Source organism: Pelosinus sp. UFO1, from assembly GCF_000725345.1.
Taxonomy (GTDB): Bacteria; Bacillota; Negativicutes; order DSM-13327; family DSM-13327; genus Pelosinus.
Genome location: NZ_CP008852.1, coordinates 2,051,330 through 2,109,000 on the forward strand (window position 1 = coordinate 2,051,330; position 57,671 = coordinate 2,109,000).

49 protein-coding genes, 3 tRNA genes, 3 rRNA genes and 2 other annotated features (2 of these 57 running past the window's edge) are annotated in these 57,671 nt (G+C 37.7%); of the genes, 51 read left to right on the top strand and 4 right to left on the bottom strand.

Annotated elements, in window-relative coordinates; translation table 11 throughout:
* From thrS to UFO1_RS09480, 14 genes are all read left to right on the top strand, one after another.
* Positions 1–745, top strand: partial view of a threonine--tRNA ligase gene (gene thrS / locus UFO1_RS09415; protein ID WP_038670217.1) — the 3' end only. 1,163 nt of this gene lie to the left of the window's left edge; 745 of the gene's 1,908 nt are visible here — the last part of the coding sequence; its start codon lies off the left edge, out of view; it ends in the stop codon at positions 743–745.
* Between the two features lie 63 nt (positions 746–808).
* Positions 809–938 (top strand) — a sequence feature (ribosomal protein L20 leader region).
* 27 nt (positions 939–965) lie between these two features.
* Positions 966–1,484 carry a translation initiation factor IF-3 gene (gene infC / locus UFO1_RS09420; RefSeq protein ID WP_071842001.1) on the top strand — a complete coding sequence of 173 codons (519 nt, stop codon included), beginning with the start codon at positions 966–968 and terminating at the stop codon, positions 1,482–1,484.
* Between the two features lie 15 nt (positions 1,485–1,499).
* Complete coding sequence (gene rpmI / locus UFO1_RS09425; RefSeq protein ID WP_038670221.1) at positions 1,500–1,697, top strand: 50S ribosomal protein L35; 198 nt, start codon at positions 1,500–1,502, stop codon at positions 1,695–1,697.
* Positions 1,698–1,729: 32 nt separating this feature from the next.
* Positions 1,730–2,086, top strand: a complete 357-nt coding sequence (gene rplT, locus UFO1_RS09430) for a 50S ribosomal protein L20 (protein ID WP_038670224.1) — start codon at positions 1,730–1,732, stop codon at positions 2,084–2,086.
* Between the two features lie 157 nt (positions 2,087–2,243).
* Positions 2,244–3,092: a class II fructose-bisphosphate aldolase gene (locus UFO1_RS09435; protein ID WP_038670227.1), complete on the top strand. Its 849-nt coding sequence runs from the start codon at positions 2,244–2,246 to the stop codon at positions 3,090–3,092.
* Between the two features lie 81 nt (positions 3,093–3,173).
* On the top strand, positions 3,174–3,467 hold the full coding sequence (locus UFO1_RS09440) for a cation:proton antiporter regulatory subunit (RefSeq protein ID WP_084159806.1): 294 nt from the start codon (positions 3,174–3,176) through the stop codon (positions 3,465–3,467).
* Positions 3,464–4,267: an RNA methyltransferase gene (locus UFO1_RS09445; protein ID WP_038670229.1), complete on the top strand. Its 804-nt coding sequence runs from the start codon at positions 3,464–3,466 to the stop codon at positions 4,265–4,267. The genes UFO1_RS09440 and UFO1_RS09445 overlap by 4 nt, the downstream gene beginning before the upstream one ends.
* Before the next feature lie 133 nt (positions 4,268–4,400).
* Positions 4,401–4,614, top strand: a binding site (T-box leader).
* A 49-nt stretch (positions 4,615–4,663) separates the two neighbouring features.
* Positions 4,664–5,686: a phenylalanine--tRNA ligase subunit alpha gene (gene pheS, locus UFO1_RS09450; RefSeq protein ID WP_038670231.1), complete on the top strand. Its 1,023-nt coding sequence runs from the start codon at positions 4,664–4,666 to the stop codon at positions 5,684–5,686.
* 26 nt (positions 5,687–5,712) lie between these two features.
* Positions 5,713–8,148 (top strand): phenylalanine--tRNA ligase subunit beta, encoded by a 2,436-nt coding sequence (gene pheT, locus UFO1_RS09455; RefSeq protein WP_038670233.1) that lies wholly within the window; start codon positions 5,713–5,715, stop codon positions 8,146–8,148.
* 216 nt (positions 8,149–8,364) lie between these two features.
* On the top strand, positions 8,365–9,756 hold the full coding sequence (locus tag UFO1_RS09460) for an amino acid permease (protein ID WP_038670235.1): 1,392 nt from the start codon (positions 8,365–8,367) through the stop codon (positions 9,754–9,756).
* A gap of 167 nt (positions 9,757–9,923) precedes the next feature.
* Positions 9,924–10,181 (top strand): cell division protein ZapA, encoded by a 258-nt coding sequence (locus UFO1_RS09465; RefSeq protein WP_038670238.1) that lies wholly within the window; start codon positions 9,924–9,926, stop codon positions 10,179–10,181.
* A 63-nt stretch (positions 10,182–10,244) separates the two neighbouring features.
* Positions 10,245–10,871 carry a DUF421 domain-containing protein gene (locus UFO1_RS09470; RefSeq protein WP_038670240.1) on the top strand — a complete coding sequence of 209 codons (627 nt, stop codon included), beginning with the start codon at positions 10,245–10,247 and terminating at the stop codon, positions 10,869–10,871.
* A gap of 162 nt (positions 10,872–11,033) precedes the next feature.
* Positions 11,034–13,547 (top strand): DUF3656 domain-containing protein, encoded by a 2,514-nt coding sequence (locus UFO1_RS09475; RefSeq protein WP_038670242.1) that lies wholly within the window; start codon positions 11,034–11,036, stop codon positions 13,545–13,547.
* 36 nt (positions 13,548–13,583) lie between these two features.
* Positions 13,584–15,953 (top strand): endonuclease MutS2, encoded by a 2,370-nt coding sequence (locus UFO1_RS09480; RefSeq protein WP_038670243.1) that lies wholly within the window; start codon positions 13,584–13,586, stop codon positions 15,951–15,953.
* Positions 15,954–16,038: 85 nt separating this feature from the next.
* Here UFO1_RS09480 and UFO1_RS09485 read toward each other — a convergent pair whose 3' ends face one another.
* Both UFO1_RS09485 and UFO1_RS09490 read right to left on the bottom strand, forming a co-directional pair.
* Complete coding sequence (locus UFO1_RS09485) at positions 16,039–16,593, bottom strand: hypothetical protein (protein WP_038670245.1); 555 nt, start codon at positions 16,591–16,593, stop codon at positions 16,039–16,041.
* Between the two features lie 12 nt (positions 16,594–16,605).
* Entirely contained in the window at positions 16,606–16,926 is a 321-nt protein-coding gene (locus tag UFO1_RS09490) for a YbaB/EbfC family nucleoid-associated protein (protein WP_038670247.1), read from the bottom strand.
* Between the two features lie 175 nt (positions 16,927–17,101).
* Between UFO1_RS09490 and UFO1_RS09495 the strand changes: the two genes are divergently transcribed.
* The gene (locus UFO1_RS09495) at positions 17,102–17,509 is read left to right on the top strand and encodes a hypothetical protein (protein ID WP_236639370.1); all 408 of its coding nucleotides are present in this window, start codon (positions 17,102–17,104) and stop codon (positions 17,507–17,509) included.
* 621 nt (positions 17,510–18,130) lie between these two features.
* Here UFO1_RS09495 and UFO1_RS09500 read toward each other — a convergent pair.
* Both UFO1_RS09500 and tyrS read right to left on the bottom strand, forming a co-directional pair.
* A complete protein-coding gene (locus UFO1_RS09500; RefSeq protein WP_038670251.1) occupies positions 18,131–20,248 on the bottom strand; it encodes a transglycosylase domain-containing protein in 2,118 nt (705 codons plus the stop codon).
* Between the two features lie 191 nt (positions 20,249–20,439).
* Positions 20,440–21,657 (bottom strand): tyrosine--tRNA ligase, encoded by a 1,218-nt coding sequence (gene tyrS / locus UFO1_RS09505; RefSeq protein WP_038670253.1) that lies wholly within the window; start codon positions 21,655–21,657, stop codon positions 20,440–20,442.
* A gap of 327 nt (positions 21,658–21,984) precedes the next feature.
* Between tyrS and yunB the strand changes: the two genes are divergently transcribed.
* The 36 genes from yunB to aspS form a co-directional block, all read left to right on the top strand.
* Positions 21,985–22,659: a sporulation protein YunB gene (gene yunB, locus UFO1_RS09510; protein ID WP_038670255.1), complete on the top strand. Its 675-nt coding sequence runs from the start codon at positions 21,985–21,987 to the stop codon at positions 22,657–22,659.
* A gap of 296 nt (positions 22,660–22,955) precedes the next feature.
* A 16S ribosomal RNA gene (locus tag UFO1_RS09515) occupies positions 22,956–24,514 on the top strand.
* Positions 24,515–24,655: 141 nt separating this feature from the next.
* Positions 24,656–24,732, top strand: a tRNA-Ile gene (locus UFO1_RS09520).
* Between the two features lie 63 nt (positions 24,733–24,795).
* Positions 24,796–24,871 (top strand) — tRNA-Ala (locus UFO1_RS09525).
* 267 nt (positions 24,872–25,138) lie between these two features.
* A 23S ribosomal RNA gene (locus UFO1_RS09530) occupies positions 25,139–28,070 on the top strand.
* Positions 28,071–28,307: 237 nt separating this feature from the next.
* Positions 28,308–28,424 (top strand): 5S ribosomal RNA (rrf, locus tag UFO1_RS09535).
* The 16S, 23S and 5S rRNA genes sit together here with 3 tRNA genes alongside, the layout of an rRNA operon.
* Before the next feature lie 4 nt (positions 28,425–28,428).
* Positions 28,429–28,504, top strand: a tRNA-Asn gene (locus tag UFO1_RS09540).
* 203 nt (positions 28,505–28,707) lie between these two features.
* Positions 28,708–30,207 (top strand): 4Fe-4S dicluster domain-containing protein, encoded by a 1,500-nt coding sequence (locus tag UFO1_RS09545; RefSeq protein WP_038670257.1) that lies wholly within the window; start codon positions 28,708–28,710, stop codon positions 30,205–30,207.
* Positions 30,208–30,403: 196 nt separating this feature from the next.
* Complete coding sequence (locus UFO1_RS09550) at positions 30,404–31,141, top strand: YebC/PmpR family DNA-binding transcriptional regulator (RefSeq protein WP_038670259.1); 738 nt, start codon at positions 30,404–30,406, stop codon at positions 31,139–31,141.
* A gap of 86 nt (positions 31,142–31,227) precedes the next feature.
* Positions 31,228–31,803 (top strand): BofC C-terminal domain-containing protein, encoded by a 576-nt coding sequence (locus UFO1_RS09555; protein WP_038670261.1) that lies wholly within the window; start codon positions 31,228–31,230, stop codon positions 31,801–31,803.
* A 161-nt stretch (positions 31,804–31,964) separates the two neighbouring features.
* Positions 31,965–32,558 (top strand): crossover junction endodeoxyribonuclease RuvC, encoded by a 594-nt coding sequence (gene ruvC / locus UFO1_RS09560; RefSeq protein ID WP_038670263.1) that lies wholly within the window; start codon positions 31,965–31,967, stop codon positions 32,556–32,558.
* A complete protein-coding gene (gene ruvA, locus UFO1_RS09565; RefSeq protein WP_038670265.1) occupies positions 32,555–33,163 on the top strand; it encodes a Holliday junction branch migration protein RuvA in 609 nt (202 codons plus the stop codon). The genes ruvC and ruvA overlap by 4 nt, the downstream gene beginning before the upstream one ends.
* A gap of 2 nt (positions 33,164–33,165) precedes the next feature.
* Positions 33,166–34,182, top strand: coding sequence for a Holliday junction branch migration DNA helicase RuvB (gene ruvB, locus UFO1_RS09570; RefSeq protein WP_038670267.1), 1,017 nt, complete (start codon positions 33,166–33,168; stop codon positions 34,180–34,182).
* Between the two features lie 26 nt (positions 34,183–34,208).
* On the top strand, positions 34,209–35,546 hold the full coding sequence (locus tag UFO1_RS09575; protein WP_038670268.1) for a SpoIID/LytB domain-containing protein: 1,338 nt from the start codon (positions 34,209–34,211) through the stop codon (positions 35,544–35,546).
* A gap of 14 nt (positions 35,547–35,560) precedes the next feature.
* On the top strand, positions 35,561–36,580 hold the full coding sequence (gene queA, locus UFO1_RS09580; RefSeq protein WP_038670270.1) for a tRNA preQ1(34) S-adenosylmethionine ribosyltransferase-isomerase QueA: 1,020 nt from the start codon (positions 35,561–35,563) through the stop codon (positions 36,578–36,580).
* Positions 36,581–36,618: 38 nt separating this feature from the next.
* A complete protein-coding gene (gene tgt / locus UFO1_RS09585; protein WP_038670272.1) occupies positions 36,619–37,731 on the top strand; it encodes a tRNA guanosine(34) transglycosylase Tgt in 1,113 nt (370 codons plus the stop codon).
* A gap of 66 nt (positions 37,732–37,797) precedes the next feature.
* Positions 37,798–38,094, top strand: coding sequence for a preprotein translocase subunit YajC (yajC, locus tag UFO1_RS09590; RefSeq protein ID WP_038670274.1), 297 nt, complete (start codon positions 37,798–37,800; stop codon positions 38,092–38,094).
* A gap of 62 nt (positions 38,095–38,156) precedes the next feature.
* Positions 38,157–38,750, top strand: a complete 594-nt coding sequence (locus tag UFO1_RS09595; protein WP_038670276.1) for a 5-formyltetrahydrofolate cyclo-ligase — start codon at positions 38,157–38,159, stop codon at positions 38,748–38,750.
* Positions 38,751–38,802: 52 nt separating this feature from the next.
* Positions 38,803–39,507, top strand: coding sequence for a PP2C family protein-serine/threonine phosphatase (locus UFO1_RS09600; RefSeq protein WP_038670278.1), 705 nt, complete (start codon positions 38,803–38,805; stop codon positions 39,505–39,507).
* 13 nt (positions 39,508–39,520) lie between these two features.
* On the top strand, positions 39,521–39,877 hold the full coding sequence (locus UFO1_RS09605; RefSeq protein ID WP_038670280.1) for a hypothetical protein: 357 nt from the start codon (positions 39,521–39,523) through the stop codon (positions 39,875–39,877).
* Positions 39,858–40,523, top strand: a complete 666-nt coding sequence (locus tag UFO1_RS09610; RefSeq protein ID WP_038670281.1) for an HD domain-containing protein — start codon at positions 39,858–39,860, stop codon at positions 40,521–40,523. The genes UFO1_RS09605 and UFO1_RS09610 overlap by 20 nt, the downstream gene beginning before the upstream one ends.
* Before the next feature lie 157 nt (positions 40,524–40,680).
* Positions 40,681–41,886 carry a protein translocase subunit SecD gene (secD, locus tag UFO1_RS09615; protein ID WP_038670283.1) on the top strand — a complete coding sequence of 402 codons (1,206 nt, stop codon included), beginning with the start codon at positions 40,681–40,683 and terminating at the stop codon, positions 41,884–41,886.
* Between the two features lie 14 nt (positions 41,887–41,900).
* Entirely contained in the window at positions 41,901–42,809 is a 909-nt protein-coding gene (gene secF, locus UFO1_RS09620) for a protein translocase subunit SecF (RefSeq protein WP_084159807.1), read from the top strand.
* Between the two features lie 112 nt (positions 42,810–42,921).
* The gene (locus UFO1_RS09625; protein WP_038670286.1) at positions 42,922–43,938 is read left to right on the top strand and encodes a hypothetical protein; all 1,017 of its coding nucleotides are present in this window, start codon (positions 42,922–42,924) and stop codon (positions 43,936–43,938) included.
* 36 nt (positions 43,939–43,974) lie between these two features.
* Complete coding sequence (locus UFO1_RS09630; protein ID WP_038670288.1) at positions 43,975–44,451, top strand: DUF456 family protein; 477 nt, start codon at positions 43,975–43,977, stop codon at positions 44,449–44,451.
* 121 nt (positions 44,452–44,572) lie between these two features.
* Positions 44,573–45,904, top strand: coding sequence for an ATP-binding protein (locus UFO1_RS09635; RefSeq protein WP_038670289.1), 1,332 nt, complete (start codon positions 44,573–44,575; stop codon positions 45,902–45,904).
* Positions 45,891–47,582, top strand: a complete 1,692-nt coding sequence (locus UFO1_RS09640; protein ID WP_051788886.1) for a VWA domain-containing protein — start codon at positions 45,891–45,893, stop codon at positions 47,580–47,582. Before UFO1_RS09635 ends, UFO1_RS09640 begins: the two co-directional genes overlap by 14 nt.
* A 205-nt stretch (positions 47,583–47,787) precedes the next feature.
* Complete coding sequence (gene recJ, locus UFO1_RS09645) at positions 47,788–50,418, top strand: single-stranded-DNA-specific exonuclease RecJ (RefSeq protein ID WP_038670291.1); 2,631 nt, start codon at positions 47,788–47,790, stop codon at positions 50,416–50,418.
* 83 nt (positions 50,419–50,501) lie between these two features.
* Positions 50,502–51,014 carry an adenine phosphoribosyltransferase gene (locus UFO1_RS09650; RefSeq protein ID WP_038670293.1) on the top strand — a complete coding sequence of 171 codons (513 nt, stop codon included), beginning with the start codon at positions 50,502–50,504 and terminating at the stop codon, positions 51,012–51,014.
* Between the two features lie 28 nt (positions 51,015–51,042).
* Positions 51,043–53,250, top strand: a complete 2,208-nt coding sequence (locus UFO1_RS09655) for a bifunctional (p)ppGpp synthetase/guanosine-3',5'-bis(diphosphate) 3'-pyrophosphohydrolase (protein ID WP_038670294.1) — start codon at positions 51,043–51,045, stop codon at positions 53,248–53,250.
* Positions 53,247–53,696, top strand: coding sequence for a D-aminoacyl-tRNA deacylase (dtd, locus tag UFO1_RS09660; protein WP_038670296.1), 450 nt, complete (start codon positions 53,247–53,249; stop codon positions 53,694–53,696). Before UFO1_RS09655 ends, dtd begins: the two co-directional genes overlap by 4 nt.
* Positions 53,697–53,708: 12 nt before the next feature.
* Positions 53,709–54,329 carry an MBL fold metallo-hydrolase gene (locus tag UFO1_RS09665; protein ID WP_038670299.1) on the top strand — a complete coding sequence of 207 codons (621 nt, stop codon included), beginning with the start codon at positions 53,709–53,711 and terminating at the stop codon, positions 54,327–54,329.
* Positions 54,330–54,354: 25 nt separating this feature from the next.
* Complete coding sequence (locus UFO1_RS09670; protein ID WP_038670300.1) at positions 54,355–55,398, top strand: AI-2E family transporter; 1,044 nt, start codon at positions 54,355–54,357, stop codon at positions 55,396–55,398.
* 9 nt (positions 55,399–55,407) lie between these two features.
* Complete coding sequence (locus UFO1_RS09675; protein WP_038670303.1) at positions 55,408–55,857, top strand: Fur family transcriptional regulator; 450 nt, start codon at positions 55,408–55,410, stop codon at positions 55,855–55,857.
* Positions 55,858–56,031: 174 nt separating this feature from the next.
* Complete coding sequence (gene hisS / locus UFO1_RS09680; protein WP_038670304.1) at positions 56,032–57,297, top strand: histidine--tRNA ligase; 1,266 nt, start codon at positions 56,032–56,034, stop codon at positions 57,295–57,297.
* Between the two features lies 1 nt (position 57,298).
* A protein-coding gene (gene aspS / locus UFO1_RS09685; protein WP_038670306.1) for an aspartate--tRNA ligase crosses the window boundary here: on the top strand, positions 57,299–57,671 show its start. It continues 1,421 nt past the right edge of the window; the window shows 373 of its 1,794 coding nt (coding positions 1–373); it begins with the start codon at positions 57,299–57,301; its stop codon lies off the right edge, out of view.

Below are 57,671 nucleotides of genomic sequence, written 5' to 3' on the forward strand. Positions count from 1 at the left end.
GTTGCCAGCACAAATTAAATCGGAGATACAAGGCGTAATTGATTTATTTGATACTGTGTATAGTACATTCGGTTTGTCTTATCATGCAGAATTAAGCACAAAACCAGAAAAAGCAATGGGTTCTGATGAAGTATGGGAAGTAACGACTAATGCTCTTAGAGAGGCTTTGGAAGAACGGGGTATGGAGTACCGTGTTAACGAAGGCGATGGTGCTTTCTACGGTCCTAAAATTGATTTTCATCTTAGAGATTCTATTGGCCGTACTTGGCAGTGTGGTACGATACAATTGGATATGCAGATGCCAGAAAAGTTTGATCTTACCTATGTAGGGGAAGATGGGCAAAAACATCGTCCTGTTATGATCCATCGTGTAGCGTTTGGTAGTATGGAAAGATTTATCGGAATTTTAATCGAACATTATGCCGGCGCCTTTCCGACTTGGTTATCACCTGTACAGGTTAAAATTTTACCGATTACTGACCGCCAAGCAGAATATGCTCGAGAGTTAGCAGCTACTATGTTTGAACAAGAAATACGTGTAGAAGTAGATGAGCGTAGTGAAAAAATTGGTTACAAGATTCGTGAAGCACAGTTAGAAAAAGTTCCTTATATCTTAGTTGTTGGCGACAAAGAAGTGGAATCAAATAGCGTTGCTGTGCGTAAACGTGGTCAAGGTGATATTGGTGCACAAAATGCTACTGAATTTATTTCCACTCTGTTAAAAGAAATAAAAGAAAAACAATAAGTTCATTTTTAGTGCTTGACATTAAAACTATCTAATGCTAATATAATTAAGTACTCAAGATATTGAGTTAAGCAGAAGCCATCCGCTTCTCACCTTACAACGCATAGGCAGTTAGTGAGGTTATGACAGCATATTTGTTTTATTATGCTTTTGTTGCGGGTGGTATTTATACCATCCGTTTTATTTATATGTAGCCAAATTTATCAGGGGGTGAGCGACAATTAGCAAAGACACATTAAGAATTAACGAGGAAATCAGGGCTAGGGAAGTTCGTTTGACTAGTGCGACTAATGAACCATTAGGAATTGTCCAACTAAGGGATGCGTTGCAGATGGCAGCGGAACAACATCTTGATCTAGTGGAAGTAGCGCCAACAGCTAAACCACCAGTATGTCGTATTATGGACTTTGGTAAGTTCAAATATGAGCAACAAAAACGCGACAAAGAAACTAAGAAAAAACAAAAAGTTGTAACTGTCAAAGAAGTTAAACTACGTCCAAACATTGAGGATCATGACTTTGATGTTAAATTTAAAAACGCTCAACGCTTTCTTGAAGATGGTGACAAAGTTAAAGTAACCATCATGTTCCGTGGACGGGAATTATCCCATCCCGAACTAGGGAAGAAAGTTTTGGATAAAATGGCCAGCCAAATTAAAGATCTTGCCAATATTGAGCGCGCGGCTCGGCTTGAAGGAAAAAATATGATAATGATTCTGGCGCCTAAGCCACAGAATTAAGAAGGGAGACCAATTATGCCAAAAATGAAAACACGTAGAGCTGCTGCTAAACGCTTTAAAATTACTGGTAGTGGTGAGTTCAAACGTTCTAAAGCTTTTAAACGTCACATCCTTGAGAAAAAAGGTCCAGCTCGTAAACGCAATTTGCGTAAAGCTGGTTTGGTTAGTAAAGCTGACCACGAACGCGTAACGAAAATGCTTCCTTACGCCTAAAATTGACATATATTAAATAGGGGGTACAGCACATGCCAAGAGTTAAAAAAGGCGTGACAGCACATAAACGTCATAAAAAAATTCTAAAGTTAGCTAAAGGTTATAGAGGTTCTAAGAGCAAACTGTTTAAAAAAGCAAATGAAACAGTAATGAAAGCTCTTTATTATGCTCGTCGTGATCGTCGCGCGAAAAAAGGCGAATTCCGTAGATTGTGGATTTCTCGTATTAATGCTGCAGCTCGTTTAAATGGTCTTTCTTACAGCAAATTGATTAGTGGTTTAAATAAAGCTGGTGTAGAAGTAAACCGTAAAATGATGGCTGATTTTGCAGTAAACGATATGTCTGCTTTTGCTAAGCTTGTTGAAATTGCTAAAGAGCAAGTTAAATAGAAAAAAATCCTAGACTTTGGGTCTAGGATTTTTTTTATGCATTATAGCCTTAAAATATTATTTTAAATATTCTTAATATTGCAGGTTTTTAACGATGCATCGCGAATAAAATAAATTAACTTAAAGTAAAATTTAACCGTTGAGGAGGGATTTTATTTTGGCATTGGTAACAATGAATGATTTGCTTCAAGATGCACGTAATCGGAAATATGCAGTTGGCGGTTTTAATGTATTTAATCTGGAGACACTATGTGCTGTTGTGGAAGTTGCGGAAGAATTGAAGACTCCCTTGGTGCTCGGCATAACAGAACGATTTTTTAAGTTTGTTGATGTAGATACCTTAAGTGCGGCTATGGTACGTGCTGCACAAAAATCATCTGTCCCAATCGCACTTCACTTAGACCATGGTTATACCTATGAAGGAATTATTAAAGCAATACGCTGGGGTTTTACGTCTGTGATGTTTGATGGATCATCCTTGTCTGTTGTTGAAAATTTAAAACGTACAAAAGAAGTTACACGTATAGCCCATTCCCTCGGCGTATCTGTTGAAGGTGAATTGGGCTATGTTGGTTGTTGTGAACATGCTGAAGATATTAACGAAGACAATATTGTTACATGTGATGTAGCGGCAAATTTTGTGGATAAAACTAATATTGATGCTTTGGCTGTTTCGGTAGGTAATCATCATGGAGCATACCGAGGTACTACAAATTTGAATATTGCTAGATTAAGTCAATTAAATTCCGTAATTAATGTTCCCTTAGTTATGCATGGAGGCTCTAGGCTTAGTAGTGATGATTATTTAAACTCTATAAAATATGGAATAACTAAAATTAACATTCCTACAGATACATCTATGGCGGCAAGTGAAAAACTTAGAACAGAACTGTTAGAAAATCCAGGAGCTAATTACATCTCTTTAATGTCTGCGGTTAAAAAAGGAGTTAAAAATTCAGTTCGTAAATATATGTTGCATTTCAATTGTATTTCCAAAGCAATATAGCTTATACTATAATATAAAAAAACCTACCTTATAGAAAAAATAGGTAGGTTTTTTCTATGAGTAATGCTACAATGATAAGATATGCAAAGTTCAAATATGGGGGTAGCTCATAATTTAGTTTCTAGTAATATAATGGATTGCATAGAACTTTCTCCTAGTTTAGGTATTGTGGAAGTTAGTATACCTAGGGCGCCTATAGGAAAAACTCTAGCTGAAACGAATTTAAGGGCAAAATTTGAAATTAATGTTGTAGCAATTAAAAGAGGCGAAGCTTTAATTATTCCACCACTGCCAAGTGAAAAATTTAAAGAGGACGATGTTTTAGTAGTTGTTGGTGGTATTAAAGGAATACAACGTTTGGAGGATCTTTCTTGAGTGAAATAGTTACAAGTGGACAGAATAAATATATTAAAATGGCAACATCATTAAAACAAAAAAAATATCGTGATGAATTAGGACTATTTATAGTAGAAGGGATTCGTTTAGTAGAAGAGGCTGCCAAGTCCAGTTGGTTAGTTGAGACATGTATTTACACGAGTGAAGCGCAAGAAGAACCCCGCGTTCAAAAAATACTAGAACAGTTGCAAACAAAAGAATGCCGAACAATTGAAGTTTTAAAAACAGTTTATGATAAAGCGTCTGAAACTAAAGAACCACAGGGGCTTATGGCTATTGTTAAAAAGTCTGCACATCAGCTGGTGGATATGCTAGGAAAAGTTGAAAATCCTCTTTTGGTAGTGCTTGATGAGGTGCAGGATCCGGGAAATGTGGGTACGATAATTCGTACAGCTGCTGCTGCTGGTTGTACTGGAGTTATCTTGACAAAAGGTTGTGCAGATGTATTTGCAGGTAAAGTAGTGAGAGCTAGCATGGGTTCCTTATTTAATATACCTATAGTTGAGGGTGTCACTCAAAGTGAAATTATATCGTATTTAGCGCAATATAAGATAGATATTCTGGCAACTTCTTTAGAGGCTTCTCGTATTTATTTTCAGGCAAACTTAAAAAAACCAGTAGCTATTGTATTTGGTAATGAAGGAAATGGTGTTAGTAACCATTTCCTACAAGAATCTAAAGAAAGGATCCATATCCCCTTGGTTGGAAATGTGGAATCATTAAATGTTGCCGCATCGGCAGCAGTTATTTTATATGAAGCAGTGCGTCAACGCCAATGATAACCCTATATTGTAATTACTGGGATAGTATGCTATAATTCCTTTGATAATAGAGTTTTCCTACTATCTCGAATTTGATAGTAGATTAAGCGTAAAATTGAATATGTATAGTAGCTTTTGCTGCTGTACTTGCTTAAGTGCAATGATAGAGAGAGTATGTTAGCTCTAATTGATACAGGGAGGATACTGTCATAGATTGAGAACAGTCCCAAATCGCTAACAGAAATTCACTCTGGAGTATCTGTGCTGAAGGGGTAACTTGTGTAAGCCAGACGTTATTTTCTGCGTTAAAGAAGCTGAGTACTAAATTAGGGTGGTACCGCGGGAGTAAGACTTTCGCCCCTTAGAGGGGTGAGGTCTTTTTATTTTTTCCAAATTATGTTTTAGGAGGTATATATGGAACAAGAATTACAATCTTTAAAGCAACAAGCTTTAGAAGAATTATCACAAGTTGATAATCTGGACACGTTAAACGAGTTAAGGGTTAAATATTTAGGGAAAAAAGGTAGTTTGACAAGCGCTTTAAAGGGGATGGGAGCATTAAGTGCGGAAGAACGCCCGAGAATTGGACAAATTGTAAATGATATTAGAGTGGAATTAGAAAATATAATTCAGGATAAAAGTGAAAACTTTAAGCAAGCTGAATTGACAAGAAAATTAGCATCTGAGAAGATTGATGTTACTTTGCCTGGTCGTAAGGTCAATGTAGGGCATAAACACCCTCTAACTGTGACTTTAGAGCGTATTAAAGATATCTTTATGCGAATGGGATTTGCTATAGCAGAAGGACCAGAAGTTGAACAAGATTACTATAATTTTGAAGCACTTAATCTACCTAAAGACCATCCAGCTAGGGATATGCAGGATTCCTTTTATATAACGGAAGAATTTTTAATGCGTACCCATACTTCACCGGTGCAAGTTCGTACCATGCAGGCAGCTGAACCTAATCAGCCTATTCGTATTATTGCACCTGGAAAGGTGTATCGCCGAGATTATGATGCAACCCATTCTCCTATGTTTCATCAAGTAGAAGGCTTAGTAATTGATAAAAATATTAGCTTCGCTGATTTAAAAGGAACATTGGAATTGTTTATTCACGAAATTTTTGGTAAGGATGTTGGCGTACGTTTTCGTCCAAGTTTCTTTCCTTTTACCGAACCCAGTGCAGAAGTTGATATTTCTTGTGTAATGTGCAATGGCAACGGATGCAGGGTTTGCTCAGGTACAGGGTGGCTTGAAATACTAGGTGCAGGAATGGTACATCCTCGTGTACTGGAAATGAGCAACTTTGACCCAGAGAAAGTAAGCGGCTTTGCTTTTGGCATGGGGGTAGAGCGAATAGCCATGTTGTTATATGGAATAGATGATTTACGATTATTTTATGAAAATGATTTGAGATTCTTAAGACAATTCTAGAAACAGATAAGTGAAGGGAGATAGGTATGCAAGCATCAATCAAGTGGCTTAAAGAATATGTTGAGTTTAAAGAAACACCAGAAGTATTAGCGGATATGTTAACGATGGCTGGTATTCCAGTAGAAGGGATCACTTATTTAGGAAAAGATATTGAAAATATTGTAACGGGAAAAATTATTGAAATAGAGAAACATCCAAATGCGAATAAGCTATCTATTTGTAAACTGGACGTAGAAAAGGAAATTTTAATTATTGTTACTGGGGCGACGAATGTTTCAGTCGGAAATGTTGTTCCTGTAGCATTAGTGGGTGCTAAATTACCCACAGGATTAGAAATAAAAGCTAGTGAATTACGTGGTGTAATGTCTTATGGTATGTTATGTTCCACAACAGAACTTAATATTGATAGTAAATTATTATCACCCAAGGAAAAAGAAGGAATTTATATCTTGCCCGATGATACCTTAATTGGTATTGATATCCGAGAAGCTTTAGGAATGGATGATGTAGTTTTAGAGTTTGAGTTAACAGCTAATCGCGCTGATTGTTTCAGTTTGATTGGCTTAGCGCGAGAAATTGCTGTGCTCACAGGTGGAACGTTGAAGAAACCAATGATTCATTTGCATGAAAAGGCTGAAGAGAAGGCTGTGAATCTAGTTAAGGTTGCAATAGACGAACCTTCTTTATGTTCCCGTTTTGCAGTGCGGGTTTTACAAGATGTAAAAGTTGGAGCATCACCAAAATGGTTAAAGCAGCGACTACAGGCTGTAGGAATGAGGTCAATTAATAACGTAGTGGATGTAACAAACTATGTTATGTTAGAAATGGGCCAGCCAATGCATGCCTATGATTATAATTTACTGTCAAAACATAGCTTAACCGTACGTAAAGCGCAAACAGGAGAAAAAATTACGACTCTTGATGGAGTTAAACGAGAGCTTACTTCGGACATGCTGGTTATTGCCGATCAAGTACAAGCGGTTGGTATTGCAGGGGTAATGGGTGGTCTAGCTACTGAAGTTACCGATAATACACAAAATGTAGTATTAGAAGCTGCTTCTTTTAATGGAGTAAGCATTCGTCGTACATCAAGAGCCCTTGGTCTACGTTCCGAGGCATCCGGAAGATTTGAAAGAGGCGTTGATACAGTTAATAGTATTCGGGCCTTAGACCGGGCTGCAAAATTATTGGAAGATATGGGAGCCTGTAAGGTATGCCCAGATATTGTAGATAGTTATCCTAATATGCTTTTACCAAGACAAGTTAGCTTTATTCCTCAAAAAGTAAATGCTTATTTGGGAACTGCTATTGATAAGGCTGTTATGTTAGATATATTACGCCGTTTAGAGTTTGCCATCGATACAAATTCTGAAGGTGAAAATATAATTGTAAACGTACCTACATGGCGTGGGGATGTCCAATATCAGCCAGATATATGTGAAGAAATTGCCCGAATTTATGGTTATAATAAAATCCCAACGACTACCCCTGGCGGCAATATACTGCGTGGCGGACAAGAATACGCTCAGTCTATTGTGGATTCCATTAAAACTACTTTAACTGGAGCTGGATTGGATGAAATTATCTCATTGAGTTTTACCCATCCACAAGTGTTACATAAATTAAATATAGTAGAAAATGATTTGTTACATCAAGCGATTAATGTACTTAACCCTATTACAGATGACTTTCCAATACTGAGGACTACTTTACTTGGTGGTGTATTGGAAACGATTGCTCGTAATCTTGCAAGGAAAAATGATGATATAAGAATCTACGAACTCGGAGCTGTGTATTTACCTGAAAAATTACCATTAGATTCTTTACCTAAAGAGCCTTTAATGTTATGTGGTGCATTAGTTGGTAAACGTAATGAACTTTCCTGGAACCAAGGAAAGGATAGTGTGGATTTTTATGACGCGAAAGGGACTGTAGAGGTATTATTATCCAGCTTAGGAATTCAGGATTATGATGTTGCTGCTGGTGAACATATGTCATTACATCCTGGCAAGACAGCAATATTCCGTAAAAACGGTAATGTCTTAGCAACGGTTGGTGAACTGCATCCAAAGGTAATGGATAGTTTTGGTATACAGCGTAAAGTATATATTTTTGAAGTTAGCGTAGAATCAGTAGTTAATTGTGTGAATTTACTTACCAAGTATCAGTCTTTGCCTAAATTTCCAGCAATCAATAGGGATTTGGCACTGGTTTTACCATTAGAAATTTCTGCGGATCAGGTGAAACAGGCAATTGTCGCTAGTTCTGGCCCTTTACTGAATGATGTACGATTATTTGATGTATATGTTGGTGAACAAGTTGCAAATGGGTTTAAGAGTTTAGCTTTTTCATTAACTTATCGAGATAAAACTCGGACGCTTACAGATGAAGAAATTGAAGTGTACTATAAAAAAACCGTTGTTTACCTAGAAAAGACATTGGCGGCAAAAATTCGGAGTTAGCATAAAATGTCTTTGCTGAAAACACAAAAAACACTTTACCTGTGACTGTGATTGTGTTATCCTGTTAACAGGATGGTTGTAAGTACGTTTTTTTTACTATTTAGTAAAAAATAGATCTGTCCTTTTGGACAGATCTATTTTTTTAATAAATTTACCTAAATTGTAAAAAGAATAAAAAAGAATTTAATTAAGTTATTTAGAGAAAGGTGGAGCGTAATGAGTATTTTCCGTACAAAAAGTATTAGTGCACTTTTGGCAGGCGCAGAGCAAAAAGGCTTAAAGAAGACACTAGGCGCTATGGACTTAACACTACTTGGTATAGGTTGTATTATTGGAACAGGGATCTTTGTTTTGACCGGAGTTGCAGCAGCAAAATATGCTGGTCCTGCTTTGATGATTTCTTTTGTTCTTTCAGGATTGGCCTGTGCGTTTGCTGCCTTAGCCTATGCTGAATTAGCTGCCATGGTTCCCATTGCTGGAAGCGCATATACGTATACTTATGCTGCTTTAGGAGAAATAATTGCTTGGATTGTAGGGTGGAACCTTATTTTAGAATACTCCGTAGGATCAAGTGCTGTTGCAGCTGGATGGTCTGGATATGTAGTGGGGCTTTTAAAATCAGGTGGTATTGAGTTATCGAAAGCTTATACTGCTGTTCCAGCTGATGGTGGTATTGCAAATGTCCCAGCTATGTTTATTGCACTATTTCTAAGTTTATTATTAGTTCGTGGAACACAAGAGAGTGCGACTCTTAATAAAGTTCTTGTGGCGATTAAGTTACTTGCTGTCTTTATTTTCTTGGCATTAGCAGGACCTAAAGTAAATGTTGCAAATTGGGATCCATTTATGCCTTATGGTTTTGCTGGAGTAGCTAGTGGTGCAGCCATTATTTTCTTTGCATATATTGGATTTGATGCTGTGGCAACTGCTGCCGAAGAGTGTCGTAATCCAAATCGAGATTTACCAATTGGAATTATAGGATCATTAGTGGTTTGTACCATTCTTTATATCATAGTTGCTGCTGTGTTAACAGGCGTGGTCCCTTACACAGAGTTAAATAATGCTGAGCCTGTTGCTTATGCGTTAAGGGCTATCGGATATAACATGGGGTCAGCCCTAGTTGGAACTGGAGCCATTTGTGGTATTACCACTGTATTACTTGTATTAATGTATGGTCAATCTCGTATTTTCTTTGCGATGTCTCGTGATGGTTTGATTCCTGCTGCTATCTCGAAAGTACATCCTAAGTATGGTACACCTCATATCATTACGATTGTGGCCGGAATTGCGGTAGCTTTAATTGCTGGGTTTACTCCTATTGGAATTATTGCAGAATTAACGAATATTGGAACACTTTTTGCATTTGCCGTTGCTTCCATTGGAGTATTAGTTCTACGCTATACTAAACCAGAACTAGAGCGCCCATTTAGATGTCCTGCAGTTCATATAATAGCACCATTGGCAGTTCTTTCTTGTGGTTACTTGATGTATAACTTACCGTATGAAACTTGGGTACGCTTTTTTGTATGGAGTGGAATCGGTTTTGTCGTATACTTTTTATATGGTAATAAAAATAGCGTGCTTACAAAAACTGATAAAGCTGCATAGTTTAATATATAAGGGAAGGCAGTTATGTAATACATAACTGCCTTCTTTTTTATTAAAAAAAGTATGTTACATAAAGACATACTAGTTTTCTTTATGAAACATGCAGGAAATTATATTTGTAAGGTCGAATTTAAAAGATTAGTAAAATAGGTAATATAGGTGACGTTATGAATGAAAATATACATAAAGTAACAGTTGAAATTTTTGGTGAAACCTATTGTCTAAAGAGTGATACAGAATTAGGGCAGGTAATATCCGTTGCAACATTAGTGGATTCGCGGATGAAAAAAATTGCGCATAAAAACCTACGATTATCTCCAGCTAAAGTTGCTGTTTTAGCAGCTTTAACGATTGCCGAAGAATTTTTACAATTAGAACAAAACTACAAACAATTAATTCAAATGGTAGAAGAGGAAAAATACTGATAAAGTTGTGTTGCATAACTGTCTTTTTGATTGTGAATAATAAAAATCAAAAGGAGTGATGTTGTGTTAGAGACTGGCGACTTTGGTCATGTTTTATTACATATAGTGGTACTATTTACGGTAGCTCTTATTGTTGTACGTTTAATGGGGAATCGTACAGTAGGACAACTTTCTCCCTTTGATTTTGTAATTATGGTAGGGATTGGTGATATTATCGTTAGCGCTTCAATGGATAAGGGGCTGACTTTATTAAGCGGTATCGAAGGTTTATTTACCCTTCTATTATTGCAGCAAATATTATCTTACGTATCCTTGAAAAATGTTACGTTGCGTAAATGGGTAGAAGGTACACCAGTGACTTTAATTCAGGATGGAAAAATTCTTCGAGAAAACTTTGTTAAAACTCATTTTAACTATGATGATTTACGTCAAGAATTGCATAAATTAGGTATGGAAATGACCGATTTACAAGACATTAAACTTGCGCGACTTGAAAGTTGTGGCGTTTTCTCTATCATAAAGACAGCTGAAAAGGAACCTTTGACTAGAAAAGACCTTGAGACATACATTAGTGACATTTACAAAAACCCACTTACTCCCTTAGGACAGGAATGGGTTAAAATGGAACAGTTTATGTCAGATGTACGTGAATTAACAGAGTATGTAAAAAACAATAAAGGACTTAAGTAATAAAAGATTGAAACACGAAGACACTATGCCTTGAGCTTAGCACGCAAAGTAGCACAAAGGGATCTTTTCAGAACCTTTGTGTATTTCCTTGTGTAGTGTGTTTTCGTGTTTAAAAGTTTATATCATTATTTTGTATGTGTTTTTTGAAAGGGATGGAATCATATGATAGAATTATTAGCGCCTGTTGGTAGTCGAGAAGCTCTAGTTGCAGCTGTAGAAAGTGGTGCAGATGCTGTTTATTTGGCGGGTAAAATGTTTGGTGCTCGCGCTAGTGCGCCTAATTTTAACGATGAAGAATTAGCAGAGGCAGTTCGATTCGCTCATTTGCGTAGTGTACTGGTTTATGTAACAGTAAATACCTTAGTAGACAATATTGAGATACCTGCATTAACTGTTTACTTGCAGTATTTATATAAAATTGGTGTGGACGCGATTATTGTTCAGGATATTGGCGTTTTCCAAATTGCACGCCAAATCGTACCAGATATGCCAATACATGCTAGTACGCAAATGACCGTTCACAACTTGGAAGGTGTAGAGTTTCTTACCGAGCTTGGTTTTGAGCGAGTTGTAGTATCTAGAGAGTTATCTATGGAAGACCTAAATCATATTTGCAAAAATACAAAGACAGAAATTGAAGCATTTGTTCACGGTGCATTGTGTATTTCGTATTCAGGGCAATGTTTAATGAGTAGTATGATTGGTGGGCGTAGTGGTAATCGTGGTCGCTGTGCTCAACCTTGTCGTCTGCCGTATACCCTTGTAGATGAGCGGGGAAATGACTTACTTACGGAAGCCGAAGCTGGTGAATATTTACTAAGCCCTAAGGATTTAAATACCTTAGAATTGATACCAGAACTTATTCATGCGGGCGTAACGTCTTTTAAAATCGAGGGTCGCATGAAACGTCCAGAATATGTTGCAGTGGCAGTTGATACATACCGTAGGGCTATTGATGCTTATTTGGCTAACCCAGATAATTACGCAGTTGCAGAGCAAGAACAAAAAGAATTGGCACAAATTTTTAACAGGGATTTTACAACAGCCTATCTAAAAAAGAATCATGGACGCAACATGATGAGTGATCGTCGTCCCAATAATCGTGGTGTGCGTATTGGTCGAGTTAGCGATTACGATTTCCAAGAAAGAATAGCGACTATAAAATTGGATGAACCTTTATATATAAATGATATCGTTGATTTTTGGGTTAAAGTTGGTGGTCGAGTTAGTGTAACAGTTTCTTCTATGACTGTGAATAATCAAGCTGTCGCTTTTGCTCCGGCAGGAGCAGAAGTATCCATTCCTTTACATACGCACGTACGTATGAATGACAGAGTTTTTAAGGTTTTTGATGCTGGATTGATGCAGCGAGCGCGAGCATTTTTCACAGAACCCAATGCGATAAGACGTGTCTCAGTTACTATCAAAGTAACAGTATGTGAAGGTCAACCAATGGAAATCAGTATACAAGATGAAGATGGCTTTACTGGACGTGCAGTGACTAATTTTATTGCAGAGAAAGCACTGAAACGGCCATTAACATTAGAAGTAATTCAAAAACAAGTAGACCGTCTTGGTTCGACTATTTTTAGCTTGGATACGTTAGATTGTGAAATCCAGGGCGAGATTATGGTGCCAATGAGTGAGATCAATGATGCTAGACGCAGAGCTGTAGAAGAGTTAGAAAAAGCTCGTTTAGCACCGTTTTACCGTAAAGATTTACCGAGGAAAAAATATGTGATACGAGATTTTATTCCTTCGGCAAATGTTTCACCCAATCACAAACAGCGTGTTGAGCGTCCTTTACTGGTAACTAACGTGGATACGATTGCGAAACTTACTGCATCCTTCCAAAGCGGCGGGGATCTGGTTATGTTTGGCGGAGAATCCTTCAATCATAAGGTAATTAGTAAGGACGAATATAAGCAAGCAGTTAGTATTGCCCGTGAACAAGGAAAAAAGATTATTTTAAATACTCCTCGTATTATTAAAACATGGCAAACTGAAGAATTGAAAAGAGAGTTAGCTTTATTTGCAGAATTGCAGCCTGATGGGATTGGCATCAGCAATCTTGGAGCATTACATATGGCAAAACAGTTAACTAACATACCACTACATGGGGATTATCCTTTAAATGTATATAATGATGTATCCATTGCTTTTTTTGCTAAACAGGGAATGTCGAGTATAACCTTGTCACCTGAATTGAATTTTTCACAGATTGAGGAACTTGGTAATAATCAAAATGTCTCTTTAGAGTGTATAGTCCACGGATACTTAACATTAATGGTGTCAGAATACTGTACAATAGGAAGTTATTTAGGGAATGTTGGTGCAGGAAATTGTAACCAAATTTGTACACGCAAAGAATATTGGTTGAACGATCGTAAAGATGAGAATTTTCCAATAGCGACAGATCAATTTTGCCGTATGCATATTTTGAATGCCAAAGAATTAAGTATGTTGCCTCATGTTTCTAGGTTTGGTACCATGGGTATTGAGCGAATCCGTATTGAAGGTAAGAAAAGTAATGTAGATTACCTTAGCAGAATCGTGAAGTTATATCGAGAATTACTGGATCAAGGAGAAAATCATCCTCTAATTGTGGAAGATAAAATAAAAAGTGTTGAACATGAAGAAATAACCCGCGGACATTATTTCCGGGGTGTATTATAAAAAGAATACTATCTTTTGTCTATAGGGGAGAAATGAATGGATGCTTCTGTATTAAAAACATTAGAATATAATAAAATACGAGAGATGTTAGCTGACAAAAGCAGCTCTATTATGGGGCGTGAACTTGCTGAAAAGTTAGTACCGGCAAATGATTTTGCTGAAGTGACCAAACGAATTGCAGAAACTCGAGAAGCTAGAGAAATTCTTGATGCCATGTCTAGCATACCACTAGGCGGCATTCGCGATATCCGTTCTTTATTAAAAAGAGCAGAAATAGGTTCCGTACTTGCTCCTGATGAACTAGTTGCAATAGGAAGTACTTTATATGCTTCTAGAAGGATGAAGAGCTTTTTTGTGGATATGCCTGCAGCTTTCACTATATTGCCTGGTTATGTGCAAAATATTACTGTAGTTCGTAATGTTGAGAATGTTATTGAAAATATAGTGAATGAACAGGGGCAAATTCGTGATGACGCTAGCGTAGAACTTTTGCACATTAGACGAGAAATTAAATCATCCCAGGGACGTATTAAGGATAAGTTAGATGGTATATTGCGTTCAAGTGAGTATCAAAAGTATTTTCAGGATGCATTAGTAACTGTACGAAGCGATCGATATGTTATACCTATTAAACAAGAATATCGTCACCATTTCCCAGGGATTATTCATGACCAATCAGCAAGTGGTGCTACTGTATTTATTGAACCAATGGCCGTTGTTGTATTAAATAATGAGATAAAACAACTAATGTCTGCTGAAAAGAATGAAGTGGAGCGGATTTTACGTCTTGCGACAGAGCAAGTTGCGAATGTTTCTGAAGTGATTCATGTGAATTGTCACATGTTAGCTCAAATCGATTTAGCATTTGCGAAAGCTAAACTCAGTCTTGTTATGCATGCTACTTTGCCTATTATTAATGATAGTGGTTATGTTAACTTACGCCAAGCTAGGCACCCTCTTATTGATTCTGCGGTCGTGGTACCTATTGATATTTATATCGGCAAAGATTTTAATACATTACTAATTACTGGGCCAAATACAGGGGGGAAGACAGTAACCTTAAAAACATTAGGGCTATTTGCTCTTATGACTCAATCTGGTCTTTATATTCCTGTAAATAGCGGATCAGAAATAACTGTATTCAATAATATTTTTGCTGATATTGGTGATGAGCAAAGTATAGAACAAAGTTTAAGTACGTTTTCGGCTCATATGACAAATATAGTAAGGATTTTGAAAAATATTTCCCCTTCAGATTTAGTATTGATTGATGAAATCGGTGCGGGAACTGATCCTGATGAGGGAGCCGCTCTAGCAATGTCGATTTTAGAATACCTACTTAGAATTGGTGTTAAAACAATAGCAACTACACATTATAGTGAGTTAAAGACATTTGCCTACTCAAGGCAAGGGATTGAAAATGCTAGTGTAGAGTTTGATATACAAACACTTAGACCTACTTACCGACTATTAATTGGCGTTCCGGGAAGCAGTAATGCTTTTGCCATAAGTAAACGGCTTGGTCTATCAGATCCTATTATTGACCAGGCAAGACAATTTATTGATAAAGATCATGCTGAATTTGAAAATGTATTAAATGCTTTAGAAGAGCAAAAAATAGCTTATGATAAACTTCATGAGGAAGTCTTAGAGCAAGAGCAAGCATTGCAAATTTTAAGAGAAAAGCTTGCAAGTGAAGAAAACGTGTTAGCAATGAAGAAAAATAAGATTTTACTTAGGGCGCAAGAAGAAGCTGAGTCCCTCTTAAGAAGGACTAGAAGAGAAACCGAAGAGATTATTACAGAACTAAAGGCACAATTTGCAGTTAAAAGTAGTTCAGCGCGACAAGTTATATTTGATAAAAGTAGAAAACGCCTAAAAGAAAGCTTAGGTGATTTAAATGAAAATGAAGAAAATGATACTGATTTACCGATTGCTACTGCGAATAACTTAAGTCCAGGTGTTGACGTATATGTGACTACATTAAAACAAAAGGGTACAGTATTGTCGATTGGTAGTAATGAAGTGACTGTTCAACTAGGTATTATGAAAATGAGTGTAGCAATAGCAGATTGCCGTTTGATACACGAGAGTTCTTCAATAAAAAATAAAAATAAAAATAAAGATAAAAATCGCGATAAAAACTTTATGAAGACTCAAGGTGTCTCTAGGCAGATTGATATACGAGGTATGATGGTAGACGAGGCTGAGTATGTATTAGGTAAGTATATTGATGACGCTATCTTAGCAGGATTAAATACAGTAATAGTTATACATGGAAAGGGCACAGGAGCTTTACGTAAAGGGGTAAGAACTTATCTGAAAAATCACCATTACGTAAGAGATATTAGTATAGGTGAGTTAAATGAAGGTGGAGACGGAGCTACCGTAGTACAGTTATCATAAGTCCGAGCTAACTTTTTAGTGTTAGAGAAGCTTTGAGTTTATGTTCATAAAGTCGTTGTAACAAAAAGAGGTGTGAGTATTGTTCTCACACCTCTTTCTCATTTCCGAAAGTAGTTTTCCAATTTAAAGAACGCCCTAGGTCTTTTTTATCTAGAGGATCAGGATCTTGGATAGAATTATGCATTGGAGATTCGGCAAGGGAAGAGGTAACTGCGGCAGCGGGAGGATCCTTCTTCTCCACCTTTTCGGTTTTAGTACTTTCTGTTTTTTCATTATTCCCACCGCCTAAATTATTGAGTAGGCCTAGCATATTACTGATATTTGCTGGGTTTAATTTTGATTTTATTTGTGGATTATTTAAAAGAGGCAAAAGAGACATAAGCATATCGGGAGAAGGTCCTCCTCCTCCCTCGCCACTTTTTGTTAGTTCACCTAATAACTTATGTAATGGATTAGCTGAAGTTGCAGGTGAATTCTGAATAGGTGCTGCCGTAGAAGGCTGTGTGCGATTTAGGATGTGAAGTATACAAAGCAGTGACAATATGTGAACGAGGGTATCATAGCCGGTACCCTCTTTTGTTATGTTATCAATCATATGCGTTACCGTTTCTAACATTGTATTAGGACTTTCGTTCGGCATATAGCACCCTCCTTAAAATAGGCCAGGAATTTTCGGGAGATTTAAATCGCCAGTTAATTTGCACATTGCGTTTTGATGTAGTTCTCGGGATTTTGTTAGACCGTTATTTATGGTTGCAACTAATAAATCTTGTAATAATGTTGCATTTTCGGAAGATAAATATTTACTGTTGATTTCTATTGCTAGTACTTCTTGTTGTCCATTTAATGTTAATTTAATTACGTCACCACTAGAAACCTCTACTCTTTGAGCTTTTAACTGATCTTGTGCGTTATCAACATTCTGTTGAATTTTTTTTACCATTTCCATCATGTTTCCTAAGTTTTCCCACATTGAAAATCGCCTCCATACTAAATTTATCTGATAAAATAATAGAATTTAAATCAGGTTATTTATAGCATTATAATTTATGCCCAAAATCTAATTTTGTGTATATAATAATAGCCAATTGTAAAAGTTCAACATATATTAGATTAGATCATGGCACTTATTAATTTTATAAGGGGTGATGGGGGTGCGCTTGCGGAGACATTATAAAAACTACAAGCGATCAATCGTACAGGATGAAAAAAATACTGAAACGGTCATGAATGGGGAGGGACTTGCTGAAAATATGGAAAAATTAGAGAATAAGCAAACAGAAAATGAGGCAAGAGAACCCAAAAAAGTTAAAAGTAAATCATTCAGGCCAACGAAAATGATTAATCAAATTATGAATAATCCAAATTTTAATCTACAACTGATAGTAATCCTATTAACCCTATCTTCTGAGGGGATACAAATGGATAGAAGAATAGAAGGTATGACAAGTACAATTGACAAGGTGCGTAATATTACCGAGTTAGTGAATAATGGGATGCAGTCGATGAAGATGGTATCGGAAGTCCCTAAAAGTATTCGTCGTATATTAGAATAAATTCTAATAAAAAGAAAGAAAGAAAGAAAGTAAGTAAGTAAGTCTAGTAACACTTTGATAGATAGTTCCATATATTGAACTAGAAGGGTGGGCGATATTTAAATAACAGGCGACACTTATTTAAGTAATCGCTCTTAAAATGTTACTCTTTAAGGAGGTAATTTGCAAGGGCAAGAGGTTGTGGTTTTGGTGGAGGCCAATCTTGGTGGATTATCCATTATCATTCTTTTACTCTTTGTTTTTAACAATGATGAAAGTAGTTTCTTATAATAAATATTTTACTTATTGATACGGGAATACGTTAAGGTGTGTCCCTAAATTTTAATAATAAAACTTTTGTGGGAAACTTAGTAACCTACTGATTGTTTTATTCATATAGTAGAGTAAATAGGTGTTCAAAATTCATAATTATCTTTAATTATATATGAGGAGGAGGAATAATTATGGCACGTAATTTTGGTGGCTTCGGCGGTGGCGGTTTTAGCGGTATTTGGATTATAATCATTATTATCCTTTTATTTTGTTGTTGTGGTAATGAAGACTCAACTACCTGTTTATAATCTATAATAATGTATATGCAACAATAAAAAAAACACGCGTACTTTACGCGTGTTTTTTTATTTAAGGATTATTTTTTTTTGCTGGTTCATTTGATTTTGGTGGTGGAGGGAGGGGTGACGTATTTTTATCTGGCTTTGATGGTGGCGGTGGAAGATTTTTATCAACAGGATGCGCTTCATCACCTGGTTGAGTAGGTAATTTATCTTTTTTGCCATCCATAGTTAATGGATTAACAAGCTGCTTTTCATCAGGATTCTGTTCAGTAAGCTTGGGAGTAGGATTAGGTTCAAGAACAACACCACTAGGCCTAATGAAATCGCGGGCAGGAATTTTGGTTAAAGCCTTATTCATAAACGTTCTCCAAATTGTAGCTGGAAGAGTACCTCCGGTGATTCCATTTAAGTTTTCATCAGAGTCATAACCAATCCAGACGGACGCTACAAGATCGGGGGTGAATCCGACGAACCAGGCGTCCTTATAATCACTAGTTGTACCAGTTTTGCCAGCCGCCGGGCGACCAATATCTGCTGCTGTACCGGTGCCGTTTGTAATAACACCGCGTAGCATATCAGTAAGAATGTAGGCGGAACGTTCATTAACAACTGCTTTTTCTTTTGGCGTTATCTGCTCTAAAATTTTACCATTTCGATCGACAATTTTAATGACACTTATTGGCTCTACGTGTACTCCTTGATTTGCTAAAACACCATAAGCGCTTGCAATTTCTAAGGGAGTAACACCACGAGTAAGGCCGCCAAGAGACATGGCTAAGTTGCGGTCGTTGGTGGAACCTTGTAAAACTAGAGTAGAAATACCCATTTGTTGGGCATAGTATAATGGCTTATCGGCACCTGTTTGATTGGCTATTTTTACAGTTGGTACATTAAGCGATTGCTCTAGTGCTGTGCGCAAAGAAACAGATCCATGGAATTTTGCGTCATAATTTATTGGAGACCAGCTACCAAAGGTTATTGGGGTGTCTTCAATCATTGTTGAAGGAGTCATCCCGCCTTCTAAAGCAGCTAAATATACAAAAGGTTTAAATGCAGAACCTGGCTGCCGTTCTGCTAGTACTGCTCGATTAAATTGGTCATTGCCTCGGCCGCCAACCATTGCTTTAATATAACCTGTACGTGGATCAATAGCAACAAGGGCTCCTTGAGGCTGCTGTAAACCACTGCTATCCGTACGTACATTCGGTAATTTTTGCATGGCTTGTTCTGCTGCTTCTTGCATATCTAAATCTAAGGTAGTATAAATTTTTAGACCGTCTTTGTAAATTGCGTCAGCACCATATTTATCAATAAGATATTGTGTAACATAGTCAACAAAATAACTAGCGGTATTAATCTTATTATCTGATTGGGTAGAACGTGATGCTAATTTAAGCTTAGTGTTCGCGGCTTGAATGCCTGTTGCAGAATCAATAAAGTTGTATTTAACCATTTGATCAAGAACAGTAGCTTGCCGCTCTGTGGCTGCCTTTAGGTTATTGAATGGTGAATAATAGTTTGGGCTTTTAGGAATACCTGCTAGCATAGCACACTCTGGTAAAGTCAAATCTTCGACGTTTTTGCCAAAATATACAATCGCGGCAGATTGTACTCCATAGGCACCTTGCCCAAAATAAATTTGATTCAAGTAAAGTTCTAGGATTTCGCTTTTACTGTATTGACGTTCAATTTGTAACGCTAAAATTGCTTCTTGTATTTTGCGTTTTAATGTACGTTCTTGTGAGAGTAAAGCATTTTTAGCTAGCTGCTGTGTAATGGTACTGCCGCCTTCAGATACGCCGCGGTCAGTTATATTCGACCATACTGCCCGTAAAATACCGCGGGGATCAATACCAATATGTTGGTAAAAACGTGCGTCTTCAGCAGCTACAAACGCATTTTGCAAGTTTTTAGGGATTTTATTAATAGAAACAGGAACTCGATTTTCCACAGAATGAATGGTGTTAATTAATTTTCCATTAACGTCATAAATCTGTGAAGAAGCAGCGGGTCTGATTTCATCTTTTAGACTAGGCATAGTATGAATACTAGCTGTCAAAAAACCAAGACCAGCACCAGTAATCATTACAACAAAAACAATTAATGCTATTACGGTTATTTTTGAACTTCCACTTTTAGAAGAACGACGGCTGTTTTTGGAGCTATCGTCTCGATCCTTGTCCATTGGCAACCTCCTTAGAATTGAGTACGCTAACTATTATACCATAAAAGGATATTATTCAGGGGATATATTTTGCTAACATTGTTTGCAATTTATGAAATCCTATGTTATAATGCCGCTCAAAAAAATATCCAAAAAAATGACACCAAAGTGGTGTCATTTAGATTATTACGGAAGTCTATAGTTTTATGCACTTATTCTATAATAATGCGATGAAAGGTTTTTTTACCTTTACGAATAAGCAGGCTATTATTTTCAAATAAATCAGCAGTAATTATAAAGTCTAAATCGGTTACTTTATTGTCGCCAATATAAAGACCGCCTTGTTGGATTAGTCTTCTTCCTTCGCTTTTGGATGGGACTATTCCAGTAGCAGCTAAAACGTCAATAACTTTGGTACCAAGCATGTTAGTGGTAATGGACACTGTTGGTGCATTGTCTAATGCACCAGCTCCACTAAATAATGCTTCAGTTGCTTGTTGCGCTTTTTCAGCTTCTTCTGAACCATGAATGAGCTTCGTTACTTCGAAGGCTAGTATTTTTTTTGCGATGTTAATTTCTTTATCTTTAAGAGCTCCTAACCTTCTTACTTCATCCATTGGCATAAAGGTTAGAAGTGCTAAACATTTTTCCACATCTGCATCATCAATATTACGCCAATATTGGTAAAAAGCATAAGGAGAAGTTTTTTCGGCATCGAGCCAAAGAGCACCTTTCTCCGTTTTACCCATCTTCCGTCCATCACTAGTGGTCAATAGAGTATAGGTTAATCCATAGGCTGGCTTGCTTTCTTTGCGGCGTATAAGATCTGCTCCAGCAAGGATGTTAGACCATTGATCATCTCCGCCCATTTGCATGATGCAATTACATTGACGATTAAGTTCTAGGAAATCATAGGCCTGCATTAGCATATAGTTAAACTCTAAGAAAGATAACCCTTTGTCCAGCCGTTGTTTAAAACATTCTGCAGTTAGCATGCGGTTCACAGAGAAGTGTACACCGATCTCCCTTAAAAATTCGATGTAATTGAGATTAAGTAACCAGTCGGCATTGTTAACCATTAACGCTTTGTTATCAGAGAAGTCAATAAAGCGCTGCATTTGTTTTTTAAAGCGCTCACCGTTGTGGACAATATCTTCCTGGGTCATCATTTTACGCATATCAGTTTTACCTGATGGATCACCGACCATTGTCGTGCCGCCACCGATTAGACACACTGGTCGATGACCAGCCTTTTGCATATGCGCCATTACCATCATTCCTAGAAAATGTCCAACATGTAAGCTGTCCGCAGTGGGATCGAAGCCAATGTAAAAAGTGATTTTTTCTTTAGCGAAGAGTTCAGCCATTTCATCTTCATGGGTAAGCTGTTGGATAAAACCTCGTTCTTTAAGAACATCAAGTACAGTCATTGATTTGATAAACCTCCTTATATTTGCCAAATGGTTAACATATAAAAATAAAACCGTCCTGGTTAGGGACGAGTATTACCCGCGCTGCCATTCTGTTCTAAGCTAAAACGGCTTGCATATTTTTCGGGAAATTTTTATGTGAAATACTAACTGTAATATAGCAGGATACACCACAATTGTCAATGTGATCCATAGTTCGTGATTTGACCATAACACCATATAATATACGGTGTTATGGTTAAATCTTTCATACGTTCCATATAAATATGACACATTAAAAGCTATAAAACCATATAATACGTTATATCCTACTTTAGGAGGGTAATCATGAGGTTTTCTGTAGTGAAAAGACGGAGAATATCATCCTCAATATTGTTAGCCATTGTGGTATGTATTATTTTTGTGACGGGTTTTTGGATGGTAGAAGCCCATTTAAAGCCAACATTATTAGTTATAGCTGAAACAAAAGCCACTTTTATTGCCACTCAATCTATTAATCAGGTTATTAACGACCGAGTGAATTTAGATATTAATCCTCAAACATTGATGAACGTTACACTTGATAGTCGTGGTCGTGTAGTGTTAATACAACCTAATACTATGGAATTTAATAGAATTGCTGCAGATACTACAATTAAAGTACAAGATATTCTAAAGGGTATTGGTGAAGAGAAAATTGAGATACCAATGGGGCAAATTTTAGGTAGTCAGTTATTAGCTAGCATTGGACCGAATATAACGGTAACGGTTATTCCAATTGGTACGGTTCAGGTAAAAGTAATCGATAAATTTGAACAGGCAGGTATTAATCAAACTAGGCACATGATATATCTAATTGCCACTACACAAATTAGAATAGTGGTTCCCTTAGTTAGTAAAAGTATTAGTGTGGATACGCAGATGCCAATCGCCGAATATGTTGTTGTTGGGGATGTACCTAGTACATATGTACAATTTCCATTTCCTCTTCCTAATAATATAGCCGAAGAATTGAAACAATAATAAAGGTATAGATTAAATAAATGGAAAAAGGGGATTGACATAAATTCAAAAAATATGTTAATATAAATAAGTCATCGCAAGTATTCGTAAAAATGTTGACGAGCAATAAAAAGTGTGTTAACATATACGAAGCACAATAAGCGGTGCAGTGTTCCTTGAAAACTAAACAATGTAAGTAAGGTTAAAATAAGCCAGATGTGCGGTACTCGTTTGAGTACAAAACAAAGTTAGTCCACTTTGGTGAGATTGACAAAAAGCTAGTTTTTTAAAGAGCCATTAAGGTTCTCTAATATAATTTATTGGAGAGTTTGATCCTGGCTCAGGACGAACGCTGGCGGCGTGCCTAACACATGCAAGTCGAACGGAGATTTCAGCAATGGAATCTTAGTGGCGAACGGGTGAGTAACGCGTAGACAACCTACCTTCTAGATGGGGACAACACTGCGAAAGTGGTGCTAATACCGAATGTTGTATGTGAAACGCCTGTTTCACATACTAAAGGTGGCCTCTATTTATAAGCTACCACTAGAAGATGGGTCTGCGTCTGATTAGCTAGTTGGTGAGGTAATGGCTCACCAAGGCGACGATCAGTAGCCGGTCTGAGAGGATGAACGGCCACACTGGGACTGAGACACGGCCCAGACTCCTACGGGAGGCAGCAGTGGGGAATCTTCCGCAATGGACGAAAGTCTGACGGAGCAACGCCGCGTGAGTGAAGAAGGTTTTCGGATCGTAAAACTCTGTTTTCAGGGACGAATGTGCGATATGTGAATAATGTGTTGTAATGACGGTACCTGACAAGAAAGCCACGGCTAACTACGTGCCAGCAGCCGCGGTAATACGTAGGTGGCAAGCGTTGTCCGGAATTATTGGGCGTAAAGCGCGCGCAGGTGGGATAATAAGTCTGATGTTAAAGTTCGGGGCTCAACCCCGTGAAGCATTTGGATACTGTTATTCTTGAGTGCAGGAGAGGAAAGTGGAATTCCTAGTGTAGCGGTGAAATGCGTAGATATTAGGAGGAACACCAGTGGCGAAGGCGACTTTCTGGACTGTGTCTGACACTGAGGCGCGAAAGCCAGGGTAGTGAACGGGATTAGATACCCCGGTAATCCTGGCCGTAAACGATGGGTACTAGGTGTTGGGGGTATCGACCCCTCCAGTGCCGGAGTTAACGCAATAAGTACCCCGCCTGGGGAGTACGGCCGCAAGGTTGAAACTCAAAGGAATTGACGGGGGCCCGCACAAGCGGTGGAGTATGTGGTTTAATTCGACGCAACGCGAAGAACCTTACCAAGGCTTGACATCGTCTGATGATCCTAGAGATAGGAAGTTCTCCTTCGGGAGACAGATAGACAGGTGGTGCATGGCTGTCGTCAGCTCGTGTCGTGAGATGTTGGGTTAAGTCCCGCAACGAGCGCAACCCTTATCCTATGTTGCCAGCACGTAATGGTGGGAACTCATGGGAGACTGCCGTGGATAACACGGAGGAAGGTGGGGATGACGTCAAGTCATCATGCCCCTTATGTCTTGGGCTACACACGTACTACAATGGGCTTTAATAGAGGGTAGCGAAGCCGCGAGGTGAAGCCAAACCCAAAAACAAGCTCTCAGTTCGGATTGCAGGCTGCAACTCGCCTGCATGAAGTCGGAATCGCTAGTAATCGCAGATCAGCATGCTGCGGTGAATACGTTCCCGGGCCTTGTACACACCGCCCGTCACACCACGAAAGTTGAGAGCACCCGAAGCCGGTGAGGTAACCAGCAATGGAACCAGCCGTCGAAGGTGAGATCAGTGATTGGGGTGAAGTCGTAACAAGGTAGCCGTATCGGAAGGTGCGGCTGGATCACCTCCTTTCTATGGAGATTTGAATCATTGAAATACATGGTTCTAATCCAAGGTCGACACATCTGGCATTATATACTAGACGGAGCTTATGTGCTTGCTGTAGTATTACAACCTACTTACATTGATTAGTTTTGAGGGAATACCTCAAATGGGCCTATAGCTCAGCTGGTTAGAGCGCACGCCTGATAAGCGTGAGGTCAATGGTTCGAGTCCATTTAGGCCCACCATTATTTTGTTGTTTTGATTCGAGGTAACTCGGATTTTTTTAAACGAAAAATGGATTTTTATACGGGGAATTAGCTCAGCTGGGAGAGCACCTGCCTTGCACGCAGGGGGTCAACGGTTCGATCCCGTTATTCTCCACCATTTATGTTCTTTGAAAACTGCACAGAAGAAAGCAAAGTAATAATTCTAATAGCAATATTAGGGTGATTACCGAGCATGTTAGGATTTTTTTAATGTGTATTTCGGCGTTAAAACCGAATATACCACCAACTAAAGGTTGGCAAGAAGCTGTCAGATGCGAGGCGGAGCGAGGACAAGAGTGAGTCGTACTTCTGTACGTCGAACGAATGCCCACAGCGACAACGAAGCAGATGACTGTTTATTGACAGCCGACTATTAGTGTGACTAAGTCAAGCTAATAAGGGCATACGGTGGATGCCTTGGCGCCAAGAGCCGATGAAGGACGGGGTAAGCTCCGATAAGCTAGGGGGAATCGCAAGCAGGTTTTGATCCCTAGATTTCCGAATGGGGAAACCCAACAGTGGTAATGCACTGTTACCCATACCTGAGAGTATGAGGAGGGCACCTGGGGAACTGAAACATCTAAGTACCCAGAGGAAAAGTAATCAAGTGAGATTCCCTAAGTAGCGGCGAGCGAACGGGGAAGAGCCCAAACCGAGTCAGTTTACTGATTCGGGGTTGAGGACCGGCATAATTCGAGTCAGGCTTAGTCGAACTACCTGGAAAGGTAGACCATAGGGGGTAACAGTCCCGTAGACGAAAAGCAGAGCAAGATGGCCGAGTTCCAGAGTACCACGAGACACGTGAAACCTTGTGGGAAGCAGGGGGGACCACCCTCCAAGGCAAAATACTCCTTGGCGACCGATAGCGTATAGTACCGTGAGGGAAAGGTGAAAAGCACCCCGGGAGGGGAGTGAAAAAGAACCTGAAACCGTATGTCTACAAGCAGTTGAAGACCCTTATGTGGTCAACAGCGTGCCTATTGAAGAATGAACCGGCGAGTTACAGTAACTAGCGAGGTTAAGCAGAAGATGTGGAGCCGCAGCGAAAGCGAGTCTTAATAGGGCGAATAGTTAGTTGTTGTAGACCCGAAACCGCAGTGATCTATCCATGGCCAGGTTGAAGCGCAGGTAAAATTGCGTGGAGGACCGAACTCGTGAACGTTGAAAAGTTTTGAGATGAGTTGTGGATAGGGGTGAAATGCCAATCGAACGCGGAGATAGCTGGTTCTCCCCGAAATAGCTTTAGGGCTAGCCTCAAGAAATAAGTACAGACGGTAGAGCTCTGATTGGGCTAGGGGCCTTATAGGTTACCGAACTCTGTCAAACTGCGAATGGCTGTACTCGGACCTTGGGAGTCAGACTGCGAGTGATAAGACCCGTAGTCAAGAGGGAAACAGCCCAGACCATCAGCTAAGGTCCCAAATGCCGTACTAAGTGGCAAAGGATGTGGAACTTCAGAAACAACCAGGATGTTGGCTTAGAAGCAGCCACCATTTAAAGAGTGCGTAATAGCTCACTGGTCGAGAGGTTTTGCGCCGAAGATGTCCGGGGCTAAAGTACGGAACCGAAGCTATGGATTTGTAACTTTGTTACAAGTGGTAGGGGAGCGTTCTATACGCTTTGAAGCAGTACCGTAAGGAGCTGTGGAGTATATAGAAGTGAGAATGCCGGTATGAGTAGCGAAAAGACAAGTGAGAATCTTGTCCACCGAAAGCCTAAGGTTTCCTGAGCAACGCTCGTCGTCTCAGGGTAAGTCGGGGCCTAAGCCGAGGCGTAAATGCGTAGGCGATGGACAACTGGCAAACATTCCAGTACCACCCACATCCGTTTGAGTGATGGAGTGACACAGAAGGGTAAGTAATCGCATGAATGGAAGAAATGCGTCTAAGCTTGTAGGGTGTTTAGTAGGCAAATCCGCTAAACGTATAGCCTGAGGAGTGACGGGGAGTTGCTAGCGATAGCGATGAACTTACTGATCCCACACTGTCAAGAAAAGCTTCTAGCGAGGCTGTGGGTGCCCGTACCGCAAACCGACACAGGTAGGCGGGGAGAGAATCCTAAGGTGCGCGGGAAAACCCTCGTTAAGGAACTCGGCAAAATGTCCCCGTAACTTCGGGAGAAGGGGAGCCCTTTTAGGTGATTACCCTTGCGGTATGAGCTAAAGAGGGTCGCAGAAAAGAGGCCCAAGCGACTGTTTACCACAAACACAGGTGCCTGCTAAAGCGAAAGCTGACGTATAGGTGCTGACACCTGCCCGGTGCTGGAAGGTTAAGGGGAGTGCTTAGAAGCAATTCGAAGGTGTGAACTGAAGCCCCAGTAAACGGCGGCCGTAACTATAACGGTCCTAAGGTAGCGAAATTCCTTGTCGGGTAAGTTCCGACCCGCACGAAAGGTGTAACGACTTGGGCACTGTCTCAACGAGGGACCCGGTGAAATTGAAATACCTGTGAAGATGCAGGTTACCCGCGACTGGACAGAAAGACCCCATGGAGCTTTACTGTAGCCTGACATTGAATTTTGGTAAATGATGTACAGGATAGGTGGGAGACTGCGAGATATGTACGCTAGTATGTATGGAGTCATTGTTGGGATACCACCCTTTATTTACTGGAATTCTAACTTTAATAGTAACGACATTAAGGACAGTGTCAGGTGGGCAGTTTGACTGGGGCGGTCGCCTCCGAAAATGTAACGGAGGCGCTCAAAGGTTCCCTCAGCGCGGCCAGAAATCGCGCGAAGAGTGCAAAGGCAGAAGGGAGCTTGACTGCGAGACGTACAGGTCGAGCAGGGACGAAAGTCGGACTTAGTGATCCGGTGGTACCGCGTGGAAGGGCCATCGCTCAACGGATAAAAGCTACCCTGGGGATAACAGGCTAATCTCTCCCAAGAGTCCATATCGACGGGGAGGTTTGGCACCTCGATGTCGGCTCATCACATCCTGGGGCTGTAGTAGGTCCCAAGGGTTGGGCTGTTCGCCCATTAAAGTGGTACGTGAGCTGGGTTCAGAACGTCGTGAGACAGTTCGGTCCCTATCCATCGCGGGCGCAAGAGACTTGAAGGGAACTGCTCCTAGTACGAGAGGACCGGAGTGGACGAACCAATGGTGTACCAGTTATCCCGCCAGGGGTACAGCTGGGTAGCTACGTTCGGAAAGGATAAACGCTGAAAGCATCTAAGCGTGAAACCAGCCTTAAGATGAGGTCTCTCATAGCGTAAGCTAGTAAGTCCCCTTGTAGATGACAAGGTTGATAGGCCAGGTGTGTAAGTCCAGCAATGGATTCAGCTGACTGGTACTAATAGGACGAGGGCTTGACTTAATTTAGTTAGTAGCGCAGCTACTAACGACTAACATGCAGTCTTTCTTCTGTGAAGTTTTGAAGGAACATATATTTTATATGTATGTACCTTTATGGAATAGATTGATTAGAATGGCACAGCTGCTAGGCGTGACGAGGACGTGAAGTGAACAGTACTACAGTACGTGAACTGAACGCCCGCAGAAACAACAACGCAGATGGGGTATTATAAGCAATCGGACCATTTAAAAACTTTAATCCGGTGACGATAGCTAAGGGGTTCCACCTGTTCCCATACCGAACACAGTAGTTAAGCCCTTATACGCCGAAAGTACTTGGTTGGAAACGGCCTGGGAGGATAGGTAGTTGCCGGTTATATTCCTGGATAGCTCAGTTGGTAGAGCAATCGGCTGTTAACCGATCGGTCGTAGGTTCGAGTCCTACTTCAGGAGCCATTTTCATAAAAACGTCATTCATTTCTGTGAATGACGTTTTTATTTTAGTGATGGAGAATTTTTTAGTTTGATAATTACTTTATTTAATAATAAAACTTAATAAACATGAAAATAGTGTATACAATATACAAAGTATTATAGACATTTATCTAGTGATTATTTATACTATTATAAGAAAATAGTCTCGATTGGAGGAGTTATATATGTTAAAAGAAACTGAAGTCGTAAAAATAAGACGTAAAGTATTATCGGAAATTGCTAAACTCACATTTGCTGGGGAATTAGATAAACATAATATTGTAGATATTTTAGACGGTATTGTTACTGAGGATGGTCCAAGATATCGTTGTTGTGTTCATAAAGAACGTGCAATCGTTAAGGATCGTGTAAAGTTTATTATGGCGCAACCACTTGATATTGGAATTACTGAAGCTGCTACAAATGCTCTAAATGGTCAAATTGCAGATATGCCAATCCTCAATATTATGCCGGAAGCTTGTGATCAATGCCCTATTGATACTTTTTTTATAACAAATGCCTGTCGTAATTGCGTTGCTCATAACTGCATCGCAAGTTGTCCCAAAAGGGCTATTACAGTTGTGCAAAATCAAGCATATATTGATAAAACAAGATGCGTAGAGTGTGGTTTATGCAAGAAATCTTGCATGTATGGGGCCATTGTTGAAATTACACGTCCTTGCGAAAGGGCATGTGATATTGGAGCCATTAAAGCAGATAAAGAACGCAGAGCAGTCATTGATTATGATAAATGTGTTCAATGTGGCGGATGTAAAGTTGCATGTCCTTTTGGTGCGATTACGGAGCAAAGTTTTATTGTTCAATTAATTCAGCAAATGAAAGCGAATAAGCGAGTATATGCTATCTTGGCACCTGCTTTCATTAGTCAATTTGGCATGAAAGTTAAACCAATTCAAGTAATAAATGCATTAAAAAAGATCGGTTTTTATGATGTTCAGGAAGTTTCTTTTGGTGCAGATATTGTCACCTTAGAGGAGGCAAAAGAATTTGCGGGCACAGTGCCAGAAAAACAAGCATTCATGACAACATCTTGTTGTCCAGCATTTGTCGGTATGGTTAATAACCATTTACCACAGCTTAAGGAGTATATATCAACAACCGTATCGCCAATGGTCGCTTCTGGTAAGGTAATCAAGGAAGCTGATCCTGAAGCAGTTGTTGTATTTATAGGACCATGTGTTGCTAAAAAAATGGAAGCTCGGCAATATCCTGATATTATTGATTTTGTTCTTACTTTTGAAGAAACAGAAGCTTTATTTGCTGGTTATGGTATTTCACCTGCTGACATGATTGAAACTGAGTTTGCAACAACGGCTTCTCGCGATGGCAATGCGTTTGCAAGAGCTGGAGGCGTGGTACAGGCTGTAATTGACGCGGCAGAAAAACTAGCTCCTGATTTACAGGTAAAGCCTCATAGAGCAGAAGGATTGCAAAATTGTAAAGTAGCCTTATTGCAGATGAAAGCTGGCAAGATCGATGCTAACTTTTTTGAGGGGATGGCGTGTAATGGTGGATGTGTTGGTGGGCCAGGAATTTTAATTGATACGCGTGTTAGTACAAAAGCGGTTGATAATTTTGCTGCGTCATCAAGTATGGTTAATGCAGTAGAAAATCAAAAAGCAATTGATGATAGTAAAAAGGATATACATTGGCATAAAAAGTAATAAGATAAAATCCTCAGCGTTATTTTTGTTCTTGTTCGTCTATAAAACGTTCCTTATACCTAATGAGTAGGCAAGGTTCATGGAATTGAAATTCCTTATGAACCCTAATTTTATCTGATGTAGATACTTTACTAAAAGTGTATACTTGTGCTAAAATTATTTCTGATTCATATTGGTTGAGGGGAGAAAAGAATATATGTCAGGACACTCAAAATGGGCTAATATTAAACATAAAAAAGGTAAAATGGATGCAATACGTGGTAAAGTTACTACTAAAATTGGCCGGGAGCTTACTGTAGCAGCACGCTTGGGTGGAGCTGATCCTACGGGTAATATGCGGTTGAAATTAGCTTTACAAAAAGCGAAAGAAAATAATATTCCAAAGGATAATATTCAACGTGCGATTCAAAAGGGGTTGGGCTCTTTAGATGGAAGTAATTATGAGGAGCTAGTTTATGAAGGATACGGTCCCGCTGGTGTTGCTGTAATGGTAGAAGTTATGACGGATAATCGTAACCGAACAGCCGCAGATGTTCGCCATTTATTTTCAAAATATGGCGGTAACTTAGGGGAATCTGGTTGTGTTTCTTGGATGTTTAATAAAAAAGGATTATTTGTCGTTGAAAAAGAAACAGGCGTTGATGAAGAAGAACTGATGATGCTATCACTTGAAGCTGGTGCAGATGATTTTAAAGTTGAAGAAAATGAATTTGAGATTACAATTGCTCCAACTCTTTTTTATCAACTTCAAGAAATTCTTGAGAAGAATAATATAAAGGTATCAGTTGCTGAAGTAACGATGATACCTGAGACTACCATGGCATTGACTGGTGATGATGCCACTAAGATGATGAAATTAATGGATGCACTGGAAGATCATGATGATGTACAAGAAGTATATGCAAATTTTGACATTCCAGAGGATTTAATGTAATTTTAAAAATACTGGTAGTAGGGATGTATAGTTTATTTGATTTCGGGTAATAATGTTGGCAATAGGAAGATGAGGAGTTGCTTTCATTGCTATCATTTAAGAAGTTTAATAAAAGGTATGCCTTACTATTTGCGGGTTTACTCCTAGCAATAGGAATATCAGTATATTATGTTAGTTACTTGTCTTTTTTGGATAAGGACAATCTAATTATCCCTCAAGAAACTGAGGTTAGTAAACAAGATAGTAAAATCAAAATAAGCGCTGATACAGATATAGTGCAAAAAATTACTTATCTAAAATGTAATGATGAGGAAATTTTGCAAACCAAACCTACTGAAAATCTAGTGGGACTAAATATCTATCAATTAAAGAAGGTTTATCAAGGGTGGGAAATTGATAAATTTGATACGAATGAAGTAAATATGACACTTAAGGTTGACAGCTATTGCCGTGAACATGCGAATAACGTTTTTATTGGTGTACATGATGGACATGTAGCTGTTTTTTATGGAAAACCGGGTTACAAACCGATTGTCAAAGAAACTACTTCCATCCAGGTTAATAAGCTAATGCCGCAAGATGTTGAGGATTTGCAACATGGTATGGTTGTTCAATCGAAAGAGGAATTATTGCGAACTTTGGAAGGAATGCAGTCAAGATGAGAGTTAGTATTATTATATCTTGATTTTATAAAGAATGACTAAGGCTTCTACTTCTATTTAGAGACTTGGCACACGCCAAGTCTTTTCTTATTTTATTAGCAAAAAAGGAATCGTAAGTACAGTCGTCGAAATACTAAAAGTTGACAAGGGAGGCTATTTTTATGTTAGCGTTAGGAATTGATCCAGGTACGGCGATTTGTGGTTATGGAGTAGTAAGTTTAGAAGGAAGTCATCTTAAGGCATTGGATTATGGAGCTATTGAGACAAGTTCTAAGCTTAGTGTAGAGCAACGCTTAGTGATTATTCATCGTGAAATTGATGCACTTATAAAGAAATATAAGCCTGATGTAATGGGTGTTGAAATGCTTTTTTTCAATAAAAATGTACGAACTGCGATGACGGTTGCACAAGCTCGAGGTGTTATTTTACTTGCGGCGGCTCAAAATGCTGTTAAGTTGGTGGAATTTACGCCTTTACAAGTAAAACAGGCAGTTGTCGGGTATGGAAAAGCTGAGAAAGAACAGGTAATCTATATGACTCAACGGTTATTAAACTTGCCTTCTAAACCACATCCTGATGATGTGGCAGATGCTTTAGCAGTTGCGATTTGTACAACACACTGTAGTAATATGAGGCAGGAATTAGTTTGTAGTAATGTACTAGACCAAAGCAAACGAACTAGTCGTGCATTTTTGAAATCAAGATTAGGTATAAAATCAAACGCAGAAAATAAAGTATGGGGAAATAAAATATGATTGGGTATGTACGTGGGACAGTATCACATTTAGCAATAGACCATTGTTTCGTTGATGTCCAAGGCATTGGGTATCGGATTTTTATAGCACAGTCTACTCGTCAGAAAATTTCCGTTGGTGCAGTAGTTTCTTTGTTTACTTATATGTACGTGAGGGAAGATGCTTTACTATTGTATGGATTTTATACGCAAGATGAATATAATTTATTTTTACAATTGATGTCAATCACAGGGATTGGCCCCAAAGTTGCTATGGGAATTTTATCTGCAATTGATCCACAGCAGTTCCGTATAGCGATTAGTCAAAAGAATATTGGGATATTAACAAAACTTCCTGGTATCGGTAAAAAGACAGCAGAAAGAATAATTCTCGAACTAAAAGATAAGATTGGTATTATTACTGAGGAGGATCTTATTGAAGAGCATGTTTCTAGTGCAACCGCCTTGCCAAGTGATGCTATTGATGAGGTTCTGCAGGCACTATTAGCTTTGGGATATAGTCAGGGGGAAATACTGCCTATTATCAAGAAGATCGGGAAAAAAGGACAATCTGTAGAAGAGTTGTTAAAATTGGCACTAAGGGAATTCATGGGAGGTAATCGGTAATCGTGGAGGAACGAATTGTCGCCGGCAGTGAACAAGATAGTGATACGTGGGAGTATAGCTTAAGACCACGTCGTCTAAATGAATACATAGGGCAGGATAAAGTTAAAAATAATCTTTCGATATTTGTTCAGGCAGCTCTTTCTCGTGAAGAAGCTTTAGATCATGTATTACTTTATGGACCTCCAGGTCTAGGAAAAACGACATTAGCAGGTATTATTGCGAATGAGTTAGGTGTTAACTTTCGAGTGACATCGGGCCCCGCTATTGAACGAGCAGGAGATTTAGCAGCTTTGCTCACTAATTTAGGGGAAAATGATGTATTGTTTATTGATGAAATTCATCGTCTTTCAAGACATGTTGAAGAGATCTTGTACTCTGCCATGGAAGACTATGCCTTAGATATTATTATTGGAAAAGGTCCTAGTGCAAGATCGATCCGACTAGACTTGGCACCATTTACCTTAATAGGAGCTACAACTAGGGCAGGAGCACTGGCTTCGCCTCTGAGGGATAGATTTGGTGTAATTTGCCGTCTAGAATACTATACCACTGAAGATTTAAAGTATATTGTAAATCGAACGGCAGAAGTATTGAATGTTGAGATTGAAGATGGTGGGGCTCTTGAAATTGCAAAAAGATCGCGGGGAACACCTCGAATCGCGAACCGTTTATTAAAAAGAGTAAGGGATTATGCACAAATTGCTGGTAATGGTATTATTACTGATATTACAGCTGATAAGGCGCTTGCTATGTTAGAAGTAGATAAATGCGGTCTTGATAAGACAGACCGTAATATGCTGTTAGCCATAATACAAAACTTTAAAGGTGGACCTGTAGGTCTTGATACCTTAGCAGCTATTATTAGTGAAGAGAACGAAACTATTGAAGATGTGTATGAACCTTTTTTATTGCAAATGGGATTTTTACAGCGTACTCCTCGGGGGAGAGTAGCCACACAAAAAGCCTATGAACATCTAGGTATTTTATACAAGGTGGACGAGCAAGGTAATTTATTATAAGCCTTACTACTGAAAGGAGTATTATTTTGAATTACAAATTCTCTACTATTTTAGTGACACTGCTATTAACAATGACTTTTTTTATGATGCCTATGTATGGCTACGCCTCAGAAAATAATATTCGGGTCGGAATTTGGTCAAGCCAACGTAATTTATTAATTTCAGCCGATGTTGGTTTTGAAGTAATGAATGCGGATAACGGTCAATCATTAGGGAAATTTGCAATGAATGAAAAAGCAGTGATTGCATTTAAAGAAAATGAAATTATACTGAATGGCAAACGTGTAGATGCTACTAACTTAAGCATTATGAAAATTATAAATGATAAAGAGCACTCAATTGAGGTAAATAAAAAGAAGTATCGTGGTACTATTGATATTCATATTACAAATGGTAATACTGGATTGACAGTTGTAAACACATTGCCGATTGAACAATATCTATATGGTGTTATTGCTAAAGAAATTTCCCCCAATTGGCCTATGGAGGCTATTAAGGCACAGGCGGTTGCAGCTCGTACTTATGCTTTATACAATATGAATAAACATCAACGCGATGGTTATGATGTTTGTGCTACCACTGACTGTCAAGTTTATGGTGGGAAAGATAGTGAAGCTCCAACGGGAATTAAAGCTGTTGATGCAACCACTGGACAAGTCATTTTGTACAAGGGGAATCCTATTGCTGCTTTTTTTCACAGCAGCTCAGGTGGATATACGGAGAATAGTGAAAATGTTTGGGGGACCTATCTGCCTTATTTACGCGGAGTGGTTGATTATGACCAAAAGTCTCCTCAATATAGTTGGGAAAAGCAACTGACTCCTAATGAATTAGAAGAAACAATTTCTAGAAGCGGGTACAATATCGGGAAGATAAAAGCGATTGGAATTTCACCTTTTACTAATCAACCTATGAAGATAAAAGATCGTGGTGTGTCCGGGAGAGTAAAAGTTATAGAAGTTATTGGAACTACAGGGAGTATTGAGTTAACCGGTGAAAAACTACGAAAAATATTATCTTTAAACAGTACTCTGTTTGATATTCATCTTATGGTACCTGTTCAGAAAAGTATAGAATTTCAAATTGCTGATAACGTAGGTAATCAAAGTAGCAAAAAGGTAGAAATAAACTTACCACCAACAAATGAGAAAGGTTACGTTACAGATAAAGAAGATCTACGTCGCATTAGTGGGAATCCTAATGAAACAATTGTTATTACTGGTTTTGGCTGGGGGCATGGAATTGGTTTATCCCAATGGGGAGCTAAAGCAATGGCTGAGAAAGGTCCCCAACAAGATGCTACATATTTTAAAGAGATCTTGAAACACTATTATCAGGACGTTGAGATAAAAAAAGTATTCTAAAGGAGTTTCATCGAATGTTGTTATCAGAGTTTGATTATTTTTTACCAGAGGAATTAATTGCTCAACATCCTTGTGAGCCGCGTGATCATTCACGCCTATTAGTTTTAGAAAAAAATACAGGTGCTATATCACATCAGCACTTTTTTGATTTACCTCAATATTTGAAAGCTGGTGATACTTTAGTTTTTAATGATACAAAAGTAATTCCAGCAAGATTGATTGGTACGAAGGCGGAAACAGGTGGAAAGGTAGAGATCTTTTTACTAAATAATAAATCGGGAAATGAATGGGAGGCCTTGGTTAAACCAGGTAAGAAGGCCAGACCTGGTGCCATCATTATATTTAGTGATTCATTATCATGTGAAATATTGGAATCTACTGATTTTGGAGGACGTGTTGTCCGTTTTATTTTTAAAGGTATATTTGAAGAAATATTGGATGAATTGGGACAAACCCCCCTGCCTCCATATATTACAGAGCAACTAGCAGATAAAGAAAGGTATCAAACTGTTTATGCACGTGAGCGGGGTTCAGCAGCTGCGCCTACAGCTGGCTTGCATTTTACTACTGAGCTAATGAAGCGTATAGAAGATTTGGGAGTACAGTTAGCCTTTGTTACTTTGCATGTAGGTTTAGGTACTTTTCGGCCAGTAAATACGGATGATATCACAAATCATGTTATGCATAGAGAATATTATTCTGTATCACCTGAAGCAGCTCAGCTTATTAATAATACTAAGAAGCAGGGGGGAAGAGTTATAGCTGTAGGTACTACGGCTATTAGAACGTTGGAAACTGCTACAGAGAATGGTATTTTAGAAGCGAAAAGTGGTTGGACAGAAATATTTATTTATCCAGGGTATAGCTTTAAGATGGTAGATGCGGCAGTGACAAACTTTCATTTGCCAAAGTCTACTTTATTGATGTTAATTAGTGCCTTAGCTGGAAAGAAAAATGTTTTTAATGCTTACAAAGAAGCTGTTGACCAAAGATATAAGTTCTTTAGTTTTGGGGATGCCATGCTAATTATATGAAATATAAGAATCAATTTTGTTAATCTAGGGAGGAAAACATGTCAGTTACTTATGAATTAGTTAAAAAATGTTCGAAAACAGGGGCGCGAGCGGGACGATTACATACGCCGCATGGTACCTTTGATACACCTATATTTATGCCTGTAGGTACACAAGCAACTGTTAAAGCAATATCTCCTGAAGAGCTTAAGGATATGGGAGCTGGGATTATTTTAAGTAATACCTACCACTTGTACCTGCGACCAGGTCATGAATTAGTTAAAGAAGCTGGTGGTCTGCATAAATTTATGAACTGGGATAGAGGAATTCTTACTGATAGTGGGGGATTCCAAGTCTTCAGTTTAGGTGACCTACGCAAAATAACTGAGGAGGGAGTTACTTTTCGTTCTCACATTGACGGGTCAAAACATTTTCTTTCGCCTGAAAAAGCGACTGAAATACAAATGGCATTGGGTTCAGATATTATTATGGCTTTTGATGAATGCGTACCTTATCCTGCTGATCATGATTATGCACGAAAGTCTACGGAACGAACTACTCGTTGGGCCGAGCGTTGTAAAGAGGCCCATAAAAGAACCGATCAAGCATTGTTCGGAATTGTGCAAGGCGGCATGTATAAAGATTTAAGAACTATGAGTGCCAAAGATTTAGTTTCTTTAGATTTTCCTGGTTATGCAGTCGGTGGTTTGAGTGTTGGCGAACCTAAACCATTAATGTATGAAATGTTAGAACATACTGTACCCTTGTTACCAGAAGGGAAACCACGTTATTTAATGGGAGTCGGTACCCCAGACTGTTTAGTAGAAGGCGTTATGCATGGTATTGATATGTTTGATTGTGTTTTTCCAACGCGTGTGGCTCGCAATGGTACTGTTATGACTAGTTGGGGACGACTTGTTGTTAAAAATGCAGAATATGCGAAAGACTTTAGGCCTCTTGATGAAAAATGCGGATGTTATACTTGTCAAAATTTTTCAAGAGCTTATATTCGTCATTTATTTAAAACCGATGAGATATTTGGATTGCGCTTAACTACAATACATAACCTACATTTTCTATTGCAGTTCATGAAAGAAATGCGTAAAGCAATTATAGAAGATAATTTTGTTGAATTTCGGGAAGAGTTTTTAGCACAATATAACTTACGCTAAGAGGATTTGCGTTTTATATGTGGAATATACTGTTAAGTGAGTATAAAAATGGGGGGGGAATTTGTAATGCCAGAAATTTCACAAGAAATGATGCAGACACTAGCGGCTTATGGGCCGATTGTTCTGATGGCCTTAGTTTTTTATTTTATATTGTATCGTCCACAGAAGAAAGAACAACAACGTCGTGCTGATATGCTAAGTAATCTAAAAAAAGGCGATCGTGTAATTGCCGCAGGTGGTATGTTTGGTACAATTACAGCATTGGATGCTAAAAAAGTTACATTAAAAGTATCAGATAAAATTGAAATAGATTTCTTACGTACTTCTATTCAATCTTACCAAAATGATCCTAAAAATGCATAAACATATGATATGCATTTTTTATTCCATCTATTAATAGGGAATAATAAAGGCAGGATATATTTGTGAAAGAGTGCAATAATGAAAAAGAAAAGTTACGTGCTAAGTTACTTCTAAAAAGAAGTAACTTAGATAAAGACGTTATTGCTGCCCAAAGTGACAATATGGCGAAACAACTGCTTGTTTGGCCATATTATCAACAGGCACAAGTGATAATGGTATTTTTGTCCATGGCAGATGAACCGCAAATGTTGAAGGTTATTGAGGATGCCTGGTTACAAGGTAAAAAAATTTGTGTACCACATATGCGTCAAGAATTTGGTGTCATGGATGCTGCGATTATCAGTAATCTAAATGATTTGGTACGGGGACGTTTTAATTTATTGGTACCTAACCCTACTACCCTAAAAATAGTCGATCCAAGTGTGATTGATTTAATTATTGTGCCAGGAGTCGCGTATGATTACTCAGGTAATCGATTGGGAATGGGAGCAGGTTATTATGATCGATTTCTTCCCCAAGCTCCACAAGCAATATTAATTGGTGCAGTATGGTCGTCCCATGTTACAGATAAGCTTCCCCATACCGAATATGACATTCCAGTGCATTATTTATTGAATGAAGATAAAATTGTAAAATGTGAAAGAGGCAATTTATAATTTAATAAATTAGATAATTTTTATATTAGATTCTGTGCAGGGTGAAGGAATTATGGAAATAAAGATAGGTATTGCTAAGATGAAAAAATATGCCGTAGAGGAATGCGGTGATAGTGTAGAGGTGGCAGAACGACCACGTGGTGGTATTTCTGCCATTTTGGCTGATGGACAGGGTAGCGGTAAAGCAGCTAAGATTACGAGCAGTTTGGTGATTAATAAGGCTGCGGCATTAATTGCTGATGGTGCAAGGGATGGAGCAGTTGCTAGGGCCGTACATGATTATCTGTATGCAATCAAGGATGGTAAAGTTTCTTCTACTCTTACCTTACTTTCTGCAGATTTGGATACGCAAACAGTGGTATTTAGTCGTAATTCAAACTGTCCAGTAATCGTCAAACATCAATTTGGTATGGATATTTATGATGAAGAAATTAGTTCCATTGGTGTACATAAGCGTATGAAACCTTTAATGTATCAGATACCGCTCGAAATGGGCATGCTTTTAGTATCTTACACTGATGGTATTCAAGCGGCAGGACGTAAACGTGGTAAAGTTATGAACTTTGGTATGATTGAAAAAATAATTTCCGAAAATCATGCCGAAGATGCAACGTTTATTGCGGAGAGTATTTTAGAATATGCTTTAGCATTAGATGATTATCGACCAGGAGATGATATGACTGTAGTAGTCATGGGCATATCAGATAAGGAAAGAGTGCATAATATACAAAAGATGAGTGTATCTTTTCCTTGTTAGTGTGGTGATATAAATGCGAGTTGTAGTGGCTGGTGTTTGTGTTTCAGGTAAGACGACATTAGTTAAAGAATTGCAGAAATTAGGTATTGATGCCTATAATGTTGCTCAGGAACACTCTACGATTAGAAATCTATGGAATAGTAAGAAGCCTGATATACTAGTGGTTTTGGATGCAAAATTAGTGACAATTCGTCAGCGGCGTATAGTGCCGTGGGGGCAAGAAAGACTTGTTGTACAGCATGAACGATTAGTTGATGCTTGTGAGCATGCTGATTTATATCTCCAAACGGATGATTTGAGCAAAGAGGATGTTGTTCGAAAAGTACTAGAGTATATTGGGAGGAATAAACATGTCCAAGATTACGATTGAAGATTTAAAGAATGATCATGAAATTACTGTCTACCTTGCTTGCAGTACTGAATACCTTGGTCGTCTTGGTTTTACTGAACATGGTAAACGCCATGCTTCAATCATAGCAGATCGCGCCTATCATGTATTAAAGGATTTGGAATACACGGAACGAGAATGTCAATTGGCTGCAATCGCGGGTTATATCCATGATATTGGCAATATGATCAATCGATATAATCATGGCGGCACTGGCGCTGTAATGGCCTACAATGTTTTATCCAGACTTGGTATGTCGCCTGAAGAAATTGCATTGGTAACGTCAGCAATTGGGAATCATGAAGAAGAACGTGGTAATGCCATTAATCCCGTTGCAGCTGCTTTAATTTTGGCAGATAAATCAGACGTTCATCGCAGTAGAGTAACAAATAAAGACTTCGCCAAATTTGAAATACATGATAGAGTAAATTATGCTGCTAATAATAGCAAGCTGGTCATTGATAAACAATTACGAAAAATTGCTTTGGAACTAACCATTGATACCAAAATTTGTCCAGTCATGGAGTATTTTGAAATCTTTTTAGCGCGCATGATTATGTCAAGGCGAGCAGCAGATTTTTTAGACTGCCAATTTAGTTTAGTTATTAATAATAATCAGTTATTATAATGACATTCGTTGGCGTCGCATTGACATTATTATAAGCTAGCGGATATAATTAAATTTGTGGAAAAAATAGGTTCTACCGCAATATTGTAAGCGGGTAGAAGTTGTAGTATTTACACATAAATTCAAAAAAGATAAGAAGGGAATGGGGGAGAAATCTTTGAGATGGGGGAACTTAACTAAATTTTTGGCGGTAGTTTTTGTGGTATTAGTAGCTTCTGGCTATTATATGTTACCTTTAGCTACTTCAATTAAACAAGGTTTGGATTTGCAAGGCGGTACTCATGTGGTGCTTGAAGCTGTGGATACACCAGAGGCAAAAGTGGACGAGGATGCCGTGCAGCGCGTAGTAAAGATTATAGAGAAACGTGTTAATGAAATAGGGTTAACAGAACCTATTATTCAACGTCAGGGTGAAAGACGAATTATTGTTGAGTTGCCTGGTATTAAAGAGCCTGAAAAGGCAATTGAAATGTTAGGTAAAACAGCGCTATTAGAATTTCAGGATGAAAGCGGCACTACTGTTATGACAGGTAAGGATTTAAAGGATGCCAAAGCCGAAATTGGCCAAAATAAAAATAATGTAGTCGCTTTGGAGTTTTCCGAAGATGGCACGAAAATTTTCGCAGACTTAACAACTAAAAATGTAGGTAAACATATTAGTATTTTGTTGGACAAGAAAGTTTTGACTAATCCAGTAGTAAATGAGCCTATTCCGAGTGGTAAAGCTATTATTACTGGCAGCAAGACAATAGAGGAAGCACAAAATTTAGCTATCTTGTTGCGTTCTGGCTCATTACCAGTAAAAGTAGATGTTATGGAAATGAGAACAGTAGGTCCAACACTTGGCCAAGATTCAAAAGATAAAAGTAAAGTTGCCTTTGCCATTGGTATTGGAGCTATTACTGTGTTTATGTTAGTTTTTTATCGTTTATCAGGTTTTGTAGCAACAGTAGCCTTAATAATCTATGTAATGTTGTTATTGTTTGGTTTAAAGATGCTTAATGCTACGTTGACATTGCCTGGTATTGCAGGGGTTATTTTGTCCATTGGTATGGCGGTAGATGCCAATGTACTGATTTTTGAAAGATTCAAAGAAGAATATCATGCTGGTAAAACACTGCGGGCGGCAATGGATGCTGGTTTTAGTCGGGCCTTTGCGACGATTTTAGACTCGCATCTAACCAGTTTAATTTCTGCGATTGTTTTATTCTTCTTAGGAGCTGCTCCAATCAAAGGTTTTGCCATTACCCTAGGATTGGGTATTGTATTGAGTTTATTTACGGCAATTACAATTACTAAGCTTTTGCTAAGAATGCTCATGCACGCTAACGTATTTAAAAACGGCAAAATTTTTGGGGCGTAGGGGGTGCATGTATAATGAAGTTTGATATTATTGGTAAAAGGTATTGGTTCTTTTTATTGTCAACCATCCTTCTCATTCCTGGACTAATTTCCATTGCGGTACAGGGATTTAATTTAGGCATTGATTTTACAGGAGGAACGTTATTAGATTTGAAGTTTGCTCGTCCTGTTAGTGTTTCTGAAGTGCGTGAAGCTTTGAAGGAACACCAATTAGAACATAGTACCATTCAATTAGCTGTAAGTGATCAAGTAGAGGTATCGCAAAATGTATTTATTCGTACTCCAGAACTTTCGGATAATACACGACGTGTTGTTCTGAGTGATATGGAGAAGAAACTAGGAGCGTTTGATACTTTAAGATCAGAAAAGGTGGGAGCTGTAATTGGCTCTGAACTAACTAAGAATGCGGTCATTGCAGTAGTTGTATCTTGGTTATTAATGATTGTCTATATTAGCTATCGTTTTGAGCTTAAGTTTGCTGTTTCTGGTATTATTGCTATAGCGCATGATATCGTTTTAGTCCTTGGAGTGTTTTCTTTATTCCACAAAGAAATTGATGCTTCCTTTGTGGCAGCCATTTTGACAATAGCTGGTTATTCCATAAATGATACGATTGTTATTTTTGATCGTATTCGGGAAAACTTAAAAACACACAAAAAAACAGAGAGCTTTACAGAACTGGTTAATCGTAGTATTTGGCAAACCATGACTCGTTCTATCTATACTGTCCTTACTGTTGTAGTAGCTACTGCTTCATTATATTTCTTTGGTGGAGAAACTACTAAAAATTTCTCCTTAGCCCTTTTGATTGGTTTTATTAGTGGTGCATATTCCTCTGTTTTTAATGCTAGTCCAATCTGGGTAACGTGGAAGGAATATGAAGAGCGCAGGAAAATTGCTTTAAAAACTAGCGGTTCTAAATAAATATAATATTTAAAAGACTGATGTGGGGGGTTACTAATCCTTGCATCAGTCTTTTTTATTCACCAACTGCATCAATTCTTAATATTCTATTAGGAATAAGGGTGGTGAATTTATGTGGATTTTATTGCCAATCTGTTCTTTAATCATACTTAATATTGCAGGAGATGATGTGGCGGTAATTCCTGATTTGGCTGGAATAGTAGATAATAAAGAAATTTATATAAGCACTTTATATATTTATATTATATTTGCAGTGTTTCTTACAGCTGTTTTAGCTTGGATTGGGGTTGCAAGTGGTCAAGAATTAGTTGTTGTAGCTAAAGATTTATATGGTTTAGAAGGTAAAAAAATATTAGCACTTATCATATTATCGATATGCATTCCCGCAAGCGCTTTAACAGGTGGTTATTACTCTGGTAGAGTCTTGGAGATGTTGATAGGCTTACCTCATTCCCTAGCAACATTCCTTTGTCTCGTAATGTTTTCAGTACTTGCTGCAGGATATGGTCGATGGTTACTAATACTATTTAATTATACAGGATTATTTCTAGCGCCAATAATTATAGCTTTATTTTTCTTCCAACAGATAACGATTGATTTTATTGCTCCAAGTATAGGAAAGATTAACTGGATGCTTTTCCTTGGGCTATTGAGTTACAATGTTGGAGGAATGTGGTCAATTTTAGTTGTTGAGATGGCAGCATATCTATCAAAGAAGGGGTACCTTGCGATCTTATTAGTGGTATTAGCAAAATTGAGTGAGGGTATATTTACCTTGCTAATAGCATATCTCGTATTATCTATAGAGGCTTCAGGGCCTTTAGCCTTAGCAGTGGTGGTGAATTATATAGGAGGTACTAGTATAGTCGGTGTATTTTACATAGTATTCTTTTGTACTCTTGCTAATACTATGGTTCCAGCAATGCTTGTTAATGCAAAACAAATTAGTCATATTGCTAACCTATCTTTTTTCCCCGCCTTAGTGATAGCAAATATAATTATATATATTGTTAGTTTACTAAATCTTTCTGTCATTTTGAATATTATGGGTTATTTTGGCTTTATAATGGTAATTTTTATTATCTTCACAGCTTATTTGTTACATAAATATAGGATAAAACAGCAATAATGATAGTAACTATAGTTCAATGAGAAAGGGATAATTTTGATATTTAAAATTAGCATATTAATCATCTTATTTATAGGCCAATTATGTACGTTAGCTCCTAAATTACATGGTACTTTGATAATTTTAGGAACAAGTTTTATTTATGCATTGATTCTTGGCTTTCAATTTAGTGAATCGCAATTAAGAATTTTTTTTGTTTTACTAATTTTAACGGTAGTTGCAGAAGGTGGGTCTAGTTTTTTTAGAGTTTTTCTAACGCGTAATTATAATGTTTCAAGAAAATATAGTGTAAATACTATAGTATGCAACTTAGCTGGGATTATCGCAGCGGATGCCTTGATGGGGGCTTTAGTAGGGGCAATATTATGGGAATATCTCGTTGCAAAAGCCCTTATACCCCGCCTTAAAAGTATTGGTAGGGTTTTATTTCGTTTAGCTTTAGTGGCCTTATTACGTTTCATCTGTGGGATAATTATGATCATAATTATCTGCAAATATATAATTTTTTTATGACCTTGTGGATTAGTCTATTCTACAATTCTAATCTTTGCTTTGCATTTATGATGGATAATTGGGTAAAATATGACAAAGAAATAGTAATAGAAGATAGACTAAATCTACAGGAGGAATTTTCGTGAAATCCTATTATCAACTTGTCCGACACAATGGTAATCGAGATTTATTTAAGGCAGTAGAACTATCTATTATTGCTTTACACAATGGTGTGCCTCTACATATTCATGCAGAGGGATTGCGTGGTACTGGCAAAACTACTATTTTAAGATCTGTTAAAGAATTATTGCCCCCCATCATGAGGATTAAAAGTTGTAGGTATAACTGCCATCCGGATATGCCTCATTGTCTAGAACATCGATATCTATCTGCTAAAGAAATTGTAGATATTGGCACTGAGATTGTTCCTTGTCCATTTCTAGAAATATCTCATGCTGCTAAAATTGGGACAGTAGTTGGTAGCATTGACTTAGGAAAGCTTACAAATTCAGAGGTGGCAACAGCTGCTATTTTACCTGGAACGATTCCGCAGGCTCATCGCGGAGTTATATTTATCGACGAAATTAATCGGTTGGCAGATACATCTCCTGAATTGGCAGACGTATTATTAGATGTTATGGGGACTAAACCTGGCCATTTGCAAATTGAAGAGACTGGACTATCCACAGTAGAGCTACCTATATCCGTAAGTATTTGGGCGGCGTCAAATCCAGATGAAGAGCCTGGTTCTTTAAATCGTATTAGAAGACAATTATCAGATCGGTTTGATTTTAACGTTAGCATGGGGCGCCCTAATGATTACCAGGTAGTATGTAATATTTTAGAAAAAGGTAAAAAAGGCGAGGAATTAATTTCTGAAGAATGCATCCTCAATTTAGGAAACTTAAATAATATAATAGTTGAAGATAATATCAGAAGAGTGATCGCTAAAATTTATGTTGATTTTAACTTGGAAAGTTTGCGTGCAGTTGAAACTATCGAATTTGCTGCTAGATTATCGTGTTTGCTAGCTGGTAGGCAAGCGGTTGAAGTAAGGGATATAAGTCAAGTAATATCTTTATCATTAGCCCATCGTATAAATGGAGAAACAATTACCGCCATTTTAAATTATTTAGAAGATTTATCTAACAATTCTCTTAGTATTGAAAATGTGGCAAACAATTATGCCACAAAAAAAATAACAGAAAATTTTGATAAAACTAGTGATGTGGAAAAGACTTCGTGGTGGAAAAACTTTATAAATCTATTATGGAAAAAAATGAAAGTTCCACTTCAAAATACACAACACGGGAGTATGGGAACTTCTGAAAATGGAGCTCTATCAGCAGGAAAGATAATAGATCCTCAAAAGGCTACCATAATTGCTCCTCCCAAAAGGGCTATCCCAATGAAAGAATTACCTGTTGAGGAGTTTATTGTTAGCGAGGGTAATATGCCGAATGATAAAAAATAAGGAGTATTTGTTTAACCCTCAATTCTTGCATAAGATAGAACCTGTGCTTGAGGAGCTACAACATATTTTTAGTATAGATATGGGTGCTCGGATTGGACAAACCACAGTTTGTAGTCAAAAGTTACACAGCTTTCATCCTGAAACGCCAGAGCGAGTATATATTTTGCAAGATATTGACGCTGGACAAATTTTTTACCAGAGGACAGAGCCAGGAGGTATTTATCATATAGATATATTCCATCAATGTGGTCCTGTTGATCATTATATGGTAGCGAATGAAATACAGGAAGTTGTAGAGGGTTATAATAAAGAGCATGTTGTTAAGCAATTGGGTCGGGTAAATGCTGTAATGGCAGATTTTATTGACATTCAGACGAGTACAGGCGGTGGACGTGTTACTGGTAAGTTAGATTATGGGAAAAGGGCAGCACTACGGAAAGCCCATTCAAATCATGTTCATATTACTGCAATGATACCTCCGGCACATTTGGCGTGCTTGATTTGTATAGTTATGGTGGTAGAAAGCGTTATTTTATCTTGTAATTTAGAATTACGATGTAACGAAAAAATTGAAAATGTTAGGGGTTTGAGTAAAGAAAAATATGATCTATCAGCTTACATGGATGAATCAGATTCTTTATTACAAGAAAATAAGAATAATACTACTTTTGAAGTCGATGCAAAATTAGGTGAAAATGAATGGATAAATAAATCAGATAAAACAGAAGAACTAAAGGAATTTTTAGAAAAAAGTCATTCAAAAAACAAAGACCCCAAGCCTACAGGTGGTATAAATAGTTGTCGAGTTCCCGAAATTTTAGCATCCGAAGGCATGATTGAACTTGCAGGTAATTTGCTTAGTATAGAGGAATATGGTAAGGGATTTAAAAGTTATTTAGAGACACAGTTACCTGAGATTGAAGCTCATTTAAGGAAAGTTGTTCGAGAAGCAAAATGTTTGAGTAAACAGCTAGGGAAAAGCAAATTTTTGGAAAATAGCGCTGGTTTTTATTCAGAAGAAAAACATATCTGTCATGGTAAAACAGTTAAAGAATATGGCGGATTGGCTATTGCAGAAATGGTAAATGCTGCAGCACAAAGAATGGTTGAAAATGGGGATAAAACACTTAAAATACTACCTAATGATATAAGATATTTTAATAACAGAAAAAGAAGAAAAATCGAATTCTGTTTACTGATTGACGCTAGCTCTAGTATGGATGGTCAACGTATTCACATTGCTAAACTGCTAGCAAGATACTTGTTTTTTTCTACAAATGATCGAATAAGTGTACTAGTTTTTCAACAAAATCAGGCATGGGTTCAAGTACCCTTTACCCATGATTTTAGGCAGCTAGAACAAAGTTTGGAAGGAATTAAAGCTTATGGGGAGACTCCATTGGCTTTAGGATTAAAGGCTTGTCTTCAATATATTGAACAGGAAAAGGCTAAAAATCCTTTCATTATATTAATTACAGATGGTGTACCAACACTTGGAACGGTAACTACTAATCCGATAAATGATGCTCTAGCAATTGCTAAAAAAATAAAAAGTAGTAATTATGGATTTACTTGCATTGGCCTTAAACCGCATCTATTTTATTTAAAACAGTTATCGGAAGTCGCTGGTGGCAGTATATATGCAATTGAAGACTTAGATGAAAGAGGATTGTGTTAAGCAGCGTGAAAACGTTACTTAATACAATCTTTTTTATGATTATTAAGAGGATTATTATACTTTTTCAAGAATAGTATAAGGTCAAAGAAATTTCTATAGATAATAGATACACATAGAAATTAATAATATGTTTAATACTTCGGATAGATTACTTTGCATAATATCCTGTTATTGGGTATAATGTTCTAGGTAAAATGGAGGCAGTATGCCAAAAATAAGAAAATCATGGCGAGTTATGCCAGAAAATATTCCTTTAAAAAAAGAATTAAGTAATAGCCTGGGAATATCAGATATAATTGCACAAGTACTTGTTAATCGCGGTATAATGGACAAAAGTATTGCCGAGGAATTTTTGTTTGGTGGGCAAGAAAAATTAAGTGATCCATATTTATTAAAAGATATGGAAAAAGCTGTTAGCCGTATTGTGTATGCCATTACAAATCACCAAAAAATGGTTGTATATGGGGATTATGATGTTGATGGTATGACATCAAGTGCACTAATATATAAGGTATTTACTAAATTAGGGGGAACTATTGAATATTATATTCCTGAAAGGCAAAATGAAGGATATGGTTTAAATAGTGTTGCACTGGAAACGCTGATTGCCAGGGGAACGGAACTTCTAATTACAGTGGATTGTGGTATTAGTGCTATTGAGGAAGTTAAGGCCGTTGCCAATCGATTAGATATTATTATTACGGATCATCACGAACCAGCACAATGTTTGCCAGTCGCTCATGCCATTATTAATCCCAAACAGAGAGAGTGTTCCTATCCTGAAAAAAATTTGGCTGGAGTGGGCGTAGCCTTTAAGTTATGTCAGGCACTGTGGCAATATTATTATGAGAACGATGAAAAACTATTAGAATATCTAGATATAGTAGCCGTAGGAACGGTTGCTGATATTGTTTCAATAACCGGAGAAAATCGTATATTAGTAAAATTAGGGCTAACTGAAATTGCTAAAACAAAAAATATCGGTTTAAAAGAGCTAATGGAAGTTTGTAGAATTGATGCCAATAAAATTGATACAGGTAAGATCGGTTTTGCAATTGCACCACGTTTAAATGCTGCTGGTCGTATTAGTAGGGCGGACTACGGCGTTGAGTTGCTAATTACGGAGGATGTAGAACGAGCAAAAGAATTGGCGCTTTATTTAGAAGGTGAAAATTCTCAGCGTCAAGTGGTAGAAAAGAATATTCAAGCAGCTGCAGAAGAGTTTATAGCACAGATAGATTTGAATGTTACTAAGGTGTTAGTAGTAGTAGGAGAAGACTGGCATTCGGGAGTCATTGGTATTGTAGCTTCTCGATTAGTAGAAAGATATTATCGCCCTGTTATTATGGTTAGTATACGGGATGGTATTGGAAAGGCATCTTGCCGGAGTATCCCTGCTTTTGATATATATGACGCATTAAGTCAATGTTCCGATTTATTGTTGCAGTTTGGTGGACATCATCAAGCAGCAGGTTTAAGCATACTACCTAAGCATATTGAGGAACTCGGAGCGCGGTTAAATCAGATTGCGAATACTACACTCTCACAAGCTGATTATATACCAGTACTAACTATTGATTCGTTAGTTTCTTTAAATGAAATTAATGCAAATTTTTTAGAACAGTTAAGTTGCCTTGAACCTTACGGTATGGGGAATCAGAGCCCTATATTTGCTTGTAAATCAGTTGAAATTAAGGACATTCGTACGATCGGTCAGGAAGCACGACACTTAAAATTGAAAGTGAGTCAAGAAAATATTACGAATGATGTTGTTGCTTGGCAAATGGGAGGATTAGCTGAAAATTTACAGGATACAGAAAAGGTAGAATTAGCATTTTTCCCTGAATTTAATGAGTGGCAAGGCAAACGGAAAATTCAATTGCGTGCTTATGATGTAAAGCAAATAGAGTTGACAGATGTAGAACGGTTGTATGTGCTACACAAGAATGATGCAAAACAAAGAATTTATTCACCCGAATGTTTTTTATATGCTGACAAGGTGATTTCTGCTGCTAATGAAAAGCAACTAGACGATTGGGTTTTAAAAGATGTTCGGCATATAGCTGACAAATTTTCGTATTTACTGGATGTAGTTAAGCAACAAGAAAAAACCTTAATCTTTGTAAATACTCCCTATGAAGCCTTTAGTTTGGCAGAAAAATTAAGAGCATGTCTCCCAAGCTATAAAGACCAAGTCGGATTCTATCATGCAGGATTGAATGAAGAGTGGAAAAATAAAGTTCAAGCTTGGTTTCGGGATGATATACTTAAGGTTATATTTACTACAACCTTGTTTGTGAATGAAGGTCTAAAATTTGATCATGTTGGACATATGATGTTATATAGTTTGCCTTTTACGATGCAAGGCTTTCTGCAGCAATGTTGGAGTGGAATGAATTCTATGCAGAGTACCTATATCCATTTATTATTTAATAATGAAGATATTGCTAATAATCACTTATTATTGCTACAAGCAAATCCCGAACGTATCGTTGTTGGGCAAATTTATTTAGTGCTGAAACAATCTGGATCTGAAGTAACCGATTCTCAAGTAATAGATCAAGTATGGAGCAAATATCAAGTTACCATTTCGGAAGCTTCTGTTCGTACTGCCATTAAAATATTAGAAGAATTAAAGTTAATACAGTGCGTAATATCTGAAGTAAGAAGAGAAATATTGATATTGCCTACACCAAAAGACAAACTTGACATTGAACAATCTACTACGTTTCGTCAAGGTATGAACCAAAAAGATGAATTTATGAAGTTTGCAGAAAAACTTATGAAGTTATCAAGTAATGAATTGTTATTAGCAATTAAAGGTAATAATGTTTAGTAGGGAATGCATAATTTAGTTTTTTATAAGTGTTACTATTATTAAGACTTTTCGTATTATATATTATATTAGGAGGTTTATTTATGAATTTTAAAGAAAAAATTAGAGTGGTACTTGATTTTCCAGAGAAAGGTATCCGTTTTAAAGATATTACTACCTTGCTTAAAGAGGGAGAGGTGTTTCATCAGGCAATTGATGCTTTGGCAGAACCCTTTAAAGATCAAGGCGTAGAATTAGTTGTAGGTCCTGAAGCTAGGGGTTTCGTTGTTGGAGCTCCAGTTGCTTACGCGCTAAAAGCAGGCTTTGTCCCTGTACGAAAACCAGGAAAATTGCCTGCTGAAACTCTGAAACATGAATATGACTTGGAATATGGTAAGGATTCTTTGGAAATACATAAAGATGCTATCACTCCAGGACAAAAAGTATTAATTGTTGATGATTTACTAGCTACTGGCGGCACTGTGCAAGCAACAGTTGCCATGGTTGAAGCGTTAGGCGGAGTTGTTGTCGGTCTTGTTTTCCTGATTGAATTATCTTATCTTGAAGGTCGTAAAAATTTAGCTAATTACAACATTATGTCTTTGTTAAAATATTAGGTGGAATACCGTGTATTGAGGTGTGCATATGGGCAATGAAACGCAGACCACTATTGAAGAAATTATAAAAAAAATACAATCCTATCAGCCTGATGCTCCCATAGAAATTGTCATACAAGCTTATGAACTTGCTGTTGATGCTCATAAAGGTCAAACACGGGCTTCAGGTGAAGAATACATTTGTCATCCACTGGGAGTAGCGAGAATCTTAGCTGAATTACAAATTGATGCATTAACGATTAGTGCATCTTTACTGCATGATGTTGTAGAAGATACTGCTTTTTCCTTAGAAGAAATTGAAAAGCTGTTTGGTAAAGAAATCGCTATGTTAGTGGATGGCGTGACTAAGCTAAGTCGCATCGAATATAAGTCGAAAGAGGAGCAACAATTAGAAAACTTTCGTAAAATGTTTTTGGCTATGGCAAGGGATATCCGGGTAGTTTTGATAAAGTTAGCAGATCGTCTGCATAATATGCGAACCTTAAAACATATGCCTGAATACAAACAGCGTAGAATTTCTCAGGAAACTCACGAGATATTTGCGCCTCTTGCTCATCGTCTGGGAATATCCAATGTGAAATGGGAGTTAGAGGACTTGGCTTTTCGTTATTTAGAGCCAGAGAAATATTATGAACTTGTAGAAAAAGTTAAGCAAAAACGTCGTGAACGAGAGCAAATTATTAATGAAGCTGTTAGAATTTTATCAGAACGCTTAGATGAAGTAGATATTAAAGCAGATATTCAAGGACGCCCTAAACATTTTTATAGCATATATAAAAAAATGCTTAAAGGGAATAAGGATCTTAGTGAAATTTATGACTTGTCTGCTGTTCGTATTTTAGTAGATACCGTTAAAGATTGTTATGGTGCTTTAGGTGTTGTGCATACCTTATGGAAGCCCTTGCCACTTAGGTTTAAGGACTATATTGCAATGCCAAAGAGTAATATGTATCAATCGCTACATACAACTGTAATTGGAACAGAAGGACAACCACTGGAAATTCAAATTAGAACCATGGATATGCATCGAACCTCTGAATACGGAATTGCAGCTCATTGGCGATATAAAGAGGGCTCTAAGGGGGCCAATAAAGATTTTGACGAGAAATTAACCTGGCTGCGGCAATTATCAGAGTGGCAACAAGATTTGCGAGATCCTCATGAGTTTATGGAAACTGTAAAGTTAGATATTTTCTCTGATGAAGTATTTGTTTTTACACCCAAAGGAGACGTAATTGATTTACCTGCAGGTTCAATTCCGATTGATTTTGCTTATCGGATTCACACTGGGGTAGGAAATCGCTGTATTGGTGCTCGAATTAATGGTAAAATAGTCCCATTAGAAACTAAATTGGCAAATGGGGACATCGTTGAAATTATTACAACGAAAACCGGTAATGGACCAAGTAGAGACTGGCTAAATATTGTTGGATCCTCTGATACTAAAAATAAAATTCGTCAGTGGTTTAAGAAAGAGAAACGGGAAGAAAACATTATTAAGGGCCGAGAGATGCTCGAGAAAGAGAGCAAAAAACTAGGTTATGATTGGCGAGAAATAACCAAAGGTGAAAGATTATCTGAGGTAGGGAAAAAATTCAATATACAGACGGAAGAGGATTTAATGGCGGCATTAGGTTATGGGGGAGTGACAACCCATGGCATTATGACGAAGTTAATTGAGGCCTATAAAAAAGAATTACGCAGCACTACGTCTCCGGACGTATCAAGACTATTGGCAAAGCTTAAACCACACAATACTACTAGTAAATCAGGTCATGGTATTTTGGTTGAGGGAGAGTCAGGTCTAATGGTAAGATTAGCCAAATGCTGCAATCCTTTACCTGGAGATACAATTATTGGCTATATTACTAGAGGGCGTGGAGTTTCGGTACATCGGGCGGATTGTACTAATATTTTGGTTCAGCCAGAAGAATATGAGCGTATGATAGAAGTTGGTTGGGATTTGACTGTCGGGAATTTATATAAAGTAATTGTTGAAGTTATCGGTGTCGATCGTTCTGAATTGTTATCTGATATTTTAATGGTTACTTCTGAGAGTAAGATAAAAGTTAGTTCCGTTAATGCTAAAGTCATTAAAAATAATATGGGATCTATTACGCTAACGTTGGATCTTAGTAATTTGAATCAATTAGAGCATATTATGACCAAGATGAGGCGAGTAAAAGATGTATATAGTGTGCATCGCGCTATGCCAAATTTAGGAGGCGTAGGATGAGGGCTGTTGTTCAACGTACACTACAATCAAATGTAACAGTAGAAAATAATACGATTGCTGCTATCGGGCAAGGTTTAACAGTTTTATTAGGTGTAGGACATGAAGATACGGAGCAAGATTCTTACTATTTGGCAGAAAAGATTATAAATTTACGAATTTTTTCCGATATTAGTGGTAAAATGAATTTATCACTCTTGGATATAAATGGTGAACTATTAGTAGTATCCCAGTTTACCCTATTTGCCGATTGTCGTAAGGGGCGTAGGCCTAGCTTTGATGGCGCAGCCCCTCCTGAGCTCGCTCAAAGGTTATATGAAATATTTATTGAAAAATGTAAGCAGTTAGGTATAAAAGTTGCTTGTGGAAAATTTCAATTCGAAATGCTAGTAGCACTGGACAACCATGGGCCAGTAACAATGCTCCTTGATAGCAAACGTATTTTTTAGGAGGTGGAAAAAATGAAAATAATAAAGTTAGAAGTAGGAAACCTCGGCGCTAATTGCTATATTGTATATTGCGAGAAAACTTTAAATGGCGCAGTGATTGATCCCGGCGGCAATGCGCAAGATATCATTCGTGTTATTAATCAAGAAAAGATAAAAATAGTATCGATCATAAATACTCATGGGCATGCTGATCACATTGGGGATAATGATAGAATAAAAGAGCATACTGGTGCACCTGTTATGATTCATAAAGAAGATGCAGGTATGTTAATAAGTTCCCAAGGAAATTTGTCTATGTATATCGGTAGTAATCTTATATGTCAAGCTGCGGATGTCTTGCTAAGTGATGGCCAAAAAATTATGGTGGGTGAACTAGAATTTCAGGTTATACATACTCCAGGTCACACACCTGGTGGAATTTGTCTTAAGGTCAATGATGTGGTATTTAGTGGTGACACCTTGTTTCAACAATCCATTGGTAGATCTGATTTTCCTGGCGGATCACATAATCAGCTAGTGAACAGTATAAAAGAGCGATTGTTAGTGCTTGCAGACGATACTACGATTTTGCCTGGTCATGGGGGCGAAACAACGATTATCAACGAGCGCCAAAATAATCCTTTTTTGCAATAACTTCATAAAAAAATGAGGGAATACGATGTCATTTAAATCATATGATACATGGTTTAAAATAAGTATCTTATTATTAGGGTTTTATGTAATTGTTAAAGTGACGCCAATTTATTTTCCCATCATTATTGCCATGGTTTTGGCTTTTATATTAAATCCATTGGTAAATTACATCTCCAGTATAGGACTTGGCGGGAAAAAGCTATATCTTGGACGTAGTATAGCAGTGTTATGTGCATTTTTCCTAACAACATTTTTACTGCTTATCATGGGGACCTTTGTTTTGTTACCATTTATACATGAGTTTGATAAGTTTATTGTTGATTTACCAGGGTTAATCCTAAAAGTCCAAGAAATGATTATAGAAATTCAGCAGCGTGCCAGTGTATTGGATTTGCCAACTAATATTAACACTCTAATCGATCAGACGATTGCAAGTGCCGCTTCATTCTCAGCAGATTTAGCTAGGCGTATCTTGCAAGCATTTTTCGGCTTTGCATCGAGTATTGTCGAGCTTGTGGTAGTACCAGTCTTAACCTACTATTTTTTAAAAGACTGGAGTGTCTTGAAAGATAAGATTATAACCATGTTCACCGTAGAATCACGTGGAAAAGTACGAAAAATCATTGAAGAAATGGCTACCGTTATTAGTGGTTATATTCGGGGACAAGTATTGATTAGCATTGTTATTGGAGTATTTGTCTTTAGTGGTATGTATTTACTAGAAGTAGATTATCCGCTAGTGTTAGGACTTCTTGCTGCCTGTACAGAAACAATCCCAATTGTTGGTCCGATAATTGGATCTGTACCTGCCATTATGCTGGCCTATTTAAATTCACCAGCGTTGGCATTTAAGGTCGTCATATTTTATATTATTGTGCACCAAGTTGAAAACCAAATTGTAGTACCTAATATTATGGGACATACTATTGATTTACATCCTGTCATTATAATTATTAGTCTGTTGATTGGTGGCCAATTGTGGGGGATTGTTGGTATGATGCTAGCTGTTCCGACGGCAGCACTGTTAAGAGTATTGATTAGACAGTTATGGATTACAAATGAAAGATAGGTGAAAATAATGGCAATTGATATGGGAGATATTAGGCAAAAGTTTCAAGAAAAACAATACAAGTTAACACCACAGCGTAAAATAATTTTAGAGGCTTTCGTAGATCATCAAGACGAACATTTAAGTGCAGAAGATGTACATACCATTGTTCGTCAGCATTCCTCAGAGATTGGTCTTGCTACTGTATATCGTACATTAGAACTATTTAGTGAATTAGAAGTTTTGCAGAAAATGGATTTTGGTGATGGACGTAGTCGTTATGAAATCAATGAGAAAACCACACCGCATCATCATCATCACTTGATATGTTTGACTTGCAATAAGGTAAAAGAATTTGAAGATGATTTATTGGAGACGTTGGAAACTGTGATTTCTCGCAAAAGTAATTTTTTAATTGTTGATCATCAGGTAAAATTTTATGGATATTGTCAAGAGTGCCAGAAAAAAAGTGAAGGCTAATTACGCTATTTTATGGAGAAAAAGTTAAAAAATATTTAAAATAATACAGCATTATGGTAATATGTTTACAACTATACATATTATTAATACTATAATGAACAATTTAGCAATATATCTTAGTACGTGTTAAGGTATTAAGGGAAGATAATTTGCTGATTCATAAGGGGGAAAATTATGTTGGTAACAGGTCCACGGGGGACTAAAGATATACTGCCTGAGGCTAGTAGTAATTGGCAATATATTGAAAAAATAGTGCGTGACATTTGCCGCCTATACCTATATAAAGAAATTCGTACTCCAGTTTTTGAACATACGGAATTATTTCTGCGTGGTATTGGGGAGACAACTGACATTGTAGAAAAAGAAATGTATACTTTTACAGATAGAGGAGAACGTAGTCTTACATTAAGGCCTGAAAATACAGCAGCGGTAGTACGTTCTTTTTTAGAAAATAAACTCTATGCAGAAACGTTGCTTAATAAGTTATTTTACATAGGTCCTATGTTTCGTTACGACCGCCCCCAAGCCGGTAGATATCGGCAATTTCATCAATTTGGTATTGAAGCTTTAGGTTCAAAAGGACCTGCTATTGATGCTGAAGTTATTATGTTAGCGGTACAGCTATTAAAAAAATTAGGACTCGATGACTTACACTTATATTTGAATTCTGTAGGTTGTCCCGAGTGTCGTCCTGTATATCGTGAAAAATTGCAAAGTTATTTACAGGAAAAAACTTCTAATTTGTGTACAGACTGCCAATCTCGCTTTGATCGTAATCCTATGCGTATTCTTGACTGTAAAAAAGAAAAATGCGCAGAACAGTCTCAGGGAGCTCCTCAAATCGTTGATTGTTTATGTGATGAGTGTAGTGAGCATTTCAGTCAATTAAAAGAATTACTAACAGTTGCCGGTGTTGAATTTACACTAAATCCACGTTTGGTTCGTGGCTTGGATTATTACACTAAAACTGCTTTTGAAATTCAATACGCACCTCTGGGGGCACAAAGTGCTGTATGTGGTGGTGGTCGGTATGATGGTTTAGTGGCGGAATGTGGGGGACCTTCTACACCAGGGATTGGTTTTGCAGTTGGTATAGAAAGAATCCTATTGGCTTTAGAAAAACAAAATTTATTACCCGAGGCATCCAATGCGATTGACGTATTTATTGCTCCTATGGGGACTGCTATGCAAGGGATGGCTTTTGCCTTATTGTGCAATTTACGAGAAAATAGTATAACTGCTGAGATGGATTTTATGGAAAAAGGTATTAAGTGGCAAATGAAACAAGCGAATAAATATCCAGCTCGTTTTGTCGCAATTATCGGGGAAGATGAAGCGACACAAGGAAAAGTCATGCTGAAAAATATGCAGACTGGTGTGCAGCAATTAGTTGATATAAGTAAAGTACAAGAAATGATACAATTAGATTTGGAGGATTAATATGGAAACGATGGTAGGACTAAAACGAACACATTCGTGCGATTTTTTAAATAAGCAGAATGAGGGAGAAGAAGTAGTATTATGTGGTTGGGTGGCGCGTCGTCGCGATCATGGCGGATTGATTTTTCTTGATTTACGTGATCGTTCTGGCTTTGTACAAGTAGTATTTTCACAGGATGTGGATGTAGATTCCTTTACGAAAGCAGAGACTGTGCGTTCTGAATATGTATTAGCTGTAAGAGGTATAGTGAAATTAAGGGATGCAGCTACTATTAATGCTAATATAGCTACAGGTGAAATTGAAGTTTATGGGACAGAACTCAGAATTTTAAATGCGGCAAAAACCCCGCCTTTTTATATTCAAGATAACATCG

Bases quoted from the DNA above. Each gene is read 5' to 3' on its own strand.
- queA (WP_038670270.1), top strand. From the start codon at position 35,561: ATGTTGTTATCAGAGTTTGATTATTTTTTACCAGAGGAATTAATTGCT.
- UFO1_RS09600 (WP_038670278.1), top strand. From the start codon at position 38,803: ATGGAAATAAAGATAGGTATTGCTAAGATGAAAAAATATGCCGTAGAG.
- UFO1_RS09655 (WP_038670294.1), top strand. From the start codon at position 51,043: ATGGGCAATGAAACGCAGACCACTATTGAAGAAATTATAAAAAAAATA.
- UFO1_RS09650 (WP_038670293.1), top strand. From the start codon at position 50,502: ATGAATTTTAAAGAAAAAATTAGAGTGGTACTTGATTTTCCAGAGAAA.
- yunB (WP_038670255.1), top strand. From the start codon at position 21,985: ATGAGGTTTTCTGTAGTGAAAAGACGGAGAATATCATCCTCAATATTG.
- ruvC (WP_038670263.1), top strand. From the start codon at position 31,965: ATGTTAGCGTTAGGAATTGATCCAGGTACGGCGATTTGTGGTTATGGA.
- UFO1_RS09640 (WP_051788886.1), top strand. From the start codon at position 45,891: ATGATAAAAAATAAGGAGTATTTGTTTAACCCTCAATTCTTGCATAAG.
- UFO1_RS09550 (WP_038670259.1), top strand. From the start codon at position 30,404: ATGTCAGGACACTCAAAATGGGCTAATATTAAACATAAAAAAGGTAAA.
- UFO1_RS09475 (WP_038670242.1), top strand. From the start codon at position 11,034: ATGATAGAATTATTAGCGCCTGTTGGTAGTCGAGAAGCTCTAGTTGCA.
- UFO1_RS09490 (WP_038670247.1), bottom strand. From the start codon at position 16,926: ATGTGGGAAAACTTAGGAAACATGATGGAAATGGTAAAAAAAATTCAA.
- dtd (WP_038670296.1), top strand. From the start codon at position 53,247: ATGAGGGCTGTTGTTCAACGTACACTACAATCAAATGTAACAGTAGAA.
- UFO1_RS09440 (WP_084159806.1), top strand. From the start codon at position 3,174: ATGCAAAGTTCAAATATGGGGGTAGCTCATAATTTAGTTTCTAGTAAT.
- rpmI (WP_038670221.1), top strand. From the start codon at position 1,500: ATGCCAAAAATGAAAACACGTAGAGCTGCTGCTAAACGCTTTAAAATT.
- pheS (WP_038670231.1), top strand. From the start codon at position 4,664: ATGGAACAAGAATTACAATCTTTAAAGCAACAAGCTTTAGAAGAATTA.
- UFO1_RS09670 (WP_038670300.1), top strand. From the start codon at position 54,355: ATGTCATTTAAATCATATGATACATGGTTTAAAATAAGTATCTTATTA.
- UFO1_RS09675 (WP_038670303.1), top strand. From the start codon at position 55,408: ATGGCAATTGATATGGGAGATATTAGGCAAAAGTTTCAAGAAAAACAA.
- yajC (WP_038670274.1), top strand. From the start codon at position 37,798: ATGCCAGAAATTTCACAAGAAATGATGCAGACACTAGCGGCTTATGGG.
- ruvA (WP_038670265.1), top strand. From the start codon at position 32,555: ATGATTGGGTATGTACGTGGGACAGTATCACATTTAGCAATAGACCAT.
- UFO1_RS09465 (WP_038670238.1), top strand. From the start codon at position 9,924: ATGAATGAAAATATACATAAAGTAACAGTTGAAATTTTTGGTGAAACC.
- UFO1_RS09500 (WP_038670251.1), bottom strand. From the start codon at position 20,248: ATGGACAAGGATCGAGACGATAGCTCCAAAAACAGCCGTCGTTCTTCT.
- hisS (WP_038670304.1), top strand. From the start codon at position 56,032: ATGTTGGTAACAGGTCCACGGGGGACTAAAGATATACTGCCTGAGGCT.
- recJ (WP_038670291.1), top strand. From the start codon at position 47,788: ATGCCAAAAATAAGAAAATCATGGCGAGTTATGCCAGAAAATATTCCT.
- UFO1_RS09610 (WP_038670281.1), top strand. From the start codon at position 39,858: ATGTCCAAGATTACGATTGAAGATTTAAAGAATGATCATGAAATTACT.
- UFO1_RS09480 (WP_038670243.1), top strand. From the start codon at position 13,584: ATGGATGCTTCTGTATTAAAAACATTAGAATATAATAAAATACGAGAG.
- UFO1_RS09625 (WP_038670286.1), top strand. From the start codon at position 42,922: ATGTGGATTTTATTGCCAATCTGTTCTTTAATCATACTTAATATTGCA.
- tgt (WP_038670272.1), top strand. From the start codon at position 36,619: ATGTCAGTTACTTATGAATTAGTTAAAAAATGTTCGAAAACAGGGGCG.
- rplT (WP_038670224.1), top strand. From the start codon at position 1,730: ATGCCAAGAGTTAAAAAAGGCGTGACAGCACATAAACGTCATAAAAAA.
- pheT (WP_038670233.1), top strand. From the start codon at position 5,713: ATGCAAGCATCAATCAAGTGGCTTAAAGAATATGTTGAGTTTAAAGAA.
- UFO1_RS09545 (WP_038670257.1), top strand. From the start codon at position 28,708: ATGTTAAAAGAAACTGAAGTCGTAAAAATAAGACGTAAAGTATTATCG.
- UFO1_RS09485 (WP_038670245.1), bottom strand. From the start codon at position 16,593: ATGCCGAACGAAAGTCCTAATACAATGTTAGAAACGGTAACGCATATG.
- UFO1_RS09665 (WP_038670299.1), top strand. From the start codon at position 53,709: ATGAAAATAATAAAGTTAGAAGTAGGAAACCTCGGCGCTAATTGCTAT.
- secF (WP_084159807.1), top strand. From the start codon at position 41,901: ATGAAGTTTGATATTATTGGTAAAAGGTATTGGTTCTTTTTATTGTCA.
- tyrS (WP_038670253.1), bottom strand. From the start codon at position 21,657: ATGACTGTACTTGATGTTCTTAAAGAACGAGGTTTTATCCAACAGCTT.
- UFO1_RS09605 (WP_038670280.1), top strand. From the start codon at position 39,521: ATGCGAGTTGTAGTGGCTGGTGTTTGTGTTTCAGGTAAGACGACATTA.
- UFO1_RS09495 (WP_236639370.1), top strand. From the start codon at position 17,102: ATGGGGGTGCGCTTGCGGAGACATTATAAAAACTACAAGCGATCAATC.
- UFO1_RS09460 (WP_038670235.1), top strand. From the start codon at position 8,365: ATGAGTATTTTCCGTACAAAAAGTATTAGTGCACTTTTGGCAGGCGCA.